Below are 57,253 nucleotides of genomic sequence, written 5' to 3' on the forward strand. Positions count from 1 at the left end.
CCTTGATGCTCACGGGCCGGCTGGCCCGGCGGTCCGGTGAACTGCTCGGTGTGTCAGCGGTGGCGGTGACCGCGTGGAACGTCGTCAAGTGGCCGCTGCTGCTGTGCCTGACGACGCTGCTGGTGCTGGTCCTCTTCCGGTCCGGACCGCCGCAGGTGCGCCCGGTGCGGGTGATGCTGCCCGGCGGTGTGCTCGCGGTGCTGCTGTGGCTCGCGTCGACCCCCGTGCTGACGCTGTACGTCGCGCACGTCGGGACGTACAGCCGGCTGTACGGGCCGCTGGCCGGCACGGTGGTCTTCCTGATGTGGCTGTGGGTGTCCAACCTCGCGCTGCTCAGTGGCGCGCACTTCAACGCGGAGCTGCGGCGCCACCGGCCGGGCGGGGCCCCGTGCGCCGCCGGCCGCCGGGACGCGGCGCGATGACGTCGGCCCTGATCTGCCGCATCGGGCTGCTGACCACCCGGTAACGGCCGTTGGGCAGCCGGGCCGTGACACCGGTGACACGCACCGTGAGCGGGCCCGCCCACTCGTAGTCCCGGCGCTCGGCGTGGCGCTGCAGCGCGTCGGTGAGGGCCTCCCCCACGCGGCCGCGGTCCTGGCCCAGTTCCTCGTGCACGGCGACGGCCAGTTCGACGGTGTAGACGTTGGGCACCACCACCCGGCTGGCACTGCACACCACGGCACGGTCGTCGCACTCGCGTCGCAACGCGTCGAGCAGTTCCACCGGCTCGTGGTCGAAGGCCCTGGCGTACAGCGCGTGCTCCCAGCGCTCGATCGCCCTTTCCCAGCGTCGCAGCATCCCCATGCCGTCGCGCCTGCCCGGGCGGCCGGGCCTGATGCCGTCGTGCCGCGACCACGGCCGGAAACCGGCGGTGCGGCGGGACGAACAGCCGGAACTGCGACCCGATGGGAGGTGTGCTGCGATGGAAGCGACGGAAGCGACGGCACCCGCGGGCGGCACCCGGGAAGAGCGTTCGTCCGCGCGCCGATCGCCGAGCCGCGGAACCAGACACCGGGAGCAGTCGAATGAGCGATGCAGCGCAGGGAGCGGCGGCCCAGGACACCTTCGACGTGGTGGTCGTCGGCGCGGGCCCGGTCGGTCAGACCGTGGCCGAGAAGACCCGGGCGGCGGGGCTGAGCGTGGCGGTGGTGGAGCGCGAACTGGTCGGGGGCGAGTGCTCGTACTGGGCGTGTGTTCCCAGCAAGGCGCTGCTGCGGCCGGTGATCGCCGTCTCCGACGCCCGGCGGGTCGACGGCGCGCGGCAGGCGGTGACCGCGCCGGTGGCCGCCGACGGCGCGTTCGCCCGCCGTGACGGATTCGTCACGGACTGGAAGGACGACGGTCAGGCCGACTGGGTCCACGGCATCGGCGCCGAACTGGTGCGCGGCCACGGGCGGCTGGATGGACCGCGCCGGGTCGCCGTGCACGTCTCCGGGAGCGAGCCGCGTGTGCTGACCGCCCGGCACGCCGTCGCCGTCGCCACCGGCAGCAGGCCCGCGCTGCCCGCCGTCCCCGGGATCGACGAGGCGAGGCCGTGGACGAATCGCGAGGCGACGGACTCCCACACGGTGCCCCCACGGTTGGCGATCGTCGGCGGCGGTGGTGTCGCGGTGGAGATGGCCACCGCATGGCAGGGGCTCGGTTCGCAGGTGACGCTGCTGGTACGGCGCAGCGGCCTGCTGCCGCGCATGGAGCCGTTCGTCGGAGAGATGGTCGCCGTCGGGCTGGCCGAGGCGGGTGTGATGATCCGGACCGGGGTGGCGGTGACGGCACTGTCCCGGCCGGGTGGCACCGGCCCGGTCACGGTGACCCTGGACGACGGCGACACCCTGGAGGCCGACGAGGTCCTCTACGCCACCGGCAGGCTGCCACTGACCGACGACATCGGCCTGGACACCGTGGGCCTGGCCCCCGGCGCGTGGCTGGACGTCGACGAGAGCTGCCGAGTCCGCGATGTCGACGGCGGGTGGCTGTACGCGCTCGGTGACATCAACCACCATGCCCTGCTGACCCACCAGGGCAAGTACCAGGCGCGTATCGCGGGCGCCGCGATCGGCGCCCTCGCGGCGGGCCGGGAGCTGGACACCGCGGAGTGGGGCCCGCACGCGGTCACCGCCGACGTGCACGCGGTGCCGCAGGTGTTCTTCTGCGACCCCGAGGCGGGCGCGGTGGGCCTGTCCGCGGCCGAGGCGGAGCGCGCCGGGCACCGGGTGCGGACGGTGGACGTGGACACGGGCCGCGTGGTGAAGGGTGCGCAACTGTACGCCGACGGCTACCCGGGGCGGGTCCGCATGGTCGTCGACGAGGACACCGGCAGGCTGCTCGGTGTGACGTTCGTCGGGCCCGCCGTCAGCGAACTGCTGCACTCCGCGACGGTCGCCGTCGCCGGGCAGGTCCCGGTCGACCGGCTGTGGCACGTCGTCCCGTGCTTCCCCACGATCAGCGAGGTGTGGCTGCGGCTGCTGGAGGCCTACGCCGCGGAATGAGCCGGAGCCGGGACGGCCGGCGGCGCGGGCGTCAGTGCTCGCGCCGGAGGGCCACGACGGCCATGTCGTCGCCCAGCGGCCCGTGGGCGTGGCCCAGCAGGTCCCGGGTCACCTCCTGCACCAGGGTGGCCGGGCAGGAGCCGGTCAGCCCGGCGGCGCGTTCCACCAGAGGGTAGAAGCCGCCCTCGGCGTCGCGGGCCTCGGTGAGCCCGTCGGTGTAGAGCAGCAGCTGGTCACCGCCCACGAAGGGGAAGGTGCTGGGGGCGTACGTGCTCTCGGCCAGGGCCCCGAGGCCGAGCGGCGGGGCGGGCTCGGCCACGTCGAGCAGGGTCGCCCGGCCCTCGTGCAGCAGGAGCGGGGGCAGGTGGCCGCAGCTGACCACGTGGACGAACGGCTCGTCGTCGGGGATCTCGACGACGGCGGCCGTCACGAAGCGCTCCCCCACGTCGGCCTCGGCCGGTGTGTCGCAGAACTCCGCCAGGCCCCAGCGCACGCTGCCCTCCAGCGAGGCGACCAGTTCCGGCAGCGGCTCCTGGCGGTGGGCCGCGGCGCGGAAGGCGCCGAGCACGGTCTCGGTCTCGCCGAGCGAGTTCAGTCCCTTGCCGCGCACGTCCCCGATGAGCAGGCGGGTGGCGTTCGCGGTGCGCGCTACCGCATACAGGTCGCCGCCGACCCGGGCGCCGTCGTCGGCCGAGCGGTAGGCGGAGGCGATCGTCAGCGGTCCGGAGCGGCCGGGCAGCGGCCGCAGGACGACTCTCTGGGCCGCCTCCGAGATCCGGCGCTCGCCGGCGAGCTCGTGCCGTCCCCGCTCGCTCGACAGGGCGAAGACCACCAGCAGCACCGACACCAGCACCAGCGACGCCAGCTGCACCAGGACGTTCTCCGTGGTCAGGGCATCGCGTTCGACGGCGGCGGCGATCAGCGCCAGCACGGCGAGCAGCGCGGTCAGGGCGCCGCGCAGGGGCCCGGCGAAGGCGGCGACCAGCGCCACCGGCACCACCAGGACGTGCGCGATGTGGATGTTCATGGGCAGGAACAGGTCCGCCACCGGAACGGCCACGATCAGCAGGGCGGCCACGGCGGTGAGGACGTAGTCGCACACGCGCCGCCCGGCGGTCCCGCGGTCCCCCGCGCCACGGGGCCCGCCATGCCACCACGCCCACATCCTGGCTCTCCTCTCCGCCCCGGACCCGGCCGGCCGGCCGCGCACGCCACCAACCATGGTGCAGGCCATGCAACAAAGAGACCAAACATTCTCTTCCCGATGAAATGCACCATACCCGGCAGCTCTCCCGGCGGTGCGGGGTAGGGATCGAGGATGATCCGGGTACTGGTCGTGGACGACGAGGCGCTGATCCGCACGGGATTCCAGCACATCCTCGACGCGGCGGACGACATCGAGACGGTCGCCGCGGTGCCCGGGGGACGGGCGCTGCGGGCGGTGGAGGAGCTGCGTCCGGACGTCGTGCTCCTCGACATCCGGATGCCCGATGTGGACGGTCTCACGATCCTCGCCGAGATCCGCCGGATGCCCGCGCCCCCGGTGGTGGCGATGCTGACCACGTTCGACACCGACGAGTACGTCGCCGCCGCGCTCCGGGCCGGGGCGGCGGGCTTCCTGCTGAAGGACACCGACCCCGAGCAGCTGGCGTACCTGGTGCGGAACCTGGCGGCGGGTGGGGTCGTGCTCGCCTCCGAGGTCACCCGTACTGTCGTGGACGGCTACCTGGAGGGCGAGGAGCAGGTCAGCGCGGCGCACGCGGTGGCCGCGCTGACCGACCGGGAGCGCGACGTGCTCGTCCTGGTCGCCGAGGGGCTGTCCAACGCCGACATCGGCACCCGGGTGCACCTGAGCACCGGCACGGTCAAGGACCACGTCAGCGCCATCCTCACCAAGCTGGGGGTGGGCAGCCGGGTGCAGGCCGCGCTCCTGGCCGAACGCGCGGGGCTGTTGCGCCACCGGCACGGGGACGGGCGCGCGCCGTGAGCCCGAGGCGCCGACGGCTGCGGCCGCGGCCGGCGGACGTGGCGCCGGTCCTGGCCCCGCCGGCCGCGACGGCCGCGACGGCCCGCCCGGGCCGGGACTCAGGCGACGTAGCGGCTGACGCGGGTCGCCCTGTTCAGGGCGTACTCCAGGGGGCCCCGCCGGAAGAAGGACGACCAGACCACGGCCAGCAGCAGCGCGGCCGCGACGAACGCGAGAAGGACCCCCATCGGCGGGCCGGGAAGGTCGTCGAGGTCGAGGCCCAGTGCCTTGATGGCGAGGATGTGCCCGACGTAGAAGGTCAGCGACATGGAGCCGACCGCGATCACCGGCGTCGCCACCCGCCGGACGGCGCGCCCGCGCTCGACGACGTCCGTGCACCCGACGAGCACCAGCAGCGCCACACCCGTGCCGGCGATCACCGAGAGCGTGGTCTCGCTGTGCGGGGAGGCCGCCCAGAGCCACGACGTGGAGTCACCGTCGCCGCTCGGGAAGCCCGCGGCGTCCGACCACCAGGCCGACCGCGCGCCGCCGTGCTCCGCGTCCACCCCGAACATGGAGATTCCCGGCACCACGCCGGGAATCAGGTGCAGCGCCAGCCATGATCCGCCGTAGCCGACCAGGGCCAGCGCTCCACCTGTCATCGCCAGCCGCGCACGAACGGCCGCCGACCTGAGGTCGAGACGGGCAACCGCCATGCCGGCGATGAGGAACGGCACCCACGCGAGGACGGGATAGTCACCGGTGAACATCAGCCCGATGACACCGTCCGTGCCGCCGACGTGGGCCAGGAGGTCGTGCCGCGTGACCGCCTCCGCCCACGAGCCTTGATCGATCGAGCGCTGCACCACGAAGAGGGCCTGGGGCAGCACCAGCACGCTGACCGCCGCGATCGCCGCGAGGACGGCGGGGCGCAGCCGGTGCAGCGGCAGAACGAGCAGGAAGCACACGCCGTAGTACGCGAGGATCACCTCGATCGAGGTGCCCAGCATGGTCAGCGCGGTACCCAGGGCCACCAGGATCACCGCGCGGACCGCCACCCGGACGACCGCCTGCCGGCCGGCACGGCCGGTGGCGGGGACCCGCCGCCCGGTGATGAGGACGATGGAGAAGCCGGCCAGGAAAGCGAAGAGGGCCGACGACCGGCCCTGCGCCAACTCCATCAGCCGGCCCTGGAACCCTCCTACCGAAGGATCGGGGCCCACGTGGGCCGCGTACATTCCGAGGACCGCCAAGCCGCGCGCGAGGTCCACACCCACCATGCGGCCCACCGACGTGTTTCCGGCGGTGCCTACCGGGGCGCCGGTGGGAGCCGCCCGCTCCGCTACCGGTCGCCCCGGGGCCGACACGGTGAAGAGAACATCGTGCGCCATGCCTCGATCATCCCCGGCCGGGGCCGCCCACCGGTATCCGGCAGGCGTCCGGTCCTGCCCCGCCGGGCGGAGGTGCCCACCCCCCGCCGCCTGGCGGGACCCGGCGCCACGGGCAGGACGCGCTCCGGGCACAATGGGCCGGCATGAGCCCCTGGTTCGAGCAACTGCGGTTCGGCGACGGCCTCGTCCGCCTCAGCGAGCCACACGTCCACGAGATCCTCAGGTCGAACGTGTGGTGGCTGCGGCGCACGGACCGCGACGTCGTGGTGGACGCGGGACTGGGCGTGGTCGCCCTGCGCGAGGCGGTACCCGCGCTCTTCGCCCGCGATCCGCTGGTCGTCCTCAGCCACGCGCACCTGGACCATGTCGGCGGGGCGTACGAGTTCCGCGAGCGGGCGGGGCACCCCGCCGACGCCGCCGCCCTGGCGGCCGGCGTCCCGGCGAGCCTGGACGGGCCCGAACTCGCACGCCTGCTCGGCACCGAGGACGTGGGGGCGGACTTCCCCGACGTGATGATCGACGCGCTCCCCGAACCCGGCTACGACCCGGCGGCGTACCGCGTCGGCGCGGTGACGCTGACCCACCCGGTGGAGGACGGGGACCGCATCGACCTCGGCGGCCGGACGCTCACCGTCCTGCACCTGCCGGGGCACACCCCCGGGTCCGTCGCGCTGCTGGAGGAGCACACCGGCGCGCTGTACTCCGGTGACGTCGTCTACGACGGGTACCTGGTGGACGATCTGCCCGAGTCCGACGTGGCCGCCTACCGGCGCAGCCTGGAGTTCCTGTGCGGGCTGGACGTGTCCGTCGTGCACCCGGGGCACGGGCGCAGCCTCGACCGGGCGCGACTGCGCGACGTCGCGCGGGCCTACCTGCGCAGAACGGACGAGGACGGGGCGTAGCCCGCCCGCGCCCGGGCGGCCGTCCGGGCCATCCGGGCCATCCGCGCCGTCCAGGTCATCCGGGCCAGGTGCCGGTCAGCCGCCGCACGCCGGTCGCGCCGCCCCGGTCGACGGCGGCCTTGACAGTGGCGAAGATCGCGCCGCGCAGGGCGGCGGCGATCAGGACCTCCCGCCACGCACGGTCCTCGTCGGTGGCCTTGGGGGCCTCGCCCTCGCGTCCGATGAGCTTCCACGCCCTCGTGAACAGGGCGCCGGCCACGGCGCCGCCGAGCGCGCCGAGGGCCAGGCCCACCGGCCGGTACACCATCCTGGACTTCCTCATGGCCGGCGCTCACCGCCTGGTGCGGCGCACGACGAGGTAGATCAGCACGAACCCGGAGACGACGGCGAGGATCTGCCCGGGGTTGCGACCCGCCGCCGAAGCGGCCTCCTCCGCCTGCTGCCGGAAGCGCTCCGGGGTGCGCTCCTGAACCCGCCTGAACGCCCGGGCGGCCTTGTCCTTGGCCTGCGCCGTCCGCTCGTCGATCTGCCGCCGCGCGGCCGCCACGCGCTCGTGCCCGCGGGCCCCGGACTCCGCGGCGATCCCGCCGAGTTCCTCCCGGGCGCGCACCGCGTCCTCGCGCAACTGGTCGGGCGTCGGGGCCGACGCCGCCCCGCCCGCCTCGTGCTTGTCCGTCATCGCTCCGCCCTTTCCGTGATCCCGGCCGAACCGGCCCTCGCGCCGCGGGCTCCGCGATGCTGATGGATCGTCAGCGGATGGTCCCCGCCTCTCGGCCCTCACCGCCCGGCTACCCCTGCGCGGGCACGGCATGCGGGCGGCCCGGCCCGGGGCCACGTCACGGGCGCGGTGCGGGCGGCTCCTTCTCCCTGCCGAGGCCGGCCTCGGCGTCGTGGCCGGCCGGCCCGTGCCCCGCGCCGGGGTGGGCGATGTCCGCTCCGAGGTCGGACGCGGCCTCGTCGGCAGCCTGCGTCAACTCATCCTCGTCGTGGCGTCGTACGGCGTCCCAATGGCGCTCGGCGATCCGCGCGACAAGGTCACGGACCCCCTCGTGGTGTCCCTCGGCGGGGAGTTCGTCACGGTTCATGCCGCCATGTTCCGTTGCCGGGCAAGGACGGGACAGCCGACCAGGGGTGAACCTCGCTCCCGCACCCGGGCCCTGGCGCGGTCCGTGCCCGCCGCGTCCCCTACGCTCAGCCGGCCAGGGGTGATCAAGAGGAGGGGCAGCCAGGGGTGGGGAACGACATGCACGGGGGGTGCCCGCAGTGCGGGGCGGAACTGCCGTCGGACGACCGGTTCGTGGTGTGGTGCGTGGGGTGCGCGTGGAACGTGCGGGGCGGTGCCGACGAGGCCGGGGAGGACGCCGGCCGCGTCGACCGGTTCCGGCGGCGGCTGTCGCGGGCCTACGGCGAGGAGCTGTTCGGCCGGATGACGTCGGCACAGCCGCCGCGGCCCGGACGCGGCACCACGTACGCCGCGGCACACGCGCTCGCGGGAGTGGTCCACCTGCTGACGCTCGCGGTGGCGGCGAGCGGCCTGTGGCTCGTCGTGACGGGCTGGGACGTGGTCTTCCTGGGCGTGCTGGGGATCATGCTGCTGGCCCTGGCGTGGCTGATGCGCCCGAGGCTGCACGCGCTGCCCCGGGACGGGGTGCGGGTGTACCGCGGCGACGCGCCTGCGCTGTACGGGCTGCTGGACGAGGTCGCCGGCGCCCTGGGGGCGCCGCGGGCCGATGTGGTCGTCGTGGACGCTGACGTGAACGCCTCCGTCCAGGTCATGGGCCTGCGCCGCCGCATCGTGCTGAGGATCGGGCTCGGGCTGTGGGAGCCGCTCACCCCGCAGCAGCGGATCGCCCTGCTCGGCCACGAGTTCGGCCATCTGGTCAACGGGGACACCCGCCAAGGGCTGTTCGTGGGCTCCGCGCTCGGCACGCTCGCCCAGTGGTACGCCTTGCTGCGCCCGACGGACGACACCCGGGGCATGGGGCTGATCGCGACCGTCGCACGGCTGACGATGTTCCCTCCCGCCTACGCGGCGCTCCTGCTGCTGCGCCTGCTCGAGCACCTGACGTTGCGCGCCTCCCAGCAGGCCGAGTACCTCGCGGACGACCTCGCCGCGCGGATCGGTTCCTCGGCGGCGGCCATGGACGTCGTGGACTTCCTGCTGCTGGCCGACACCGCAACGTTCTGGCTGCACCGGCAGGGCGTCTCGGCCAGGACCGTGCACCGGGGCAGGACCGTCGGCCGGCAGCCCGCCGAGACGGTCTGGGAACAGCTGAGGGAGTACACGGACTCGATCCCCCCGCACGAGGTCGAACGGCGGCGCCGGCTGTCCGTCCTGACCGCCCACGCCGAGAACAGCACCCACCCGCCGACGCACCTGCGGCGTGCCGCGCTGGCGGTCCGGGAGCAGCGGCAGGCCGGCGTCGTGACGGACGTCGCGCGGGAGAAGGAGATCGACGCGGGGCTCGACCCGGCGCGCCGGGAGCTCGGCAGGAAGGTGCTGAACGGCTGAGAAGCCGCCGTGCGCCGCCGGGCCGCGTGCCATGATGCGGGACGGTGAGGCACAGGGACGGTCTTGTGCGCGCGGCACGGCACGGGGTACGGGAGCGATGAGACCAGGGCCAGGACCACAGCACCCCCTGACCGCCCCGGGCGCGGCGGGGACGCCGCCTGCCGCACCGGAGCCCGGAACGGCGGCGCCTGCACGGCCCCGGCTCCGGCGGTGGCTGTTCGTCCTGGCCGTGGTCGCGCTGCTGGCGCAGATGGCGGTCGCGATGGTGACGACCGCCGTGCAGCAGACCCCCACCATCGACGAACCCGTCTACGTGGGCACGGCGGAGGTCTACCTGCGCGAGCACAGCCTGCGCTTCAACCCCGAGCACCCGCCGCTGGGCAAGCTCGTGATCGAGAGCGGGCTGGCGTTCGCGGATGTGCACCTGGACCGGGGCTTCACCGGGGACCAGACGCAATTGGGGCGCCGCGTCCTGTACGAATCGGGCAACGACCCGTGGCGGGTGATGCTCGCGGCGCGCCTGCCGGTGATCGTGCTGACGCTGCTCTTCGGGCTGGTCGTCCTGGCCTTCGCGAGGGACCTGTTCGGTCCCGCGGGGGCACTGGTGGCGCTGGCGCTGTACGCCTTCTCGCCGGACGTCGTCGCGCACGGGTCGCTGGCCACCCTGGACGTGCCCGCGGCCGGTTTCGCGCTGACCTCGGCCTGGTGCCTGTGGCGCGCCCGCGGACGGCCGCGCCGGTGGCTGCCGCTCGCCGGTGCGGCGCTCGGGGCGGCGCTGGCGACCAAGATGAGCATGCTGGCGGCGGTGCCGGTGGTGCTGCTCCTGGTCGCCGTCGACCAGGGAAGGCGCCGGCGGTGGGGGCGCGGCCTCGCGGCGGCGGCCGGCGTGGGGCTGGTCGCGGTGGCGGTGGTCTGGGCCGCCTATCTCGCGGTGGACCCGCGGCTGCGGTGGACGACGCCGGGCGGGGTGCCGGCGGTCCACGGACCGCGCGGCCTGGTGACGTCGCTGCTGCCGTTCCCGGAGGCCTACCGGGACGGCGTGCGGCTGCAGTTCGGCTTCGAGAACGCCACGTGGGACGGCTTCCTCTTCGGCCGGCACTATCGCGGGGCGCTGTGGTACTACCTGCCCGCGGCGCTGCTGGTGAAGACCCCGCTCGGCATGACGGCCCTGTGGGCGGCCGGTGCGGCGGCGCTGGTCGCCGTACCCCGGCTGCGGCCCGCGGCGGCGTACCTGCTGCTGCCGCCCCTGGTGCTGCTGGCCGCGGCGATGACCGGGTCGCGGGACCTGGGCGTCCGCTACGCGGTGTTCATGCCCGTGTTCGGGGCGGTCGCGGCCGCGGGGGTCACCGCGGTGCGACGGCGGTGGGTCCACGTGACGGCTGCCGCGCTGGTCGCCTTCGTCGCGGTCAGCTCGCTGCGGACGTTCCCCTACTACCTCCCGTACTCCAACGAGGCTTTCGGCGGTCCCGCGCGGACGCATCTGCGCCTGCACGACTCGAACGTCGACTGGGGCCAGGACCTGGGACGGCTCGCCGACCGCCTGAGGGAACGTCATCCGGGCGAAACGGTCTGGCTGGTCTACAAGGGCAGCGGCGTGCCGTCGTACTACGGCATCGCGTCACGCGACCCGCTGACCGTGCCCCCGGAGCAGGTGCACGGACTGCTCGTCGTCTCGGACTCCTCGGCCGCCAAGGCGGAAGGACGGCTCGCCGCGCTGCTGAAGGGGGCGACCGCGATCGACGAGGTCGGGCACTCGATCACGCTCTACCGCCGCTGAGCGCCGGGCCGTGCGCCCGGCGCCGCTCGTCGGGACCGGTCAGGCCTTGCGGGCCACCATGCCGTAGACGTTGATGTCGGCGTCCGTCACGTCGTTGATGTCGTGGTAACGGATCTTGTCGATGTCGTCCAGGCCCTCGATGAACGCCGGGTCCATGTCCGCCGTGGACGCGCCGGTGTCCGGGGAGTGGTCCGGACGCCAGTGGTGCACGGGGACGAGACCGGGCTCGACGAGCTCGAGGCCGTTGTCGGTGGCGAAGCGCAGGACCTCGTCGTGCGGGCGCAGCACGAAGGAGAAGCCCCGGTCCTGGTAGGTCTTGGCCACCTTGGCGATCTGCTCGGCGTTCAGGTCGGAGGTGAGGTGGGTGAGGACGACGTAGCTGCCCGAGGGCAGCGCGTCCACGAGGTGCTTGACGACTCCGTACGCCTCGTCGTCCTCGACGAAGTGCAGCACGGCCACCAGCACGAGCGCGATCGGCCGCTCGAAATCGAGGGTGCGGGCGGCCTGTTCGAGGATGGCGGCGGGGTCGCGCAGGTCCGCGTCGATGTAGTCGGTCCTGCCCTCGGGGCTGGAGGCGAGCAGGGCACGGGCGTGCGCGAGGACGACGGGGTCGTTGTCGACGTACACCACACGGGCGTCGGGGGTGATCCGCTGGGCGATCTGGTGGACGTTCTCCTGGGTGGGCAGACCGGTGCCGATGTCGAGGAACTGGCGGATGCCCACCTCGCCCGCGAGGTGGTTCACCGCCCGGCGCAGGAGGTCCCGGTTGTGCCGGACGTCGAGGTGGCCGCGGGGGTTGGCGGCGAGGGCGGCCGCGGCGGCGTCGCGGTCGACGGGGTAGTTGTCCTTGCCGCCGAGGAACACGTCGTAGACGCGGGCGGGATGGGCCCGCGTGGTGTCGATGCGCTTGCGGAGCTGCTCGGCGGACTCGTAGGCCGTGGACGCCTGGCTGTCGTTGCCCATGGGACCATCCCCTGAAACTCGAGAAATCGAAAAATCGATCCGATCAACAGACAACTTAGCGCTTCCGACGGTGAGTTGGTGCCCCGCGTCCCCCGCCGGTCACGGCGGTGCCCGCAGGTCACGACGACGACGGCGGCCGTCGGCCCGGTGGCCACCCGCGCGTCCCCGGCTACGGGGCGGGGCTCGCGGTGCCGGCCCGGGGAGCGGCCAGGGCCCGCAGTGACCAGTCCCGTTCGGGAGCGGCGGACCCGGGCGCCGGCCAGCCGTTGACCGTCGCCAGCAGCGCTACGTACCGCTCCCGGCCCGGGTCGTCGGCGGCCGTCAGCAGGGACGGCAGACGGCCGCGCAGGACCGCGTCGTCCGCGGTGCCCAGTGCTTCGGCGCAGCCGGCGGTCAGCGATGCCACGAAGGGCTCCGCCCCCGGGGACAGCGGATCGACGCCGGCCGCGACCGCCGGGCCGATCCGCTCCCTGACCACCGCGACCAGGTCGCGGCGCGGCAGTCCGTCGCCGCCTTCGGCCCGCCGGGCCGTCAGGTCCCGCGCCATTGCGCGCAACCTCGTGCGGAAGCCCTCGTCCTGGGTCAGTTCGGCCAGTTCCACCCACGCGCGGAGCTGCTCCGGGGAGGGGTCGTCAGGCAATTCGGGCGTCAGCGTGCGGCGGATCCCGGCGACCGCCGGGTCCGTGAGGCCGCCGAGGACGGCGTCCAGGAAGCCGTCGATCACCCGCCGCCGCTCCTGCTCGGTCAGCTTGGCCAGTCGGTTCAAACGATCCATCTCCTCGGGTGTGGAGCCGCGTTCGGCCACCGCCGTCAGCACGGCGCGCCGCAGCCGCAGGACGCGGATCTGCGCCGCCAGTGCCTCGGCATGGGCCGCGGCGACCTCGGGCAGCGTGAGTTCCCTCTCCACGACCCTGCGGATCGTGGCGAGGTCCATTCCGAGGTCGCGCAGCGTCCGCACCAGTTCCAGGCGCGCGAGTGCCCGCGCCCCGTACAACCGGTAGCCGGCCGCGCTGCGGCCGGTGGGGACCACGATCCCGCGGTCGGACCAGAACCGGACGGTCTTGACCGTCAGTCCCGTGCGCCGGGCCAGGTCGCCGATGGAATGGAGTGTGCCGTCGTCCATGCCCCCACCCTCCCGTCTCCCCCTGGGGGAGACTCAAGCGGTTTCCGGGATGCCCTCCGGCACTTCGCGCTGCCAGCGGCGCTCGCCGTCGTGCCAGCGGCCGGTGGGGGTGAGTCCGCAGGCCTCGGCCACGGAGGCGGAGGCGCGGTGGTCGGGGTGGATGTGGGCGACGATCGTGCGGACGCCGCGGGAGTCGAGCCAGCCGGTCAGGGCGCGGGCGGCCTCCCGGGCGAGGCCGCGGCCCTGCCAGGGAGTGCCGACGACCCAGGCGATCTCGGCCTCGGGGCCGGCGGCTCCCGGGGAGATCGTCGCCTGGACGTAACCGGTGAGGCACCCCTCGTCGCGCAGCCGGAGCACCCAGTTGAGCCAGGAGACGGCCGGGTCGGGGGAACCGGCGAGCACGCGCCCGTAGCGGGCGCGCAGTTCACCCGGGGTGTCGGGGCGGCCGCCGGTGAAGGTGTGCAGGGCCGGGTCGGACAGGACGCGGGCCATCTCCTCCGCGTGGCCGGCACGCAGCGGGAGCAGGTCGAGGCGGGCGGAGCGCGGCGCGCCGTCGACGGCGACGCACACGCCGACGACCCGCCCGGCGCCGGTCCCCTCGTCTGCGCCGGAGCGCACGCGGGGGCCGTCCCCGTCCGCGGCCGTCACCAGGTGCAACCCGGCGGCGCCGGCATCCCGTACGAGGACGACGTCCCCGGCCGCGATCCACGTGGGGTCGACCGGTGCCACGACGACCCGCTGTCCGGCGCGGAGCGGCGGCGCGGCCCCGTCCGGGCAGCCGAACTCCACGGTGTGCCCGGCGGCGACCCGCTCCGCCACGTTTTCCACGATGCCCATGGCACCGATCATGCCCGGTCACCGGCGCCGCGCCCTACCGGTCAGCCGAGCGCGGCCCGTGCCGCCAGCTCCCGCGCCGCGTAGGCGACGGCGCCGCCCTGGGCCCGCCCGGTGAGGGGATCGCTCGGCGCGTAGCGCAGCGCGACGCCCGACTGGGCGCAGCGGGCCGCGATCGCCGGGCAGGCGCGTTCGGCGAGGGCGGCGATGGTCAGGGAGGGGTTCACGGTCAGGGAGGTCGGCACGGCCGAGCCGTCGGTGACGAAGATGCCGGGGTGGGACCGGAGTTCGTGCAGGTCGTCGAGGGCGGACAGGGCGGCGGAGTCCCCGGTGCGGCACGATGCGAGGGGGTGCGCGGTCACCGTCCCCGTGACGTGCTCGTCCCAGGGGCGCACGGTCGCCAGGCCGTCCTTCTCCAGGATCGACCGTGTGTGGGCGTCGGCGGCGTCCCAGCCGCGGCGCGTGCCGGCGCCGGGGGTGAAGCGCATGGTGCCCAGCCCGATCCCGTTGGCCAGGCGCGTGAAGCTGCCCGTGAGCGGTGGCGCGCCGAAGCGGCCCTCGGCCTCGTCCTCCGTCATGGCGAGCACGGTCAGCCATGAGCGCCACCGCGCCCGCATCCGCTTCTTGTCGGCACCGGACCACAGCCCCGCCGCGGTCCGGGCGAGGGTGTTGGTGACCGTGGGGAAGTAGATCTGCTGCAGCGTGAAACGGGAGAACTCCGGCGCCGCGGCGTCCAGTCGGTCGTAGGAGGCGGAGGTGATCGGCATGCCGATGGGCAGGGCCTGGTACGCGACGGTGTCACTGCGGGACAGGCCGAGCAGCGAGCGGACCTTGCCCTCGTCGAGTTCGGCCACGCTGACGCGGTCGCCATTGCCGGAGAACCACCCGCCGACGGCGGCCGGGACACCGCCGAGGAGCGGGGCCGAACGCTGCAGCAGCACCGGGGTGCCGACGGCGCCGGCGGCCAGGACCAGGGTCCTGGTGTGGATCGTGCCCACCCCCGTGGGGCACGTGTAGTCGCCGCCGTCGAGGGTCGTCCAGTCGACCGCGTAGCGGTATCCGGGCTCGGTGGACGGCCGTACGAGCTGGACCTCGTGCAGCGGCCTGATCTCCGCGCCGTGGGCCTCCGCCGCGGGCAGGTAGTTCAGCAGCATGGAGCGTTTGGCGCCGAAACGGCAGCCGGACAGCATCCAGTTGCAGTCGGTGCAGCGGGCGCGGTCCACGGCGACCGGCACCGGGTTGCAGGTGTGCCCGGCGCGGTCGCAGGCGGCGGCCAGGACACCGCCCGCGTAGGACACGTCGGTCCAGTCCAGCCGGGTCACCGGCAGTGCCTGCTCCACCTGGTCGTACCAGGGGTCCAGCGTGGCGCGGGTGATGGTCGAGGGCCACAGCCGGCGCCCGGCGGGGTCGCGCCGCCCGAAGACGAAGGACGGCGCGCGCAGCGACGCTGCGAAGTACACGACGCTGCCCCCGCCGACGCAGTTGCCCGCCACCACGGATATGCCGTCGCCCTTGATGACGTCGACGATCCGGGGATAGGCCCCGAGGTTCAGATCGTGGCTGAACTCCTCGGTGGCGAGCCGGGGTCCGCGTTCCAGGACGGTGACGCGGGCGCCGGCCGCGGCCAGGTGGTAGGCGGGGATGGCGCCGCCGAAGCCGCTGCCGACGACGAGGACATCGGTGGTCTGCGGGCTCATGCGGGGCTCCCGGAGAGCGTGGTGGCGGGATGGGGGGCGGCCAGGGCCCTGCCGTACGAGTGGTCGGGGAAGCGCCACAGGCCGTCCGGGCCGGGGGCCGGGAAGCCGATCCAGGTCAGCCCGGGGTGGCCGTCGGCCAGGGCCTGCGCGGTGTGCAGGTGGGCGGCGGTGTCGAAGGCGAGCCCCACGAGGAACGACAGCAGTTGCCAGATCGGCCGGTCGGGGTCGTCCGGCTGGAAAAGCCCCGCGGTCACGGCGGTACGGTGCTCGAAGCCCAGCCCGACGAACGGCGGGCGGTCCAGGGGCAGCAGGATGAGGTGCGTGACGGCGTACCCGGTGGCGCGGGCGTCCAGCAGCGTGGCGATGCCCGGCAGCAGTGGGGCCAGGGGGAGTTCGGGCGCCGTCAGCAGCGCGACGGCGCCTGCCTGCACGGCGCCGGGGCCCGCGGCGGCCCCGGCGACGGCCCGGTCGGTGGGTCCGCGCCGCTCCCCCGGCACGAGGGTGTCGGCGAACGCCTCCAGGGTGGAGACCGGCCAGGAGCCGTAGGACGATGGCGCGGCCGCGGCCGCGGCGGCCGCCGTCGCCGCCCCGGCGCCCAGGACAGGCAGGGCGGCTACGGCGGCGGCGAGTCCGCGCAGCACGGCGCGGCGGTCGATGCCCGCGTCCACGGCTACCGCGCCGGGCAGAACAGGCTGAAGGGGAGCGTGACGGCCAGACCGGTCTCGCCGGCCTCGTCGCCGTACGCGGCCAGGACATCGGCCACCTCGGGCAGCCGCGGGCGCAGCGCGGTCACGACGTCACCGATGCCGGCGCTGACGCCGTTGACCTGGAAGTCCGTCAGCCGCATCGCGGCCCGCCGGTCGCGCTTGTCGAACCAGTAGCGGCCGTTCCACGTCACGTACGGGACCGCACCGGTGGTGGACTGCACGCTCCAGTGGTCGCGCTGGTAGTAGCGGCAGACCGGGAGCGCGAGGGCGAAGCGGGCGGGTTCGGCGAGCAGGAAGCGGACGGCGCCGCCGTTGTCGAAGGTGATGTCGCGCTTGGCGTACTCGACGCACACCGGTTCGGTGAGCCACAGCCACGGGTCGGGTGTCTCGCCCTCGCCGTAGGAGTGCCACGTGCAGGAACCGGCGAAGGCGGGCTCGGTGTAGGGCTCGGGCGCCGTGGCTGCGGCGGGGCCCGCGGCGACGGTGAGGGCGGTGAGGGCGGCGGCGACCACCGTCAACAGGCGGGCGGGGCGCGGGAACAGGGTCACGGGCACACTCCGGTGGTCAGTGGGGGACGGGCCGGGGGCACCACCGCAGCATGCACCTGACGTGACGTCAGGGCAAGAGGTTGTACAGAGACTCACTGAATCAGTGGCTCATCCACTGCCTCTGTGTGTTGACGCACCGCCCCTGGGCGGCTGGGCTGGGACCGCACGCCGCACCTTCGGTACGCCTGCTCGAGAGGACGGCCCCTGGTGGACCCACTGACCCGCGAGAGCCTCGTCGATGTCCTGGAGCGCCGCCTCCAGGACGACATCCTGGGCGGAGTACACCCCGCCGGCGCCCTCCTGCCGCCCGAGCAGCGCCTCGCCGAGGGCTACGGGGTCACCCGCACCACCGTGAAGCACGCCTTCGGGCGGCTCACCCAGGTCGGCCTGCTGGAGACCAGGCACGGTGTGGGCACCCGGGTGCGCGACTACCTCCGCCTGGGCGGCGCCGATCTGCTGCCGATGCTCGTCCGCCACAATCCCGGCTGGCTGGCCGACATCTTCGAGGTCCGCGCCGGTGTGGGAGCGCTCATCGCCGAGCGAGCCGCGGTCGCCGGGACGGCGGGCCAACGGGCCCGGCTGCGCGAGCTGCTGGCCGCCGTCGCGGACGCCCCCGGCCCGGACGCGGCCCAACTCGCCGACGCCGAGGTGCACCGCGCGCTGGCCCACACCACCGGCAACCGCGTCTACGTCCTGCTGACCAACACCCTCTTCGCGGCCTACCTCCCCCTGCGCGCCCGGCTCGTCGCGCCCTTCCGCGATCCCGCCGAGGCCGCCGCACGCCTCGAACCCCTGGTCTCGGCGGTGGAGTCGGGGGACGCAGCGGCCGCGCGGGCGGCGGCGGGGACGTACCTGGACGAGACCCGCCGGATCATGGTGGAGGCACTCGACACGCCCTGACCGGACGTCGCCGGCCCCGCCCCGGGCTCCCGGAAACCACGGTGCGGCCTGTCCCGCGCCCGGGCACACTGTGGCGATGAACGCCGGCGCCCCCGTCCGCACACCGCAGGAGCACGCCCTGCGCCACGTCGCCGCCCGCTCCTCGGGCGGCCCGGTCGACCCGAGCCTCCGTCTCACGCTCAACTTCCATCCTGACCGGGACGCGGGCGGCATGACGACGCTGGAGCGGATCGCCCATGACGGCGTGTACCGCTCGCAGTTCGTGACGGGCACCGGCAACGGGGGGCTGACGGCCCACCCGGGCGGCGACCGGTGGCGCTGGGAGAGCCGCATCTTCGGCGGCGCCTACGACCGCGCCCCCGCCCACGCGCGCCCGGTGTACGGGGCGCTCAACCACCGGCGGGACCCGGCCGGCGGCGCGCCGCGCTTCGGGTCGTGCCACTTCCGGCTCGGTCCGCGGACGCTGAACCGGACCACGTTCTGCTATCCGGACAGCTCCACGGAACCGGAGCTCTTCGCGGTGGCGGCCCGCTTCGCGCTGCTGGAGCCGGCGGCGGCCGACGGGCTGGACACCCTGGACGGCCACATCGAGGCCCAGGTCCACGGCCCGGTCGTGCTGGACGGGGACGTGGAGGCGCTGGTGCTGGACCCGTCCTTCCGTGGCACCGCGGTGGAGGCCGCGGCCCGCCGGCTGCCCTGCCCGGTCGAGTGGCACGGCGGCTTCCGGCTGACCACGGAGCACCTGGTGCGCCACGCGGACTACCGCGGCCGGGAGTACACCGACCTCGGCGTCACCGTGTCCGCCGGCGGGATCCTCGACCCGCGCATGATCGGGGACGCCGCCCGTACCGGCCACCACGACCCGCAGGCGCTCAAGCGGCTCTGGCACGTGCTCGCGCGCTTCGGGGCCCCGGAGGGTGCCGCCTGCGAGGCGGCGACCACGTGCTGCCGGCCTGCCTGAGCGTCCGCGGGCGCGCGCGGGGGGCGACCCGGCGCGGAGCCGGATAGCGTGGAGAGGGCACCGGCCGCATCCCCGCGACCGGCCGCCGTTCCGTACGGGCCGATGAGACGGGAGCCCCGATGACGCCTTCGTCGCCGCACACGGGCACCCCCGCCCCCCTCGGGGGCCAGGACCCCGCCGACGAGAGGCCCCGGCTGTCGGCGCTCGTGATCTACGTACGCGACCTGGACCAGTCGGCCGCGTTCTACGGCGACCTGCTGCGCATGGAGGTCGCGACCCGGGACACCACGGCACTGCTGCTGACGGACGCCGGGGGCTCGATGGTGGTGCTGCGTGCGATGCCGCGCGGCGAGCACTCGCTCGGCGGCGTCGGCGTCCAGGCAACGGTGTGGACCGCGCGGGACCCCGAGGACCTGAGCCGGTGCGAGCGCCTGCTGCGGGAGCGCGACGCGCACGTGGAGACCACCACGGTCGACGGCCGCACGGTGGTCGAGGGACGTGACCCGAACGGCCTCACGGTGATGGTGGCCCATCCGCGGCTCGAACCCGTCGTCGCACAGTTGATCATGAACCGCGCCTACGCGTGGTGACGCCCCCCGTCCGGGCCCCCCGCCGGCCGGCCCCCGGCACGGCCGGCGGCGGACGCACGCCGCACCCGTGAGCCCCGGACGGGGAGACGAAGCCGGCCCACCCGAGCCCGCCGCAGCAGCGCCGAACACCACGACAACCCACCCGGCCGCGAGCGCACCTGCCGCCCTCCACCGGGCATCGCCCCGCCCCGCCAAGACCGGGACCGGCCGCGCCGCGGCCACCCCCCCGCCGGCGGCCACCGAAGGACCGGCCCCCGGCACGGTCCGCACAGGAGAACGGACGGCCCCGTCGGGGCCGTGCGCGCGGTCACATGCGGGCGAACGCGGGCGAACGCGGCGGCGGCCGGCTGCCGCGGGTCGCGGCCCCGCCATCGGCGGTGGTCCGGAATGGTTCTGACACATCATCGGTCATGAAAGTCCCCCGGAGGGGCAGGCGGTCAGCACACGACCACGTCACGTTCCGTACTGTCCTGAGGAGTGCTCGCATGCCTTTGAACTTCCGCAAGTCGTTCCGGATCCTGCCCGGCGTCCGTCTCAACATCAACAAGAAGTCGCTGTCGATCACGACCGGCGGCCCGCACGCGAGCCACACCGTGAACACGCGCGGGGACCGCACCGAGTCCGTCGACCTGCCGGGCCCGTTCTCCTGGCGGCGCACCACGCGCCGCAAGCGGCGGTGACGGCGGTGAGCGCGGTGGCCGCGGTCATTCGAGGATCCAGCCGGACATCCAGCGCTCCTTGACCGCCGGCCACTCGGCCGCGACGAGGGAGTAGTAGACGGTGTCGCGCCACGTGCCGTCGACGCGCCGGAGGTGGCGGCGCAGCACTCCCTCGCGGATGCCGCCGATCCGGCTGACGGCGTCCTGCGTGGGCAGGTCGAGGTCGTCCAGCCGCCACTGCACACGTCCGAAGCCCAGGTCCTCGAAGGCGTAGTAGACCAGCATGAAGTGGGTCTCCAGGTGCACCGGGGTGCCCCAGAGCGTGGGGTCGAGCCAGCTCCAGCCGATGTCGACGCGCTCGTCGGCGGCCGCGATGCGGATGTACGCCGCCCAGCCCGAGGGGCGGTCGGTCGCCCGGGGCACCACGGAGAACGCGACCGCCTCGCCGGCCGCCGCCTGGGCGAGCCGCTGGTCGACGATGGCGCCCATCTCGGCGGCCGACCGCGGCGGCGTCGTCGACAGCCAGCGCCACACCTGCTCGTCGCCACGGGCCGCCTGGTAGAGGTCCGGGACGTGGCTGCGCGACAGCGGTACCAGCCGTGCGTACCGGCCGTCGATGGTGACGGAAGCAGGGAAGCGTACTGCCATGTCCGGAGGCTAATCCGATCGGGCCCGCGACGGCACCCGGTCGCGGATTCCCGCACGGTCCTCCGCCGGTACGGCCGACCGGCGCTCCCGCGTCCGGCTGGTAGACGGCCCCGGCAGGCATGCCGGGGTCCCCTGGCGGGGAGGCGGGTTGCATGACGAAGACCGGTCTCCCGGAGGGCATCCGGGCCTGCCTTTTCGATCTCGACGGTGTACTGACCAAGACCGCGCTGGTCCACGCCGCCGCTTGGAAAGAGACGTTCGACGACTTCCTGCGCCGCCGCGACGGCGCGGACTTCCGCCCCTTCGACAAGGTGGCCGACTACGACGAGTACGTCGACGGCCGCCCGCGCGCCGACGGCGTGCGCACCTTCCTCGCCTCCCGCGGCATCGAGCTGCCCGAGGGCACGCCCGACGACCCGCCCGAGCGCGACACGGTGAACGGGGTCGGCAACCGCAAGAACACGATCCTGCTGGAGAAGATCCGCACGGAGGGCGTGGAGGCCTACGAGGGCTCCGTCCGCTATGTGCACGCCGTGCGCGCCGCGGGGCTCCGTACCGCGGTGGTCTCCTCGAGCGCCAACTGCCGCGACGTGCTCGTCGCCGTCGGCATCGAGGACCTCTTCGACGTCCGGATCGACGGCATCGTCGCCGCCGAGCGCAAACTGCCGGGCAAGCCGCACCCCGACACCTTCCTGGAGGCGGCGCGCGACCTCGATGTCGAGGCGGGCGCCGCGGTCGTCTACGAGGACGCGCTGGCCGGCATGGACGCGGGCCGCGCCGGGCGGTTCGGGTACGTGGTGGGAGTGGACCGGGTCGGCCAGGCGGACGCGCTGCGCGAGCATGGCGCCGACATCGTGGTGCAGGACCTCGCGGAGCTGCTGGAGGACAACGCGTGATCACCCACTCCGCGTTCACGGTCGAGCCGTGGACGCTGCGCGAGACCGGGCTCGACTTCGACGTGCTGGCGCAGAGCGAATCGGTCTTCGCCCTGTCCAACGGGCACATCGGCTGGCGCGGCAACCTCGACGAGGGAGAGCCGCACGGACTTCCCGGTTCGTATCTCAACGGCGTCCACGAACGGCATCCGCTGCCGTACGCCGAGGCGGGCTACGGCTACCCGGAGGCCGGCCAGACCGTCATCAACGTGACGAACGGCAAGCTCATCCGGCTGCTGGTCAACGACGAGCCCTTCGACGTCCGCTACGGGCGGCTGCGCTCCCATGAGCGGGTGCTCGACCTCCGCAGCGGCCTGCTGCAGCGCACCTGTGAGTGGACCTCGCCGGCCGGCTGCACGGTGCGGGTCCGCTCCACCCGGATGGTCTCCCTGACCCAGCGGTCCATCGCCGCCGTGCTGTACGAGGTGGAGGCCGTGGACTCCACGGTCCGCCTCGTCGTCCAGTCCGAACTGGTGGCCAACGAGCAACTGCCGACGGTCTCCGGCGACCCCCGGGTCTCCGCCGTGCTGGAGTCCCCGCTGGTGCCCGAGGAGGACGTGGCGCTCAACACCCGGCTGCGGCTGGTGCACCGCACCGCGGTCACCGGGCTGCGGGTCGGGGCCGCCGCCGACCACAGCGTGGACGGCCCGCAGTCGACGAAGATGTACAGCGAGAGCCTCCCGGACACCAGCCGCCTGACCGTCACCTGCGACCTGTCCCCCGGCGAGACGCTGCGCATGGAGAAGATGGTCTCCTACGGCTGGTCCGCGGTGCGCTCGCTGCCGGCGGTCCGGGACCAGGTGGAGGCCGCTCTCGCCGGCGCCCGCAGCACCGGGTGGCAGGGCCTGGTCGACGAGCAGCGCGAGTACCTGGACTCCTTCTGGTCCCGGGCCGACGTCGAGATCGACGGCGACGCCGAGATCCAGCAGGCGGTGCGCTTCGCCCTCTTCCACGTGCTGCAGGCCGGCGCCCGCGCCGAGCAGCGCGCGATCCCGTCCAAGGGCCTGACCGGGTCGGGGTACGACGGCCACTCGTTCTGGGACACCGAGAGCTTCGTGCTGCCGCTGCTCACCTACACCTCCCCGAACGCCGTGGCCGAGGCGCTTCGATGGCGGCAGGCGACGCTGCCCGCCGCCAAGGAACGGGCCGGGCAACTGGGGCTGGCGGGCGCCGCGTTCCCCTGGCGGACGATCGACGGCTCCGAGGGATCGAGCTACTGGCCGGCCGGCACCGCGGCCTTCCACATCAACGCGGACATCGCCGACGCCGTGGTGCGCTACGTCGCGGTCACCGGCGACGAGGACTTCGAGCGCGAGACCGGTGTGGAACTGCTCGTCGAGACGGCCCGGTTGTGGCTCTCGCTCGGCCACCACGACCACCACGGCCGGTTCCACATCGACGGGGTCACCGGGCCCGACGAGTACAGCGCGATCGCGGACGACAACACGTACACCAACCTCATGGCCCAGTCGAACCTGCGCCACGCCGCCGACGCGGTCGAGCGCCACGCCGAGCAGGGCACGGCGCTCGGCGTCGACGACGAGGAGACCGCCGCCTGGCGGGACGCCGCCGAGGCCATGACCGTGCCCTACGAGAGCTCCCTGGGCGTCCACGAGCAGTCGTCCGGGTTCACCCGGCACCAAGCCTGGGACTTCTCGGCGACCCGCCCCGACCAGTACCCGTTGATGCTCCACTTCCCCTACTTCGACCTCTACCGCAAGCAGGTCGTCAAGCAGGCGGACCTGGTGCTGGCGATGTTCGTACGGGGCGACTGCTTCGACGAGCGGCAGAAGGCACGCAACTTCGCGTACTACGAACCGCTCACCGTCCGGGACTCCTCTCTGTCGGCGTGCGTCCAGGCGATCATCGCCGCCGAGGTGGGCCATCTGCGGCTGGCGTACGACTACCTCGGCGAGGCCGCGCTGATGGACCTGAAGGACCTGGAGAACAACACCCGCGACGGGCTGCACATCGCCTCCCTCGCCGGCACGTGGATGGCCCTGGTCGCGGGCTTCGGCGGGATGCGGCGCAATGCGAGCGGGGTCGGCTTCGCCCCGCGGCTGCCGGAGAAGGTGCGCCGGCTGGCCTTCACGGTGCAGGTGCTGGGGCGCCGGCTGCGTGTCGGGATCACCGACTCGGTGGCCACGTACACGCTGCTGGAGGGCGACCCGCTGGAGATCCGGCACTTCGACGAGTCGCTGACGGTGTCCACCGACGGTCCGGAGAGCCGCTCCGTGCCGGCGGTGACCGCGCGTCCCGAGCCGGAGCAGCCGCCGGGCCGCCGGCCGGCGCGGCGCTGAGGCGGGGCGGGTGGTTCAGGGGGCGGCTCACAGCGCGGTGAGGATGCGGGGACCCTCCTCGGTGATGGCGACGGTGTGCTCGATGTGGGCGGCCCGGCTGCCGTCGTCGGTGCGCAGGGTCCAGCCGTCGGCGGCCGCGTGGTAGCCGTCGTGACCGCCCGCCATCAGCATCGGCTCGATGGCCAGGGTCAGGCCGTGGCGCAGGGGGAAGCCACGGCCTGGCCGCCCGTGGTTGGGCAGGTGGGGGTCCTCGTGCATGCGGCGGCCGATGCCGTGGCCGCCGAAGTCCCGGGGCATGCCGCAACGGGCCCCGCGGACCACGCTGCTGATGGCGTGCGAGATGTCGCCGATGCGGTTGCCCACCGTGGCCGCGGCGATCCCGGCGTCCAGCGCGCGCTGCGTGGCGTCGATCAGTTCCAGGTCGCCGGGGCGCGGGGTGCCGACGGTGAAGCTGGTCGCGGCGTCCCCGGTCCAGCCGTCGAGTTCCGCGCCGCAGTCGATGCTGACGAGGTCGCCGTCGCGCAGGCGGTAGCCGTCCGGGATGCCGTGCACGATGGCGTCGTTGACCGACGCGCAGATGACGGCGGGGAACGGCGTCGGCGCGAACGACGGGCGGTACCCGAGGAACGGGGACCGCGCGCCCGCGGCGTCCAGGACAGCCCGCGCCGCCTCGTCCAGCTCGCGCAGCGACACGCCGACGCGGGCCGCCTCCCGTACGGCGGCCAGCGCCTGCGCCACGACGCGGCCGGCCTCCCGCATGGCTTCCAGGGCCGCATCGGTCTTGATCTCCACCATGTTCCGTGTCCTCTTCTCGGGGGGTCGGCGTGACCCAATACTTATACCGGTATTAGTATCACGGTCATGGTGAGAACGCCCCTGACCCCGTGGGAACGCGAACGCGGCGAGCGCTTCGGCGCGCTGCTGCGGGAGGCCCGCGGCGACCGCAGCATGGTGGACGTCGCCGCGGCGGCGGGAGTCTCCGCGGAGACCCTGCGCAAGATCGAGACCGGCCGCGCCCCGACCCCGGCCTTCTTCACGGTCGCGGCCCTGGCCGCGGCCCTCGGCATCTCCCTCGACGTCCTGGTCGCGGCCTGCGCGGCCGCGGACCCGGGCGCGGGGGACGCGGGGGCGGCGCTGTCGGCCTGAGCGCCGGCGGGGCCCGGCGGGCGGAGGCAGCGCGGCAGCGGAGTGCGGGCCCGGAAAGCGTGTAGCCACCGCCGGACTTGACCTGGCCGGCAACGCGGCGGAGCCCAACGCATAATGCGAGCGCGGGCAGCCCGTCCGGCCCGGGGCCACACGGCGCACGGGTATGGACCCGGGCGAGCGGGTGTCACGCATTCGGCGACGAAGGCCCCCCGGCACGGCCTCGATCCGCACACTGGATGGCCATCCGGCCGACATCCCATCGAATGAGGCAACTCCGTCGGCATGAGATCCATGCACGACCGCAGCAGCCCCCGACGTGTCGACGCACCACCCGGCGACCCGTCACATCATGAACGGCGACTGGAATACCGCGCCGAGAAACTCACTTCTCAAGAATCGCCATCACCAGCCGCCACGGCGAGTCGAACCTTGTAACCACAGGCCTTGAAGAGCGCTTCGCTGATCAGCGCGAGGTTCTCCAGGGACAGATTTTCGCAAGTGTACCGAAGGGCAATCGGAAAGTCCCCGTACAAACTCATTGCCACCATGAGGACCGCAAGATCCTCGCGCCACTCACCGAATCCCCCGGAATCGATTGCCTCCCTTATCGGGCGGACATCGAATCCCGCCCACATCTCACCGTCCTCGTCAACGCCCCCTTGAACAAAATTACGCAACTCGGGACTTTCCAGCCAGACCCCGTGACGCTCCAACAGCCAAACGGCCGCATCGAGGGACCACATCGCGTCGGTACCGCGACGAAGCGCGTCAACGAATCTGTCCGAGGAAAGGGATGAAAAAGCGTTCATGAAAGCAGTGTAGCCGGTCGGGCGCCCGAGGACGCGATCGACCGGCTACGCGCTTTACAGCTCTACCCGGCTATTCCTCCTGCCCGAGGAGGAACTGCATGATGCGCCTTCGGGAGACCGTAGGAACATCCCCACCAAGTTGGGGGTGCGGGTTGCCTGCAATCGGTACGCGGAAAGCGCCGTCCTTTCCAGCACCCGAGATCTGATATTTGACGTACGGTCCCTCGTGGACCTTGTCCGCGCTGGTACTCTCCGGATCGCCCGCTTCCATGAACAGCATCACGTTCGAATCTTCAGGTTTGTAGATTCGCGTCCCACGCCCACCCGTTGCAGAAGTGGGCTTCATCGGCGCCGTGGAAAATCCCGCCTTGTCAGCCAACTCAAGGACATACTCCTCGCTCTGGCCGCGAAGGTGCTCCGGGTCCATGAGTTTCTTGAGCGCCTGTGCGGTCGTCATACCACCGACCGAACTTGCGGCGGCCATCGGCTCGAGGCCGCTCCCCAGTCCGGTGTCGTACTGGCGGAGCCCGAAATCCTTCAGGGATGTCGCACTCGTCCGCGCCGCAGGACATTCGTCCTTCTCCACGCTTCCGCAGTACTTTCCCCAGAACAGCTCGCTCATCGCGGCCAGGCCCTCGGGCGTCTCCGCGCCATTCGCAAAGAAGTTTCTGTGCGCCCGCACCTCGTCGAGCGCATCGTTCCACGCCTTTTGCCCCTTCGACGACAAAGAGGTGGGAGCTTCCGACTGAATGGTCAGGCTTCCCTTTACCGACGGCTTGTCGCCACTGCTCTTCGCAGGCGCGGGGCTTGCCGCGGTGCCGTATTCGATATTGGGCTTGCTGCCCTTGCCGCAGTACTCGGTCTCGCCGCAGTCCCGCAGACCAGCGGGGTCACTGTTGGTAACAGGGTTGTTATGGCTGTAGGCGTAGCCGTTCATCTGTTGCGGGTCGCCCGTGTCCATGACGGGGTCGACGCTGAGGAAGCGGCCGGTGGCCTGGTCGTACTCGCGGGCGCCGAGGTGCGTGAGGCCGGTGGTGGGGTCGTCGGTGCCGCCGACGAAACCCTTCTGCCCCGGCCAGGACGTGGGCGCCTTGCCGCGGGAGCCGCCGAAGGGGGTGGCGCGGCGTTGCTGCATGGTGAGGTCAGTGGCGTTGACGGCGAGTTCGGAGGTGCCGTGGTGGTCGCCGAGGAGGAAGGAAAGTTTGCCGTCGTCGGTGCGGATGGCCTGGTTGCCGCCGCCGAGGTCGTAGTAGCGGGTGGCCTTGGCGGTCGAGGCGCCCTTGGCGAGGGTGAGTTCAGTGCCGCCGAGGTAGAGGGTGGTCTCGCTGTCGGTGCGGCGGATCAGGCGGTTGCCGTCGGCGTCGTAGACGTACGAGGTGGTCTTCGACCCTTCGGTGACCTTGGCGAGGTGGCCTTCGGCGTCCCAGTCGAGGGTCTGGGTGTCGCCGCCGACGGTGCGGGTGTGGGTGTTGCCGACCGTGTCGTAGGAGTAGGAGTCGACGGCGCTGCCGGTGGGGCCGGCCGTGGTGACCTGGGTCAGGCCGTGCGGGCGCGGGGCCTTGGGCGCGGGGTAGTCGTAGGTGCGGGTGACGTCCTGCACGGCGCTGCCGGCCGGGTCGTGCTGGGTTTCGGTGCGGCGGTTGCCGGTGGCGTCGTAGGTGTAGGACTCCCAGTACGGAGCCGGTCCTCCAAGCAGGGCGCCTGCTGTCGTGGCGCAGTCGTTGGCGCCCTGGGCCCAGGCGTCGGTGAGGCGGCCGAGGTGGTCGTAGGTGAAGCACTGGTTGTCGGTGCCGTCGCGCGAGGTGTCGGCGATCGAGGTGATGTTGCCGGCCTGGTCGTAGCCGTAGGTGGCGTACTTGTCGACCCCGGGCACGCCCTCACGGTCCACCCGTGAGGTGTTCAGGCGCTGCGTGCCCCACTGGTAGGTGTTGGTGACCTGGGTCTTCTTGCCGCCGCTCTGGTACGTGAACTGAAGCGGCTTGCCGGTCAGGCTGTAGGCCGTGTCGGTGATGTAGGTGACGCCGCCGGTGCCAGTGAGTGTGACCGGCCGCAGGACGTCGTCGTAGGTGGGGGTCAGCACATCGGAGGCCAGGGACCCGGCCGCCGGGTAGCTGGACGACTGGACCGTGCCATCCGGGTTGTACTTCGTGTTGACCTGGTAGGCGCCGGCCAGCGCGCCCTCCGACGCCGGGATCGTGGTCGTGACACGGTTCGGCCGGTACAGCGTGTCGTACACGTTGTACGTGGTGGTGAACGCCTGCCCGGACGCGCCGCCGACATAGCGGGTGGCGGAGGCCAGCTGCCCCTTCGCGCCGGACGGGTCCCAGACGTGCTTGGTCAGCAGCGCCCCGCTCACCGTGCCGTCGTGGGTCTCCAGCTCACGGCCCAGCCCGTCGTAGACATACGTGATGGTCTGCTTCGGGCTGCGCGCATCCGTGCTGGAGATCAGCAGGTTGCGGTCGTCGAAGGTGTAGTCGGTGTGGCCCTTGTCCGGGTCGTCGTCGGAGGTCTTGTTGCCGCGCTGGTCGTAGGTGTACGTCCACTGGTTGCCGACCGGGTCGGTGACGCCGGTCAGGTGCCCCGCCGGGTCGTAGCGGTAGTGCGTGGTGGTCGGCGTGCCCGTCGGGGTGGCGGCGTCGTACTGCAACAGGTCGGTCGTGCGGCCGCGGGCGTCGGTGACCGTCGTCGACGGGGTGCCCCCGTCCGGCGGTGTGACCGTGGTGCGGTCACCGCCGTACACGGTGCTGGTGGTGGCCAGCACCGCCCCGCCGTCGCTGTTGCCCGCCACCTGCTGGGACTTCACCACCCGGCCCATGCCGTCGTAGGTCGTCCAGGTCTGGGACTCCACCGCCAGCGCGTCATCGAGCTTGAGCAGCTCAGTGGAGGGTGCGGCCGTGTTGTAGTACGGCGCGAACGCCTTCGAGGTCAGGCCGCGCTCGTCGTAGAAGGTGTCGCTGACCAGCCGCCCGCCGTTCGGACCGGGCGCCTGACCCTGGCGGACCCGCAGGAAACCGTCGTACAGCGTGTACGAGGTGCGCTGGCCGCCGTCGTTCTTCACCGTCTTGCTCGCCACGGCCACCGGCTTGCCATCGGTGATCGTGTACGCGAACTCGTAGTTGGGCGTCTCGTTGTTGGCCTGCGACCGGTTCGGCAGCCAGACCTTCAGATTACGGCCCAGCGCGTCGTACGTGGTATCGGTCCGCTTGTTGTTCGTGTCCAGAACCGTGATCGGCAGGCCGCGCGCCGTGTCGTAGGTCGTGGTCGTGGACTGCGCGGTCGTTGCGACGCCGGGGGTGGCCGGCGGGCCGGTGACCGTCATCGTGGTCGGGAAACCGGTCGTCGGCGTGTAGACCGTGGTCGTCGTCCGGCCGTCAGTGCGATCGATTCGAACCGGCGCAGTACTCTCAGTGGCCGTGACCGTGCCCGTGATGTCGATGAGCTTCGTCAGGCGCCCGTACACCGGGTCGTATTCGGTGCCGGACTCCAGGTACGTGGCCGTCGTTCCGTCATGCGCCTTCAGGGTGGCCACCCTGGTCAGTTCGCCCTTGGTGGGGGTGGCGTTGTAGGCCAGCCCGTCGTAGGCGGTCCGGACGTCGGAGATGACGTCCTTCTTCCGGTCGGGAGTCGCGTCGCACTTCACCGCGACCGTCTCCACCCGCGACGGCTTGGTGAGGATCCAGGCCGTGGTGTTGTCCGCATACGTGGTGCGGGTGCAGCGGTCGTCGGCCGCCGTGCTCGTGTCGCCGAAGTCGTCACTCTGCGTGACCCGCCCAGCCCGGTTTTCACGGGTGCTGGTCTGGTAGGTGGTCCGCCACTTGGTGCCGACGCCGTCGTCGAGCGAGGTCCAGGTCCGGGTGGAGGCGACGCCGGTCAAGTTCGCGGTCGTCGTGCCCCAGGACCGCACACGAGTGGCGGTGGTGTAGTGCCACGGGGTGGTGACCGTCTTGTTCAGCACCCGGCCGCTGGGTCCGCTGTACTCCTCGGTCTTGTACTCGAACCCGGCCGCGGAGTCGTGGTCGGTGATCGTGCCGCCGTTGTCGTCCGGGACAGTGACGGTCTTGGTGCCGTCGTCGGTGGACGTGCCCTTGCGGTCACCGTCCATGCCGCGCAGGAACCAGTGGTCGGTCTGCGACCTCATGAGGTCCTGGCCGCCGGTCAGCTCGCGCACATGCCCGTAGCCGCGCCACTGCGACCAGGTCTTGTACTTCTCCTTCGTCAGCCCGTCGTCGTCGGCGAAATGCCACGCACCGCCGTCGAGGTACTGGTACCAGGTGACCATGTCCGGCGAGGAGTTCGTGCGGTCGGTCTCGGTCACCGAGTCGACCACGTACTTGTTGAACCACTGCAACGACGGATCCACGTCACCGGACTTGGTGAAGAACACCGGGTAGCAGCGCGTGGTGTTCGTCTGCGGCGCCGGCAGATGATCGGCGTCGCACTCGGCCGCGGAGTAGTTCACGTCGATCTGGCCGCCGGACTCGTCCGCCACCGTCGACAGGCGCTCCTTGATGAACGGAGCGGTGTCGTCCCCGGGGATGTCCAAGCGATTGGCCGCCTGGCTGTAGCCGAAGGTGACCTTCGGCAGGGTGATGTTCGGCGTCGCGGACTTGCCCGTGTGCTGGATCGAATCCAGCAGCAACTGGTAGTCGATGTCCGCCATGCCCCAGCGCTGACCCAGCGCCCACGTGTCGATCGGCGCATAGGTGCCGTCCGACTTCAGCACCTGCGTCGTGACACCCGTCAGGCGCTTGCGCGTCCAGAAACTCGGCGACGCCGACTTCGTGCAGTCCTCACCGGACTTGCAGTTCAGGTCCCACGGCGTGTCGTACCAGTAGAACTTCTTGTCGTCGATCGTCGAGGCGTCGCAGGTCACCCCGGTCTGCGGCAGGCAGCGCTCCGCGTTGGCGAACGTCACCTGCGCCAGCGCCTTCGCCGAGTAGACCGTGGTGCTGCGCAGCCCGTAGTCGATGTGATCGACGTAGCCGCCGCGGTCGTAGACCGTCTCGTCGGCGGCCTTCAGATTCCGCGCGTAGTAGTTCGATTCCTTCTTGTAGTAGTACGCGATCGCGTTGCCGTGCACATCGACCGCGTAGTCCAGGTTCCAGCGGTACGCCTGCTGGCACCAGGAATCCGCGAACGCAGACTGGTGGCACGGCTCGCCCGCGTCGTCACCGAAGACCGGGACCGTCCACGTCGAATCCGTGGTCGCCTTGCCCGACGCCCACCCCGGCAGGCGGTTGTAACCGAAGAAGTACTGGGTGCCGTCGGTCGTCGTCACCTTCCAGTACTCGTCGTTGCGCGCCCCATTGCCCCGCACATCACTCGTGGAGCCGTAGACCCGCTCAACCTTGGTGCCGTCGTCACCCTTCAACTTGAACGAGTTCGTTCCGTCCGGGATCAGCTCACCCGCATGCCCGTCGAAGGAGATCGTGGCGTTGTCGTACGCCCAGCACATGTCGCCCGGCTTGTTGCCGTCCGCGTTCTTCACATCGTCATCGGCACACGGCTTGTAACTGCGCTCGATGGACCCCGGCCACAGGCTGAAGCCGTCACCGACCCAGGACGACTGGTTGTTCGTGGAAGACGTACGGCCGTCGATGCCGCCCGATGAGTACGACAGACCCACCTTGGGTGTGAGGCCCCCAGGAACACTCGGCACCGGCATGTCGTAGGACCACGAGAAACTGCCCGAGTTCAGACTCGTCGACCACGTCGCGGAAGCGGACAGCGAACTGGCGGTGTAGTCGCCGTGGTCGCTGGACGTGCCACCCGCGGCGGCCGTCGTCGCCGCGAACAGCACCGGACCGGTGGCGGAAAGAGTCGTGGTGGTGGACAGCCTGCCGCCGTCGTTTCGTGAGGCGACCGGCTGACCCGCACGGCACCGCGCGAGCTCCGGCGCCGTCGCCGCACACGCCGGCATCCGCACCAGCTTCAGACGCGCCGCGTACGCACCGCCGTAGCTCTGCGCGAACGCGGACGTGTCCACGTCCACACCGACCCGGCCGCCCGTCGCACCCGGCTCGCGCCCGACGGAGAACAGCAGCCCGTCCACGCCCGCCTTCCGCGCGGCCGCGGCGTCCAGCACCCGCACTGTCGCACGTCCGTCGAGGGCGCCCCCAGTCTTGCTGGCCGCGGGCGTCGTCAGTGACACCGGCAACGAACCCGCCTGCCGCGTCACCGCCTTGGCACCCGGGCTAAGCGTCACCGTCGCCGACCCGGCCTCGGGCACCGCATGCCGCGGCGCACTCGCCGGCATCTTCCGTTGCCCGTCCGTGCCACGCGGCGAGGACGTCACGCCGTGCCCGCTCAGCGGCTTCTCGGATGCCGGGATACCCGGCATGTCGTCGGCGACCGCCGCGGACGTCGTCACTGCCTGCAGCAACGTCCCGACCAGCACAGCGGAGACGGCCACCGCGATTCTGCGGCGCAACCGAACCCTTGACTGCCTGCGCATTCCCCACCCGTTCTGTCGAATTCCATGCATGCTCGAGAAGCTCCCCGCGCGGGGGCGACCCAGGGGGTCCAGCCCCGCGCGGGGAGGATGGTGCGGTGGTGCCGGGTTGTTACGGACCGGGGACCGTGCCCAGGTCCTCGCCGTTGGCGAGGCGGGCGATCTGGTCGTCGGAGGCGACACCCTGGAAGGTCCACACGTCGTCGATCACGCCGGGCCAGTACTCGCCCCACGTGCCATCGGTCTTGCCGCGGCCGAGCTGCAGCCCGGCAGTGGCGTTGAACGGCAGGACGTTGGAGTTCCACGACACCGCGTCCGTGCAACCGGGGACGTCAGGACTGCCGTCCTGGTCGCCGTCCGAGCACACGACCTGTTCCAGGTTGCCGTCCACATACAGCCGCATCTGGTCGGCGAAGGCGTCGTAGACCACCGCCAGATGGTTCCAGCTGGTGTTGTTCATGAAGTTGGGGTGCTCGGCCGTCGCGACGACCGCCCCCTTCACGTCCGAGCCCGGCATCGCCAGCTGCCATCGCCCGGCGTTCGCCGGATCGGTGGCACTCGGCACGTAGCGCACCGAGAAGCCGCTGTTGACGGCGCCCGCCTGCGAGAAGACCGTCACGGGGTGGTCCGGCCGGGCCGCGGTACTCACCCAGGCCGTCGCCGTGAAGCTCGTGCCGGTGGACACCGGCGAGGTGGCGGTGGACGCGTAGTCGCCGTCGCCGTCCAGCAGCAGGCCGCCGGTGCCGACGTAGTTGGAGTTGCCCGAGTCGTCGATGGCCGCGTTGCCGCCCAGCGTCAGCGTGCGCTTGCCCGCGGAGTCGTCGGCGGACGTGACCGGGGTCCCGGTGCCGGCGTCGAGCTTCCAGCGGCCCTGGACAACCGGCCGTGCCTTGTTGAGGTCTTTGACCTCGTCGTCGGACAGCGCCCGGTCGAAGACCCGCACGTCGTCCAGGTCGCCCTTGAAGAAGCCCTGGGCACCGCCGGTTTCCTTGTAACCGAGGGTCATGTGGGACACCGCCAGCCACGGAGTGGTGAAGGGCTGCGTGTCCTTCAGCACGCCATCGACGTAGAGCCGGATCTGCCCGGCGTCGAGGTCGTACACACCGACCACGTGCGTCCACTCACCGAGGCGTGCGGCCGCGCAGTTCACGTTCGGGTCGCAGGCGTTCTCCTGGGCCCGGACGAGACCGGTGGTCGTGGTGTCCTCCTTGGCCCGCATGAACACCCAGCCGCCCAGCGCCGACGAGTGGTACAGCTCGTAGCCCGCGGCGTTGACGGAGCCCTGCGTGGCGACCGTCATGGCCTTTTGCGGCTTGTCCTTGGGCAGGCGCGCCCACAGGGAGATCGCGAAGCTCTGATACGTGTCCAGCACGGGCTGCTGCGTGACGATGCCGTCGTCGACCCCGTCGAAGGTCGCCGCCGTGCCGTCCACGCCGCCGGTGCCGAGGACGGCGCCGCCGTTGACGGTGGCGTTCACCTGCTGGGCACGGCCCACGACCGAGGTCGCGCTCGCGTCCTCGTCCAGCGGCCAGACCAGCTTGGCCGGGCGGGCGGTGTTCACCGGCTGCTTGGCGTAGAGCTTGGCGATCTGGCTGTCGGTCAGCTGGTAGTCGAAGAGCTGGGCCTCGTCCAGGTCACCGGTGAACCAGTTGCTCACCACGCCGTAGTGCTGCGCGGCACCCAGGATCGTGCGTCCGCGGGCGTCCCAGGGGCCGGGGAACGACGCCGTGCCGACCTGGGCCCCGTTGACGTAGAGCTTCAGTTCCTTGGTGGTGTTGTTGAAGACACCCACCACATGCGTCCAGGTGCCCAGACGGGCGGCGGCGCAAGCGGTGTCACTGGCTGGACACGGTGGCTGTGAGGCCCGCACCGCGGTCGTGCCCTGGGCGTCCTGCACGTGCCGCAGCAGCTGCCAGCCACCGAGGGTCGTGGAGTAGTAGATCTCGAAGCCGCTGGTGTTGGCACCCGCCTGCGAGATGGCGACCGGCGCTCCGCCGGGGTAGTCGGCGGGCAGTTTCGCCCAGATCGACACGGAGAAGCTCTTGCCGGTGTTCAGGACGGGCGAGACGGTCGCGGCGTAGCCGTCGACACCGTCGACGTGCAGGCCGCTCCCGGACACGCCCTCACCGCCCGGCGTCGCCCCGCCGTACAGCTGGGCCGGCCACTCGCCGCCGGAGCCGCTGACCGTGGTCGCACCCGCGGGCTCGTTGAGCTTCATGGTCAGTCGGTCGGGCTGACCGGCGTTGACCCGGAACTGGTAGGTGCGGATCTCACTGCCGTTGCCGGCCGCGTCGAAGGCCTGGGCGGTGATGAAGTTGACCCCGGACTTCGTCGGCATGAACTTGGTGCTCTGCGCCGCGCCGCCGGTGGTCGTGAGCGTGTGGGCGCTGGTGGGGTCGCCGTTGATGCCGAACCAGTACTTCACCACATCCGTCGCAGTGGAGTCGATCGTGAACGTGCCGTACCGGCCCACGCCGTCCAGCCAGGGGTCGTTCGGGTCCTCCGGGTCGGAGGCCGGGTACTGCGTGGAGGTGATGGAGGGACCAGCGGGCGCGTTCGGGTCGTAGTACACCAGGCAGTCCGTCGCCGACCCCGAGTAGCTCCACGGCGACCACTGCGCGCTGTCGTAGGCCCGCACGTGCCAGCCGACCTTCTTGCTCTTGGGAAGCGTCGACGGCAGCTTGATCGAGAAGTCCGACCCCGACTTCTTGTACGTCGTCATCGCGGACGTCCAGCGGGACGTGTAGCCCTTGCCGTCACCGGTGTCCCACGAGGCCTGGAACTGCACCGCGACGTTGTCGCCGTCCGGGTCGGTGACGTCGTTGGCGCGGATCGTCGGCAGGATCCGGGCCTGCTTCATGGTCGAGGAGCAGGCGCCACCCGGGTCCTGGGTCAGCTGCGACATGCGGATCTGCGGCGGCGGGCGGTTGTACTCCACCCGCAGGAACGCGTCGTCGGAGAACCGCTTCCATCCCGAGGAGGAGTTCTCGTCCTTCGCCCGCAGGCCGAACGTCGTGGTCGACCAGCCGTTGTCCGCGGCCTGCTGCACCGCGCGTCCCGCCCAGAACTCCACGGTGCCGCCGGGGCAGCTGCTGCTCCAGCCCTTCGCCGCGCTCACCGTCTGCTGCAGGTCGATCCAGAAGCTGTCGTTGTTCTGCGTGTTCCACGTGGTCGAGGAGCTGACGCCCTTGGTGCGCCACAGCTGTACGTCGGACTTGGTGCAGCTGTCGGAGTACGTCTCATTGGCCACGAAGGTCGCCGACAGAATCGACTTTCCGGCGAACTTCGACGTCGGAACCGTGTAGAAGATCCGCTTCAGGTCCTCGGGGGCACAGCGCGCGTCGCCCACGCAGTACCCCATGCCCGAATCGGAGTTGCCGTTGAACTTCCACTGTGGGGACGAAGCCCAGTAGCGGGACACGAACGTCCAGTTGGACGCCTTCGGGGAGTACCACTGGGGATCGATGAAGACCGGGAATGTGGCGTTCTTCAAGAGCCGCTGGTCGGGCTTGAGTACCAGCTGGTCGTCCGCCGCGGGCACACTCACCGCGATCGGGGCGATGTTCGCGGAGGAGCCGGGGCCGCCGTCCGGGCCGGCCGGAGCGTCGGCCACCGCCGCCTCGGCGGATCGCGTGGCGGCGGCCGGAGCCGTACTGGAGTCCCACATCATCGGCCGGGGCGCCTCGAAGACCGGGCCACCTGCGCCCTTGTCGATCGCCGCGAGACCGCCGTCGGCGGTGGTGCGCACGTCCATGCCGTCCGCGTCCATCGCGAGCCTCAGCTCGGCCAGCTTCGGGTCGGCCGCCGCCTGCGGGGTCTTGACGACCAGCACTTCCGAGGCACCGTCGACGCTTGCCTTGACCCGCAGGTCGACGTCCTTGAGTACCGACCGGTACGTGGCGGTGCTGCCCTCGATCACCGGCTCCGGCAGCGCCGTCGGCCACGAGAGTGCCAGCGTCCGGCCCGCTCGGGTCAGCGTGATCAGCGGCTGCTTGTCACCGCCACCGGAGAAAGCGATCTCCATCGAGGCCACCTTCGGCCCGACGGAACCGTCCGCCCGCTTCACCAGTCCGGTGTCGACCGGCTTCCACTGGCCGTCCACCCGCGCCCGCACCGGGCGCACATGCTCCACCGCCTCGAAGTTGCCGTTCGGCAGCGCGTACGTCTCACTCGTCTCACCGCGCAGGGAGGCGATCTCCACCTTCTCGCCCGAGCGCGCGGCCCGGCTGAACGCGGCGTGCTCGGACGCCGTCCCCGCCACCGGCGTCCCCGCCGACGCGGCGTGCGCGGCAGGAGCGGAGAACCCCAGGGCCGGCACCGCGGCGAGAAGCGCCAACCCCGTGACTGCCGACGCCCAACGTCTCCCCGTGTCCGGCTTCACACCGGCAGCACGGCGTGACCAACCCCACTCCATAGCTCCACCCCTGACTCACAAGATCTGCACAGCAGCGGTGATCAAACCCCGGCCGTCTTCGGGGGGTCAACGGCCGACCGGCGGCGGGGAACGACCTGTAAGGGACATGGCCGGATCAGGACGAGAGAGAGCGAATGGCGTGTTATCCACACATGAACGGAGGGCGAATCCAAGAGGTCTGCCGGGTTTTCACCCGAACGGCGTGGCCGGTCCGACCTGGGAGGACCGGTTCGGCGAACTCATGGAAGGAGGGTGTCCACAGGTGTCCCCTGTCCGTGCCGGCACCCGGCTCCGCCGGAGCCGGCGCTGCACGCCCGCGCGAAGACATGGGGGCGGAGCGGCGCTGGCGTACACCGGCCGCGCCCGCCCGGGGTGGGAGGCGCTGAACCACGGGAACGTGCGCCCCCCGCACGGCGAAGGTGCCCGGAGGGCGGCAACGCGGGCGATTCGCTGGTGCGCTGCGCCGCGTTGTGGTTACCTGGCGTCATGACCGTGCTTGTGAGCCGACGCCACGTGGACTACGTGCGCGTCACCAGCATGAGTTGTCGCGCCGCGCGCTGACGCCGCGCTTTCCGGCGTCCTGCCGCCGCTTCCCTTCCGGCCGCTGATCATCCGGGCCTTCGGCTGCCCGTCCCGGGACGATTCCCGCGTTCGCGTACGCCGTCGGCATGCCCGCACGCCCGCACATTCCCGTACGCGCACCAAGGGAGAATCATGAGCCAGCCCATCGACTCCGTGACCGCGGGGCACACCCCGGAGGAGGCCCCGGCGGGGCCGGACACCTCGGCGTGGTCGTTCGAGACGAAGCAGATCCACGCCGGCGCCGCGCCCGACCCCGCCACCGGGGCCCGCGCCACGCCGATCTACCAGACGACCTCGTTCGTCTTCCGCGACACGCAGCACGCCGCCGACCTCTTCTCGCTCGCGGAGCCGGGGAACATCTACACCCGGATCCACAACCCGACCCAGGACGTGCTCGAACAGCGCGTCGCGGCGCTGGAGGGCGGCGTGGCGGCGGTCGCGCTGTCGTCGGGCCAGGCGGCGGAGACGCTGGCGATCCTCAACGTGGCCTCGTCCGGGGACCACATCGTCTCCAGCACCTCGCTGTACGGCGGCACGTACAACCTCTTCCGGCACACGCTCCCGAAGTTCGGCATCCAGGTGTCGTTCGTCGACGACCCGGACGACCTGGACGCCTGGCGCGCGGCGATCCGCCCCGAAACCAAGGCGCTGTTCGCCGAGACGCTGGGCAATCCGCGCGGCAATGTGCTCGACGTGCGGGGTGTCGCGGACGTGGCGCACGAGGCGGGCGTGCCGCTGATCGTGGACAACACGGTGCCCACGCCGTACCTGCTGCGGCCGATCGAGCACGGCGCGGACATCGTGGTGCACTCGGCGACCAAGTTCCTCGGCGGACACGGCACGACCATCGGCGGGGTCGTCGTGGACGGGGGCACCTTCGACTTCGGCGCCCACGCCGGGCGCTTCCCCGACTTCAGCGAGCCCGACCCCAGTTACCACGGCCTGCGCTACTGGCCGGCGCTGGGCCCGGGGGCCTACGCCGTCAAGCTGCGCGTGCAGTTGCTGCGCGACCTCGGCCCGGCGATCGCCCCGCACTCGGCCTTCCTGCTGCTCCAGGGCATCGAGACGCTGAGCCTGCGCATCGAGCGCCATTCCGCCAACGCCCAGGCCCTGGCCGAGTGGCTGGAGCGGCGTGACGAGGTGGCCGCGGTGCACTACCCGGGACTGCCGTCGAACCGCTGGTACGAGGCGGGGCAGCGCTATCTGCCGCGCGGCGCGGGCGCGGTGCTGGCCTTCGAGCTGCGGGACGGGGTCGAGGCGGGCAAGCGGTTCGTCGACGCCGTCGAACTCTTCAGCCACCTCGCCAACATCGGCGATGTGCGCAGCCTGATCATCCACCCGGCGTCCACGACCCACAGCCAGCTGGACGACACGCAATTGGCGGCCACCGGCACCTCGCCGGGCCTGGTGCGCCTGTCCGTCGGCATCGAGAACCTCGCCGACCTCAAGGCCGACCTGGAGGCCGGTTTCCGCGCGGCCAAGGCCGCGTCCTGAACGCCGTGACCGACACCGCGGTCCCCCTCCCGCCGGCCTCCGGGGCCTGGCGGGAGGGGGACCCGCCCGGCCGCCGCAGGTGGCACGCACGGGAGAGGCCGCTGCCGCTGGAGTCGGGCGGCGAACTCCCGGGGGTGCGCGTCGCGTACGAGACATGGGGGCGCCTCGCGCCGGACGGCTCCAACGCGGTGCTGGTGCTGCACGCCCTCACAGGGGACAGCCACGCCGCGGGACCCGCGGAGCCCGGGCACCCGACACCCGGCTGGTGGGACGGGCTGATCGGGCCCGGCGCGGCGCTGGACACCGGCCGCTGGTTCGTCGTGGCTCCCAACGTCGTGGGCGGGTGCCAGGGCAGCACCGGGCCCTCCTCCCTCCGGCCGGACGGCCGGCGCTGGGGCGGGGCCTTCCCGTACCTGACGCAGCGCGACCAGATCGCCGCGGAGGCGGATCTGGCGGACGCGCTGGGCATCGGCCGGTGGGCCCTCGTCGTGGGCGGTTCCATGGGCGGGATGCGGGCGCTGGAGTGGGCGGTGTCGTATCCGGAACGCACCCGATCGCTGCTGCTGCTCGCCTGCCCGCCGGCGGCGAGCGCGGAGCAGATCGCCTGGGCGAACGTCCAGTTGCACGCCATCCGCGACGACCCGCACTGGCGGGGCGGCGACTACCACGACGCCGCCCCGGGCCAAGGTCCGCACGCGGGGCTGGGGTTGGCCCGTCGGCTCGCACACGTCACCTACCGCAGCGAGCGGGAGCTGACCGTCCGCTTCGGGCGTTCCCCTCAGGAGGCGGAAGACCCGTCGCGCGGCGGCCGCTACCAGGTCGAGTCCTACCTCGACCATCACGCCGCCAAGCTCGTCCAGCGCTTCGACGCGGCCAGTTACGTCGTCCTGACGCAGGCCATGAACTCCCACGACGTCGGCCGCGGCCGCGGAGGCATCGCCTCCGCCCTGCGCCGCGTCACCGCCGACACCCTCGTCGCCGGAGTCTCCTCCGACCGCCTCTACCCCCTCCCCCAGCAGCACGCACTCGCCTCCGGCATCCCGGCCGCGGACCGCCTGCGGGTGATCGACTCCCCGCACGGCCATGACGGCTTCCTCATCGCCACGGACCAGGTCGCCGCGCTCGTCCGGGAACTGCTCGGCTAGTCCCCGCCGGCCCCGGCCTGCGGCGCCGGTCCGCGGCCTTCGCACCGCGCGGTGCACGGTGTCCTGGTCCGCACGGTCCGTAAGATCCGCTATGTGGCAAGTGCAGCGGATCGTGAGCAGCCGTCGGGCGCGTCCGACGACGACGGCACGCGGCTGACGGACACCGGACGGGTCGAGGCCTTCAGCGACGGCGTGTTCGCCATCGTGATCACGCTGCTCGTGCTCGACCTCTACGACCACGACTTCCGGTCCGGTGACCTCGCGTCGGCCCTGGTCGCGCAGTGGCCCGCCTATGTGGCATTCGTCGTCTCGTTCGTCTATGTGGGCGTGATCTGGCTCAACCACCACGCGCTCTTCCGGCGGATCCGCCGGATGGACTGCGGCCTGCTGTGGATCAACCTCGCGATCCTGTTCAGCACCGTGATCGTGCCCTTTCCCACCGCGGTTCTCGGGGACGCCCTGGCCAAGGGCGGAGGCGCGGACGACCAGCGGGTCGCGGTGGTCCTGTACGCCCTGGTCGCCGCCGTCATGTCGGCGCCGTGGTGGGGGGTGTTCACGTATCTGTGCCACCGTCCTGCCCTGGTGGAGCCCGGCGTTCCGCCCCGTTACCTCCGGGCGCAGCGGATCCGGCCGCTGACCGGCCTCGTCCTCTACGTGGTCTGCGGGGTGGGCGGGTGGTTCGTCGGCCCGGTCGTCGGGATGGTCTGCATCGGCGTGGTGATCCTCTATCACGCCCTCACCAGTGAGGGCCTTCACCAAGGACCGGCCGGCCGCCTCTTCGGCGTTTTCAAGCGCTGAGTCCCCCGTCCGGGGTGAGCACGACACGCTGCCCGGGCGCCTCCGGCGCGGTCCAGACCTGCTCGACCCGGGAGAGCGGGACGGGAAGGGTGTCGACAGCGAGGGTGCCAGAGGTGATGAGTTCGGCGAGCAGGGGGAGTTCGGCGAGGATGCCGGCGGTGCTGACCGAGCCTTGGCCACTGCCCATGAGCTGGAGGTTCGCGCCGCGCAGGAAGGCCGAGGGCAACGTGATGTCCGGCCCGGCGACGGAGCCGATCTGGACCCAGGCGAGGGGCCTGGCGCGTTCGGCGCGAGCGGTCAGCAGAGCGGGCAGGGCGTGCTCGGTGGCCGGCCCCCAGACGTAGTCCAGGACGATGTCGACGTCACCGGCGGCGCGCCCGAGGTGGTCTGCGGTCTTCTCGGGGTCGCCGCGGAGGGGGACGGTCTCGTCGGCGCCGAGGCCGAGGAGCAGCGCGAGACGTTCGGGGTCTCGGCCGGCGGCCACGACGTGGGCGGCGCCGAGGTGTCGGGCGATCCGGACGGCGAGCCGTCCGGCGCTGCCGGTGGCGCCCAGGACCAGGACGGAGGCGCCGGGCCGCAGGGGTGCGCGCCGGCGCAGGGCGACCCACGAGGACATGGCGGGGTTCATGGCGGCGGCCACCGCGACCGGGTCGGTGCCCGCGGGCAGGGTGACGGCGCGGCGGCGGTCGACGACGGCCCGTTCGGCCATGGTGCCCGTCGCGCCGTCCGGGGCCACGAAGTAGAGCAGTTCGCCCCGCGGGGTGCGGCCGACCGCGTCGATGCCCGGGACCAGGGGCAGGACGCCTTCCGAGGTGTAGTGGCTGCCGTCGGCGCCGGAGCGCACCCGGGGGTGGAGCCCGGCGGCCAGGACGTCGACGAGGATCTCGTGCTCCCCGCGCGGCTCTGGGGTGGCGACGGTGCCGTAGCGGGGCGGTGCGTCGAAGGAGTGGACGACGGCGGCGCGCATGGAAAACCTCCTGGACGGCCAGCGGGCACTGATAGTTTGTTGCACGTACTACTTTGAATTTAGTTTGTGCCACGTACCATGTCAAGCGAAGGCAGCCCATGACCCAGAACCGCGAACCGGACCTCACCGAGGGACCGCAGAACACGCTGGACGCCCTCGCCCAGCTGTCGTTCCTGATCCAGGGCGCCCTGTCGCGCGTCGCCGCGGAGCACGACCTCTCGCTCCCCCAGGTCCGGCTGCTCGGCATCCTGCGCGACCGCCGGCCCGGCATGCTCGAACTCGCCCGCCATCTGGGCCTGGACAAGTCCTCGATGACCGGACTCGTCAGCCGCGCGGAGAAGCGCGGGCTGGTCGAACGACTGCCCTCGCCCCACGACGGGCGCGGCGTCCTGGTCGGCCTCACACCGCTCGGGCGGGAGCTCGGCAGCCGGTGCACCGACGAGATGGAGCAGCACGTCGCGGCGTTGACGGCCGGCCTGACACCCGTCGAGCACACCCTCCTCCGCATCGTGGCCACCAAGCTCCTGGACGCCGCCGGACAGTGACCGGGCGACCGCGCACGGCGAGTCGGCGGGGGTTCGCCCCCCGGCCACCCAATGGCCACTCCCCGGTCGCGTCGCCCTGTGACGGTCGGAGAAGTTGGCTATACAACTTTGCCGAGGAGAGAGACATGACCCCCCTGACCGCCTTCCCGGTCGACGAGCTGCCCGCGATGTGGCTGCGCGACAACTGCCCCTGCACGGACTGCCGCGACCCGCGGTCGGGCCAGAAGCTCTTCCAGATCGGCGCCCTGCCCGACGGGCTGCGGGTCGAGACGGCGACCGACGTCACCGGCGACGCCGCCGGGCCCGCGGTCGAGGTCGTCTGGGCGCCCGACGGTCACCGGTCCGCCTACCCCGTGGCCTGGCTCGCCGCCCACCGGCCCGGCGGCACCTCGTACGGGGACCGGCGCACCGAGCACGGCAAGGAGCTGTGGCGGGCCCGCGATCTGTCCGGCCGGCTGCCCGAGGCGGACTGGGACGCCTACCTGGGCGAACCGGGGTTGCGCGCACGCCTGCTGGAGTCCGTCCTGCGGCTCGGCTTCATGCTGCTGCACCGGGTGCCGGAGCGCGAGGGGCAGGTGCTCGCCGTGGCGGAGACTTTCGGCTTCGTCCGCGAGACCAACTACGGCAAGCTCTTCGACGTCCGCGTAGAGCCCGACCCGAACAACCTCGCCTTCACCTCGGTCGCCATCACGCCGCACACCGACAACCCGTACCGCGACCCCGTCCCGACGATCCAGCTGCTGCACTGCCTGGTCAACGACGCGGAGGGCGGCGACTCCGGCCTCGTCGACGGCTTCGCCGCGGCCGCGATGCTGCGCCGCGAGGACCCGGAGGCGTTCGCCGTCCTCAGCCGGACGCCCGTGCCGTTCGTCTTCCGCGACGCGGGGACCGAGCTGCGCGCCGACCGCCCCCTGATCGGCACGGACGCCCTCGGCCGGGTGCGGGAGGTGCGCTTCAACAACCGCTCCATCGGCGCCCTGCGGCTTCCGGCCGCCGAGCTCGAGGCCTTCTACGCGGCGTACCGGACCTTCGCGGAGCTGCTGCTCCGACCGGAACTGCAGCTGGACCTGCGCCTTTCGCCCGGCGACTGCCTGGTGTTCGACAACACCCGTCTGCTGCACGCCCGTACCGCCTTCGCCGCGGACGGGGCACGTCACCTGCAGGGCTGCTACGCCGACCTCGACGGCCTCGCCGGCAGCCTGGCCGTGCTGCGGCGCGCGGACACCCTGGAGCCGCTGGCCGAGTTGTTCGCCGGCGCGGGATCGGCGGAGTACCTGGGCGAGTCGGTCTCCATGGCCCAGCACATGCTGCAGGCGGGCGCCCGGGCCGAGGCCGCCGGCGCCGCGCCGCACCTGGTGGCGGCTGCGATGCTGCACGACGTCGGGCACTTCGCGGGCGAGGTCACCGGGCAGGACCTGATGGACGGCACCGACAACCGGCACAGCCACACCGGCGCCGACCTGCTGGCCCGGTGGTTCGGACCGGAGGTCACCGAGCCGGTGCGGCTGCACGTCGCCGCCAAGCGCTACCTGTGCGCGGTCGAACCGGGGTACCACGACCGGCTGTCGGAGGCGTCCAAGCACACGCTGGCCGTCCAGGGCGGCCCGATGACGCCGGAGCAGGCGGCCGCCTTCGCCGCGCTGCCGGGCGCGGCCGACGCGGTCGCCGTCCGCCGCTGGGACGAGGCCGCGAAGGACCCCGACGCGTTCACCCCCCCGTTCGAGCACTTCGTCCCTCTGCTCGCCGCGCTGGTGCGCGGATAGGGCAGGCACGGTGCGGGGGGCTTCGCGGCTGGGCCGGTGAAGACGGTGCGGGTTCGTGGGGGCTGGCCGCGCAGTTCCCCGCGCCCCCTCCGGAGGCCCGGCCGGTGAGCCCGTGCGGGTCCGCGGCGGCTGATCGCGCAGTTCCCCGCGCCCCTGACAGGGACCCGACGGCGGCCGCGCTTCGTACGGCCGGCGGCGAGGCGCCGCGGGACCGCGGCTTCTTCCGAGGCCGCGGCAAGGCGCAGCTGGAGCCGGTCCGACCAGGAGTCCTGGACCGACGGGTCACCCGGCAGGTCGGTCACCGAGGTGCTCTGGAGCGCGGCGAGCTCCCGTGCGCGGCGTGCGGCGTACGCGCGGGTCCGTTCGGTGCCGAGGCGGTCGATCCAGGCCGGGCGATCGGATGCCGGGACGAGGTCGAGGGCGTGCAGGACGATGCCGAGGGCGATGCTGTCGCCGGGCTCGGCGGCCACGGCGCCGAACAGGTCGGGCAGGCGGGCCGGGTCGTCCACGGCCGCGCGGTACGTGGCCCACCGCGCGTGCCCGCCCGAGTCGGCGGGTGGCATTCAGGCTTTCTCGGTGCGCGGGCTGTGCTGGCGGCCCAGGGTCGAGGCGGCCACCGAGTTGTGCACCGTGAACGCGATGGTGCCGGGCAGGTAGCGGTCCTCCGACCACTCCACCGGCGCGCCCGCCGGATCGGTCGTGCGGCGCCGTTCGCGCAGCAGGACCTGGCCGGTCGGGCACTGCAGGAGCCGGACGTCGTCCTCGTCGGCCCATGCGATGTCGATGGTGTGGTCGGCGTCCGTGAAGAGCACCCCGTGACCCACCAGGGCCTCGGTGTGCGACACGACGTCGGGCGCCAGCTCGGCCACCAGGGCGCCCACTCGGGCGGGGTAGACGGACCGTTCGACCATCACCGGTTCTCCGGACAGGGTCCGCACCCGCAGCACGAGGTAGACCTCCGCCCCCGCTTCCAGGCCCAGTTGCGCGGCCTCCTCGGGCTCGGCCGGGCGCCGCACGACCCGGTCGACCCGGCCGCCCGGCGTCTCGCCGAGGGAACGCGCCCAGTTGGTGAAGCTCAGCAGTTCGGAGAAGCTCTGCGACCGCGGGCCGCCGAGCACCGTGCGCGGGGTGCCGCGCCGGGAGGTGACCAGGCCGTCCGAGCGCAGTACGGCCAGCGCGTGCCGCACCGTGCCGCGGGAGACCCCGTAGCGCTCGGCCAGCGTGCCCTCGGGGGGCAGCTTGGCGCCGGAGGCGTACTCACCGGTGATGATCGCCGCGCGGAGCTCGGCGGCGACCCTCCGGTACCGCAGGTCGCTGTCGCCGCCGCCGTGGTCCTCACGCAACGTGTCTCCCGGCCGGTCTCGTGTCCACCGGACCGGCAGTGCGGCCGGCCACGGACCGACCCTATCCGGCCGGACCCGCGGCTCCGGGCCCAGGTGGGGCGTGCCGCGGGGCCGGTCCGGGGCGACCGCCCCGGACCGGCCCCCTGCGGAGTCGCGTCACACGGCGTGGACGGTGCCCGCGTACCGCTGGACGAAGCGGGTGCCGGTGCCCGCGGTGACGGTCACGTCGTACCGGCCCTCGTCGGTGCGCCACTTCACGGTGTCGTTGTGGCCGGCCCGGACCCAGACGGTCTCCTCCTCGCCGGAGAAGTCGTTGGGCGTGACGGTGAAGGCCACGTCGGAGCCGCCCTCGTTGCGCAGCTCCAGCTCGACCGTGGTGTGCCCCGGGTCGTCGGCGCGGCGCAGGGTCGCGGCGACGAGCGGCGCGGCCACGTCGTCCTGGCCGTCGCGGACGACGGTCCCCGCGAAGCGGCGGACGAAGCCGTCGGCGCCGTGCACGGAGAAGTCGTAGCGGCCGTCGGTGGCCGCCGCGTCCCACACATAGGTGCGGGACGAGTGCGGCTGGACCGTGAACGGGGTGCCGACGCGCGGCAGGGCGACGTTGGGCAGCACGGTGAAGTGGTAACCCACGGTGCCGTCGTTGGTCAGCGTGCAGGTGACCTTGCCGGTGGCCCGGTCGACGGTGACGTCGGCCCACGGCAGGTAGGGCAGCGGGCGGTGCGGACGCTCGCCCTCCTCCTGCACCGGCATGGCCTGCGCGGTGGGGATCTTGACGCCGGGCAGGGAGTTGCCGGCGTCCGCCTTCGCCATCAGCGCGACGGTGTCCGGCAGGGCCGGGATGCTGTAGTCGGGCTTGGTGAAGTCGAAGGCGCTGGTGAGGTCGCCGCAGACGGTGCGCCGCCACTCGGAGATGTTGGGCTCCCGCACACCGGTCACGCGCTCCAGGAATTGCACCACCGACGTGTGGTCGAAGACCTGGGAGTTGACCCAGCCGCCGCGCGACCAGGGCGAGACGACCCACAGCGGCACCCGGCTGCCCAGGCCGATCGGCTTGCCGTTCGCGAACTCGTCCTTGGTGCCCGGCTCGGGCATCGGCGGGATGACGTGGTCGAAGTAGCCGTCGTTCTCGTCGTACATGACCAGGAAGACGGTGTGCTTCCAGACCTCGGGGTTGGAGAACAGCGACTGGAGCGCGGTGTCGACCCAGTGGGCGCCGTAGTCGGGGCCGGCCGACGGGTGCTCACTGAACAGGTAGGGCGCCACCAGCCAGGAGACGGTGGGCAGGGTGCCGTCCTTGCAGTGCTTGTCGAACGCCGTGGGGTCGAACTTGGTCATGGCGTTGATGTAGCGCGGGTCGTCCTTGGGGAACGCGTGGAACTGCCTGAAGTACGACAGCGCGTTGTCGTCGTAGTCGCCGTAGCGGTCGTCGGAGCCGTCCGGGTTGTGGTAGACACGCCAGCTGACGCCGGCCTCTTCCAGCCGCTCCGCGTACGTCGTCCAGTCGGCCACCGGGTTGTCGGTGACCGGGGTGTTGTCGGTCCACGGGCCCGTGGTGCCGTCGACGCCGGGGCCGGCGGTGCCGGTCCACAGGTAGAGGCGGTTGGGGTCGGTGGGGCCGTTCAAGGAGCAGAAGTAGCCGTCGCAGAGGGTGAAGGCGTCTGCGAGGGCGTACTGGTAGGGGATGTCCTCGCGGTTGAAGTAGCCCATGGTGCGCTCGCCCTTGGCGGAGACCCACTTGTCCATGGAGCCGTTGTTGACGGCGGAGTGGCCCGTGTCCCAGTCGTGCGGGAGGCCGCCCGCGTTCTGGGCGTTGTACTTGGTGGTGTCCATCCGGAAGGGCAGCAGGTAGCCCTCGGAGCGGCTGCGGTCCGGCTGGCGGAACACGGAGTCGCCGTTGGGGAGCACGACGGCCTGGCGGTCGCCGAAGCCCCGCACACCGCCCAGCGTGCCGAAGTAGTGGTCGAAGCTGCGGTTCTCCTGCATCAGGATGACGACGTGCTTGACGTCGGCGATGCTGCCGTCCCGGTCGTCGTGGCTCGCGGCCTCGGCCGTGCCGGGCAGTCCGACGGCTGCGGCGGCAGCCCCGGCGGCGGCGGTGCCGATGAAGGCGCGGCGGCTGAACTGGGTCATGGGGTGGTCCTTCGGTTCGTTCGGGTCAGCCGCGGGCGGACAGCGAGAAGGTGACGACGGCGGCGGCGTGGTCGGAGGGCCAGCCGTTGGCGGCCGTGCCGGGCACGGGCCGGGGCCAGCCGGTGACGAGGCTGTGCGCCTCGACGACGCGGAGCGGGCCCGCGTACTGGACCTGGTCGACGCGGTCCTGCGGCTCGGCTCCGGTGCCGCCGTCGCGCTGCGGCCTGACGGGGGACCATGTGGTGCCGGGCACGGCGACGGGGTCGGAGTGGACGGCGCGGAAGGCGTCGACGAGTCCGGCCTGCTCCAGGGTCCCGGTGACGGGCCAGCGCAGGCGGCCCACTCCCCCGTGCTGGTCGGCCGTCCTGGCTGTCCAGTCCAGGTGGGAGGGCGAGGCGAGGCCGGCCGCGAGGACGACCGGGCCGCGGGAGGCGATGTCGGCCCGCATCGCGGCCGCCAGCGCGGTGACCTGCCGGTAGCGGAGCGTCTGCTCCTCCGCCGTCTCGACCTGGGCCGCGGTGCGGCCCGCGAGCAGCGCGTACGGCCCGTAGTCCGCCTCGTCCAGCTGGGCGGTCCACAGCCGCACCGCGGGACCGCCGGGCGGCCGCAGCGTGGCGGCGGCCGCCGGCAGGTCCGCGGTGGGGGCGACGACGTCGGTGAGCGGGTAGCGGCTGACGATGCCGAGACCGCCGGCCTGGTGGACGTCCCAGCCGAGCGCCCGGGCCAGGTCGCCGGCCGCGGTGCCGCCGGACTCCTGGAGGGCGACGACGTCGAGGCCCTGGGTGAGCACCAGGCCCAGCAGCTTCTCCGCGAAGCCGTCGACGTGGGTGCCGCCGTCCCAGAGGTTCAGCGAGGCGACCTTGAGCGGGATGCGGTCGCGGTCGTCGCGGACCGGCACCTGGACGGTGATCGTGTCCGTGCCCGCCGCGCTGTCGGTGACGGAGACGACCAGGCGCCCGGGGTTCTTGGGCGTGTTGGCGGGCGCCTTGCCGCTGACGGTGCCGTCCGCGGCCACCGACAGCCAGCTGTCGCCGCCGGCGCTCTTGAACGTCGCGCTGCCGGCCGGGTTGCCCTCGGGCCGGACCCACAGGCCCGCCAGCGGCACGGAGAACTCGGCGCCCTCCAGCTGCGGGGCGGTCGTGAGGGCGTCCACCACCGCGTGCGGGCGCGGGATGACGGGGCGGGGCAGGAAGCTGAACGGCGCGGTCTTGGCGAGGATGCCGTAGCCGTCCTTCGCCAGCAGGTAGCCCGTGTACGGACCGCCGGTCAGGCCCGAGGTGTTGATCGTGATGTCGCCGGAGGCGGCCGGCGTGTACTCCCACGCCAGCGACGAGCCGGTGCCGGGCTGCCGGTCGCCGTCGTAGACGCCGACCCAGTTCGTCGCGTTGGGCGCGTCGGTCGTCCAGTGGAAGACGACCTGGTCGCCCTCGTACGGGTTGGCGGTCTTGAGGGTGATCGAGTCGCCGGTGGGTGCGCCGGCGAAGCTGAACGGCGCGCTCTGGGCGAGGATGCCGTAGCCGTCCTTGGCCAGGAGGTAGACGGTGTACGGCCCGCCGCTGAGGCCGGAGGTGTCGAGCGTCGCCGTGCCGGAGGCACCGGGGACGTACGTCCACACCAGGGAGCCGCTGCCGCTCGCCGGCTTGCGGTCGCCGTCGTACACGCCGATCCAGTTCTTCGGGTCGGGGGAGTCCGTCGTCCAGGTGAAGCTCAGCTTGTCGCCCCGCTGCGGGGACGCCGTGGAGCTGAGCGCGATGGTGCTCCCGGACGCTGCGTCACGAGTGAGAGGTGGCACGGTGATGGGTCCTCTCCGCCCGGGCACCGCCGCGACGGACCCGGGTGAGCAAAGTTGTCTATATAACTTCGCTCTAGCAAGCCGTCCCGTGGCGACGTCCCGGTGAACGCGGGATTGCCGCCGACCGGGCGGCAAACGGAATTCTCGCTCCGTGCGGCGCGAGCGCCGACGAGCGCGAGAAGCGGTGAAACACCAGGCCAACGGCGACTGTCGGGCCGAGGTGGGGCGCGCCGGGGGTGCGCGGGCGGGCGGCACGCACGCCCGCGCGACGCGCCGCCCGGTCGCGGAAGGTGCGCGCGGCCGCGAGGGGAACTGTGCGCAGCCGGGCCCGCGACGATCGGGGCGCCCCGGGGCCGGCCGTTCGCGAACCGCGTCAGGCCCGCCCGTGTGGACTCGCCCGGCGCGCGCTCCGAGGTCACCGGCATCCGCGGGTCCCGTTCGTATGATCGCCAGGCTCAGGACGACGTCGGCACCGAGGCGGTCGGGACGTGACACAGGCGGGAATCGACTACGCGGCGGTCTTCCGGGGCCTGCCCAGCGCGGTGGCGCTCCTGACCCCGCAGCTGTTGTTCCTCGACGCCAACGAGGAATACCTGTCCCTGTCGGGCCGTCCGGCCACGGAGGTCATCGGGCACTTCCTCTTCGACGTGTTCCCCGACAACCCCGCCCACCGGGGGGCGTCCGGTATGCGCAACCTCGGAGCGTCCCTTCGGCGCGTCGCGTCGACCGGCGAACGGGACGCCATGGCGCTGCAGCGGTACGACGTCGAGGACCCCGAGCACCCCGGTCAGTGGGAGGAGCGCTACTGGAGCCCGGTCAACACGCCGGTGTTCGGCGACGACGGGCACGTGGCGCTGGTGGTGCACCGGGTGGAGGAGGTCACCGAGCTCATCCGCGCCCGGGGCCGCCCCGACCAGGACCGCGCCAGGGTGCTGGAGGCCGAGCTGTACGGCAGGGCCCGCGAGCTCCAGGAGGTCAACGAGCGGCTGCGGCGCGCCCACGCCCGGGAGCGCGAGGTGGCGCTCGCCCTCCAGGCGGCGATGCTGCCCGCCCCGCACCCGCTGGGGCAGCACCGCGTGGCGGTGCGCTACCGGCCGGCCACGGGCGCGCTCAACGTGTGCGGCGACTGGTACGACCTGGTGGAACTGCCCGGCGAGGGCGACCGGATCGGTGTCTCGGTCGGTGACGTCGTGGGGCACGGCCTGCCCGCGGCGTGCGTCATGGGGCAGTTGCGCAGCGCGCTGAGCGCGGCCTCACGGGTCGCGGACGGCCCGGCCGGCGCCCTGGAGGTCCTGGGGCTGTACGCCCGCTCGGTGCCCGGGGCCGAGTCGACGACGGCGGTGAACACCTTCGTCGACTGGGGCGAGCGGACCATCACCTACAGCAGTGCCGGACATCCGCCGCCGGTCCTGCTGCACGCCGACGGCACGGTGGACTTCCTCGACCAGGCCACCGACCCGCCGCTGGGCGTCCGTCCTCACCATGTGAGCAGGCCGCAGGCCGTCGTCCGGTTCAACACGGACGACACGCTCGTGCTCTACACCGACGGCCTGGTCGAGCGGCGCGGCGAGGACATCGACGCCGGTCTCGCCCGGCTCGCCGACGTCCTCGCCCGGCACCGCGGCGCGGGACCGGAGCGGCTCGCCGACGCGGCGCTCGGCGAGTTGCTGCCGCCCGGCGGGATCACCGACGACACGGCGCTGGTGGTCGTCCGCCTCTGAACGGTGCGAGGACGGCGACGGGCCGTCAGCTGAAGCCGACGACGGCATGCGGCCGGTAGGGCTCCTCCAGGGCCTTCAGCTCCGCCTCGTCCAACCGCAGGTCGAGCGAGCCGACGGCGTCGAGCAGGTGCTGCTCCTTGCCGACCCCCACGATGGGGGCGGTCACCCCCGGCTGCCGCAGCAGCCAGGCCAGGGCGACCTGGGCCCGCGGCACGCCGCGCCGGGCGGCGATGGCGGCCACCGCGTCGACGACGACGCGGTCCTGCTCGGGGTAGAGGCTCCGGCCGAACTCGTCGGTCTCCTGACGGGCGCTGCCGGCGTCCCAGTCCCGGGTGAGGCGGCCGCGGGCCAGCGGACTCCACGGCGTCACGCCGACGCCCTGGTCGGCGCAGAGCGGCAGCATCTCGCGCTCCTCCTCGCGGTAGAGAAGGTTGTAGTGGTTCTGCATGCTGACGTACTTCGTCCAGCCGCCCAGCTCCGCGGTGTGCTGGGCCTTGGCGAACTGCCAGGCGTACATGGAGGACGCGCCGATGTAGCGCGCCTTGCCCGCCTTGACCACGTCGTGGAGGGCCTCCATGGTCTCCTCGACCGGGGTGTCGTAGTCCCAGCGGTGCGTGATGTAGAGGTCCACGTAGTCGGTGCCGAGGCGGCGCAGGCTCGCGTCGATCTCGGAGTGGATCGCCTTGCGCGACAGGCCCGCGCCGTTGGGACCGGGGCGCATGCGGCCGTGCACCTTGGTGGCCAGGACGATGTCGTCGCGGTTCGCGTGCTCGGCCAGCACCCGCCCCACGATCTCCTCACTCGTGCCGTCGGAGTAGACGTTGGCGGTGTCGAAGAAGGTGACGCCGGCGTCGAGGGCGGCCCGGATCAGCGGGCGCGCGGCGTCCTCGTCGAGCGTCCAGGGGTGGTTGCCGCGCTCCGGCACGCCGTAGCTCATGCAGCCGAGACAGATGCGCGATACGTCCAGACCGGTGGAGCCGAGTTTCGTGTACTGCACGTTCCTACCTACCTCCGCGGATGGGTTCTTCGGGGCGTGCGCCGGCAGAGCACCTGCCCGCCCTCTCGCCCGGCACAGCACCTCGGATCATGCCCCTCGCCCGGACCGGCATCCCCGGCGAGGGCGGGCCGCCGCGGCGTCACGGGGTCGCGGGGCCGTGCACGGCGGTCACCGACAGGACGGTGACGCCGGTCGCGGCGCAGCCCACCAGCGTGTCGTCCGGCAGGAAGAGGGCGTCGCGCTCGTCGGGCGGGTAGACGCGCAGACCCCGGGCCTTCTCCGGCGCGCACGTCTTCACATCGTAGTTCCCGGCCTGGGCGATGCGCAGCAGGGCCTCCGCGGAGCCGCCCCGCGGCAGCACGACGGCCGCTCCGGGACTTCCCGCGCGCTCGGCCGGTTCGCCGATCTGCCGGCCCGAGGCGCCGCCGACCAGGGAGACCCCGGGAAAGCCGCGCAGGGTGCAGGGGCCCGGTCCGGAGTTGACGAAGACCAGCGCGCGCTCCACCGAGCCCGCTGCGCCCTCGGACCCGCCGAAGGCGATCTTGAGCTGTGCGGACCGGCATGCGGTGACCTCGGACACCGGAGCGGAAGCGGGTGCGGACGGCCGCACCACGGGCGACCGGGTGCTGGCGGACGGCACGGGTGCGGCGGTCGTCGGGTCGCCGCTCTCCGAGGGAAGGACGCTCGCCGGCGGAGCGGCGGGCCGCACGCCCGGGTCGCCGCCGCCGCTGCCGCTGCCGGGCAGGGGCACCAGGAACACCGCGGCCGCCAGGCATCCGCTCAGGGCGGTGCCGAACGCGACCGCCCGCCGGCGCCGCGCGGACCGGGCCCGGCGGCGGACGGCGGTGAAGGCACCGGGCGGCGGGGCCAGCAGGACGACGGGCTGCCGGAACGCCTCGGCGATCTCGCTCGGCACGTCCTGCGCGCGCCCGGCGCCGGCCTCGGCGGGGTCACCCGGGTCAGACGGTCGTTTCATGAAGCCCCCTGAGAGAGGCCCGCAGGTGCTGCCGGGCTGCGTGCAGATCGCTCTTGACCGTGCCGGGGCGGCGGTGCAGCGCTGCCGCTATGTCGTTCACGGACAGGTCGGCGTAGTAGTGCAGGAGTACCGGGACGCGCAGCCGCCTGGGCAGGGCCTCCACCAGGGCGCGGATCTCGGTGCCGTGGTCGGCGGCCGGGGCGTGGTCCACCGCCACGGCCTCCAGCTGCCGTACGGCGTCCTTCTCCCGCTCCTGCCGGCGCCAGTGGTCCTTCACGAGGTTCGCCGCGATGGAGAAGAGGTACGGTGCCGGTTCGCGGACCGTCGCCCACCGCGACCACAGCCGTGTGAACGACTCGGCCGCGATCTCGTGCGCGATGGCGTCGCTGTCCACGAGCCTGCGGCACCAGCCGGCCAGGCGCGGATAGAAGGACTCGAAGAACTCCTCCGCCTCCGCTGCGCTGCTCACACCGAATCCGCCATTCCTGTCTCGCTCCCCCGACCCGCGCGACGGCACCGCGCCCGTCAGACGGTGACGACGCTCTTCCAGCCGCCGACGGGCCGCTCCCCCACATTAAGCCGTTGCATATTGCGCACGACCGTGGGGTGCTGTGCCTCCAGCCAGTCGCAGAACTGGCGGAACGAGACCATGCGGACGTCGTCCTTCCGGGCCATCTCGCCGATCACCTGCTCCACGGCGTCCATGTAGATGCCGCCGTTCCACTGCTCGAAGTGGTTGCCGATGAAGAACGGGGCGCGGTTGCCGTTGTAGGCGCGCTCGAAGCCGGCCAGGTAGGCGCCGCGGGCCTGGTCGCGCCAGGCGGGACGGCGCGCGGGGTCGCCCTGGGTGGTGCCGGACTGGTTGGCGAGCATGTTGTAGTCCATGGAGAGCACCTCGAAGCTGTGCCCGGGGAACGGTACGGACTGCAGCGGGAAGTCCCAGATGCCGAGCTTGCGGCGCGGCCAGACCTGGAGCCCGCCCGGCGAGCTGGCGTCGTACCGCCAGCCCAGGGAGGCCGCGGTGGACAGCAGGTTGAACTGGCCCATCAGGCAGGGTGTGCGGCCGCCGACGAGTTCCTTGGTGTAGTCGAAGGGCAGCGGGTCCAGGTCCTGGAAGCCGGTGTTGGTCCGCCACTCCTGCACGAAGCGGGTGGCCTGCTCGATCTCGCTGCGCCACTGCGCGGGCGACCAGCGCTTCACCGAACCCCAGCCACCGCAGAAGTGGCCGTTGAAGTGGGTGCCTATCTCATGCCCCTCGAGCCATGCCGCCCTCAACTGCTGCAGCGTCAGCCGTATGTGGGCGTCCGTCAGGTAGCCGATGTCGGAGGCGCCGACCGGGTTGCGGGGCGGGTCGTACAGGTGCTTCTTGGACTCGGGCAGCAGGTACAGACCGGAGAGGAAGAACGTCATGGCCGCGCCCGCCTCCTCGGCGATCTTCCGGAAGCGGGCGAAGAGACCGTTGTCCAGTTCGCCGGCACCGTCCCAGGAGATCACGACGAACTGCGGCGGCCGCTCGCCCTTCTCCAGCCGGTGGACCTCCGGCTGCCGCGGCTGGGCACCGGTCAGCGAGGTCGAGCCGTCGCCTATCAGCCGCGGCCGCTCGATGCTGGGCGGCTCGTCGCGCGGCGGCGCCGAGGACGGCGGCGGGGAGGGCTCCGAGGAGGACCGTGCCGGAGACGGGTTGCCGTGCGCGAAGGCCTCACCGCCCGCACCGCGGTACAGCGCGTAGCCGCCGGCCGACAGCAGGCCCCCGGCACCGAGTCCCATGAACAGCCTGCGAGGCAGCCGGGACGGTTCCCCGTGCGGACGACGTGACGCGCTCACTTTGACTCACTCACTGTTGACGGCGGATCACCCGGAGCCGTCGCGTCCTCACGACGGCACTGGTATAGAGACCGGCGCGGCGCCCTTGGTTGTCACGGAACGGTAAAGGCAGCCCGGACCGGCCTCCGCCCCGGGCGCGGGCGGCGCCTCCGGCAGTCGCCGGACGGCCGCTTCCGGCGCCGGCGACAGACCTTCCCGGGCCCGGGTCCGCGTTCCGGAGACCACCGGGATCGAGGGTCCGCGGTTCCGGGTGGAAATGCCGCCGCAGAGTCAGCCGGTGATCACACCCACCGCGATACCGAGCGTCGCGGTGTTGTAGACGAACGACAGAATGCTGTGCGAGAGAATGCGGGTCCGGATCGTGGAACTCTGCGTCTCCACGTCGGAAACGGAGAACGTGGTGCCGAGCGTGAAGGAGAAATAGGCGAAGTCCGCGAAATTCGGGCGCTTGGTGTTGGGGAATGCCAGCACCTCGTCCGGCAGGGTGGCGTAGTACACCTGCGCATAACGCTCCGCATAGCCGAAGTGGAGGATCGCCCAGGCGAGCAGGACGGCGGGGACACCGACGAGCTTGGAATACAGATCGGACAGGCCGTGCCCCTTGTCGATGACGATCATCACCCCCGCGACGATGCCGATGAGGCTGGTGAAGACCGTGAAGACCAGGCCGGACCGCCGGCCGAGCATCCCCTTGAGCCAGTCGGCGCTGTCACTGTCGACGTAGCGCCTGCTCTTCCTGAGACGGGATATCCGGGTCGCCAGGTACACGAGGGCCAGAACGTCCCAGAGCCCGATGTACGTCCTGGTGTGGGTGTCGAGGACAACAATGGCGACGCCGAGGAGGATGAGTGCGGCCTCGGTCATTCTGGACATTGCGAGCAGGATTTTGCTGAACATCGTTCCTTCTTCGGGGAATCCCGGTCCGGCTTTCGCGCGGGACGGGCGAATGCCGGCGGCAATGGCACCGCGACTGTAGCCCACCTCTCCCCTCGCACGGACCACAGGAAAGCATCAACCCGATACGTAGGCAGCCAAATCACACCGGAAGTGGGACCCCAGTCCGGATAGGGGCGGCGGAAAACCGGGGGAAGCAGTCGGCGACCGGCGGGGTTGTTCCCAGTACGGGGCACGCGGCCCCGCGGACACCGGTGGCGGAGGGAGCGGTCCATGAACACATCGCCACTCGACCTTTCCGGACGGCGGGTCCTCGTCACGGGGGCCGGCAGCGGGATCGGGCGCGCACTGGCCCTGGAACTCGCCGTGCGACGCTGTTCCTTGGTGCTCGCCGGACGGCGCGCCGCGCCACTGGAGGAGACCGCCCGACTCGTCACCGGGCGCGGCGGGACGGCCCGTGCCGTGACCCACGACCTCACGTCGGAGAGGGGGCCCGAGCAGGCGGTCGAGGACGCCGTGCGCATCCTGGGCGGCCTGGACGTGCTGGTCAACAACGCGGGAAACGTACGGGCCGGGGCACTGGACGAGGACATCGCGGCCGCGGACATCCACGCGATGGTCGGACTGAACCTCCTCGCGCCGATCCTCGCGACCCGGGCCGCGCTGCCGCATCTGCGCGCGGCCGGCGCCGCACACGGTCACGCGGTGGTGCTCGGCATCGCGTCCGGCGCGGCACTGGTGGGCATGCCGTACTACAGCGTGTACGCGGCGACGAAGGCGGGCCTGGCCCGTTTCGACGAGGCGTTGCGCAGGGAGTTGTGGGGCAGCGGCGTCCACGTCGCGACCGCGTACCCCGGGGGGACGCAGACGCCGATGATGGAGTCCTCCCGGGCGGGCGCCGACCTGGGGTACGGGCGGCGGCCGGTCGAGGAGGTCGTCAGGGAGATCGTCGCGGGCGTGGAGGCGGGTGAGGTGGACATCAACACCCAGCGTCCCGAACGCCGTGAGCTGCAGCGGCTCAACACCGCCGATCCCCTCGCGGTCGACGCGGCGCTGGCTCCCTCACTGGCGGCGATGCGCGAGGCGGTACGCGGCCACCGCAGCATCTGAGCCCGCGCCGGGCCCGTTCAGCCCGTGGCGCGCAGCCAGTCGCGCGCCGAGCGCGGGGTGACCAGCCGTACGACGCGCAGCGGTGCGAAGCGACGGTCGAGGGACCGCCGTTCGATCTCCGCACGCCGGGCCGCGTGCTGGGACCACGCCCACCGCACAGGGTGGTCGGCACGGAACCAGGAGGACACCGTCTCCACGTTCCCGCCGAAGATCCGCTCGCGCAGCACGGTCCTCCGCAGCGACCTGCGCACAATCCGCGGCATGACGACCGATCGGGGGTAGTCGAGCCAGACCACGGTGTCGGCGTGCGTCCACACCAGGTCCCTGACCTCCGGGTAGCCGAAGGAGTCGAAGACCCACCGGGGACCGGCCGCGATCTCCGCCACCCGGTCGCGGAACGCCGGATCGGCGGCCCATCCGGGTCCGGTGAACTTCAGGGAGTCCATCTCGTGG

At 72.5% G+C, this 57,253-nt stretch carries 47 protein-coding genes (2 of these 47 running past the window's edge); 20 read left to right on the forward strand and 27 right to left on the reverse strand.

Annotated elements, in window-relative coordinates; genetic code table 11:
• On the forward strand, positions 1–422 hold the end of the coding sequence (locus tag PV364_RS31745) for a YihY/virulence factor BrkB family protein (RefSeq protein WP_319663951.1). It extends 520 nt beyond the left edge of the window; only the last 422 of its 942 coding nucleotides appear in the window; its start codon lies beyond the left edge, outside the window; it ends in the stop codon at positions 420–422.
• Here PV364_RS31745 and PV364_RS31750 read toward each other — a convergent pair.
• Complete coding sequence (locus PV364_RS31750) at positions 349–804, reverse strand: DUF3662 domain-containing protein (RefSeq protein WP_319663952.1); 456 nt, start codon at positions 802–804, stop codon at positions 349–351. The two genes, PV364_RS31745 and PV364_RS31750, sit on opposite strands and share 74 nt — an antisense overlap.
• A gap of 221 nt (positions 805–1,025) precedes the next feature.
• Here PV364_RS31750 and PV364_RS31755 point away from each other — a divergent pair, with 221 nt between their 5' ends.
• Positions 1,026–2,486, forward strand: a complete 1,461-nt coding sequence (locus PV364_RS31755) for an NAD(P)/FAD-dependent oxidoreductase (RefSeq protein ID WP_319663953.1) — start codon at positions 1,026–1,028, stop codon at positions 2,484–2,486.
• Positions 2,487–2,517: 31 nt separating this feature from the next.
• On the opposite strand, the gene PV364_RS31760 is transcribed toward PV364_RS31755, so the two are convergent.
• Positions 2,518–3,588: a PP2C family protein-serine/threonine phosphatase gene (locus PV364_RS31760; protein ID WP_319663954.1), complete on the reverse strand. Its 1,071-nt coding sequence runs from the start codon at positions 3,586–3,588 to the stop codon at positions 2,518–2,520.
• A 216-nt stretch (positions 3,589–3,804) separates the two neighbouring features.
• On the opposite strand from PV364_RS31760, the gene PV364_RS31765 reads away from it, so the two are divergent.
• Positions 3,805–4,473, forward strand: a complete 669-nt coding sequence (locus PV364_RS31765; RefSeq protein ID WP_319663955.1) for a response regulator transcription factor — start codon at positions 3,805–3,807, stop codon at positions 4,471–4,473.
• Positions 4,474–4,571: 98 nt separating this feature from the next.
• Here the strand turns inward: PV364_RS31765 and PV364_RS31770 are convergent, their stop codons facing one another.
• Positions 4,572–5,843: a heparan-alpha-glucosaminide N-acetyltransferase domain-containing protein gene (locus tag PV364_RS31770; RefSeq protein WP_319663957.1), complete on the reverse strand. Its 1,272-nt coding sequence runs from the start codon at positions 5,841–5,843 to the stop codon at positions 4,572–4,574.
• Positions 5,844–5,986: 143 nt separating this feature from the next.
• Between PV364_RS31770 and PV364_RS31775 the strand changes: the two genes are divergently transcribed.
• Positions 5,987–6,745 carry an MBL fold metallo-hydrolase gene (locus tag PV364_RS31775; RefSeq protein WP_319663959.1) on the forward strand — a complete coding sequence of 253 codons (759 nt, stop codon included), beginning with the start codon at positions 5,987–5,989 and terminating at the stop codon, positions 6,743–6,745.
• A gap of 55 nt (positions 6,746–6,800) precedes the next feature.
• On the opposite strand, the gene PV364_RS31780 is transcribed toward PV364_RS31775, so the two are convergent.
• The 3 genes from PV364_RS31780 to PV364_RS31790 form a co-directional block, all read right to left on the reverse strand.
• Positions 6,801–7,067, reverse strand: coding sequence for a DUF4235 domain-containing protein (locus PV364_RS31780; protein WP_319663960.1), 267 nt, complete (start codon positions 7,065–7,067; stop codon positions 6,801–6,803).
• A 9-nt stretch (positions 7,068–7,076) separates the two neighbouring features.
• The gene (locus tag PV364_RS31785; protein ID WP_319663961.1) at positions 7,077–7,424 is read right to left on the reverse strand and encodes a hypothetical protein; all 348 of its coding nucleotides are present in this window, start codon (positions 7,422–7,424) and stop codon (positions 7,077–7,079) included.
• A gap of 157 nt (positions 7,425–7,581) precedes the next feature.
• Positions 7,582–7,830: a hypothetical protein gene (locus PV364_RS31790; protein WP_319663962.1), complete on the reverse strand. Its 249-nt coding sequence runs from the start codon at positions 7,828–7,830 to the stop codon at positions 7,582–7,584.
• A 146-nt stretch (positions 7,831–7,976) separates the two neighbouring features.
• Here PV364_RS31790 and PV364_RS31795 point away from each other — a divergent pair, with 146 nt between their 5' ends.
• Positions 7,977–9,257, forward strand: a complete 1,281-nt coding sequence (locus PV364_RS31795) for a M48 family metallopeptidase (RefSeq protein ID WP_319663963.1) — start codon at positions 7,977–7,979, stop codon at positions 9,255–9,257.
• Between the two features lie 97 nt (positions 9,258–9,354).
• Positions 9,355–11,034: a glycosyltransferase family 39 protein gene (locus tag PV364_RS31800; protein WP_415924627.1), complete on the forward strand. Its 1,680-nt coding sequence runs from the start codon at positions 9,355–9,357 to the stop codon at positions 11,032–11,034.
• Between the two features lie 39 nt (positions 11,035–11,073).
• Here PV364_RS31800 and PV364_RS31805 read toward each other — a convergent pair whose 3' ends face one another.
• From PV364_RS31805 to PV364_RS31830, 6 genes are all read right to left on the reverse strand, one after another.
• Positions 11,074–11,997, reverse strand: coding sequence for an SAM-dependent methyltransferase (locus tag PV364_RS31805; protein WP_319663964.1), 924 nt, complete (start codon positions 11,995–11,997; stop codon positions 11,074–11,076).
• A gap of 169 nt (positions 11,998–12,166) precedes the next feature.
• Complete coding sequence (locus PV364_RS31810) at positions 12,167–13,120, reverse strand: MerR family transcriptional regulator (protein WP_319663965.1); 954 nt, start codon at positions 13,118–13,120, stop codon at positions 12,167–12,169.
• Positions 13,121–13,153: 33 nt separating this feature from the next.
• Positions 13,154–13,690, reverse strand: a complete 537-nt coding sequence (locus tag PV364_RS31815; RefSeq protein WP_319664023.1) for a GNAT family N-acetyltransferase — start codon at positions 13,688–13,690, stop codon at positions 13,154–13,156.
• Positions 13,691–13,998: 308 nt separating this feature from the next.
• Complete coding sequence (locus PV364_RS31820) at positions 13,999–15,651, reverse strand: GMC family oxidoreductase (protein ID WP_319663966.1); 1,653 nt, start codon at positions 15,649–15,651, stop codon at positions 13,999–14,001.
• Entirely contained in the window at positions 15,648–16,319 is a 672-nt protein-coding gene (locus PV364_RS31825; protein ID WP_319663967.1) for a DUF5987 family protein, read from the reverse strand. The genes PV364_RS31820 and PV364_RS31825 overlap by 4 nt, the downstream gene beginning before the upstream one ends.
• Positions 16,320–16,321: 2 nt before the next feature.
• Positions 16,322–16,906 (reverse strand): hypothetical protein, encoded by a 585-nt coding sequence (locus PV364_RS31830; protein ID WP_319663968.1) that lies wholly within the window; start codon positions 16,904–16,906, stop codon positions 16,322–16,324.
• A gap of 207 nt (positions 16,907–17,113) precedes the next feature.
• Between PV364_RS31830 and PV364_RS31835 the strand changes: the two genes are divergently transcribed.
• From PV364_RS31835 to PV364_RS31850, 4 genes are all read left to right on the forward strand, one after another.
• Positions 17,114–17,806: a FadR/GntR family transcriptional regulator gene (locus PV364_RS31835; protein WP_319663969.1), complete on the forward strand. Its 693-nt coding sequence runs from the start codon at positions 17,114–17,116 to the stop codon at positions 17,804–17,806.
• A 76-nt stretch (positions 17,807–17,882) separates the two neighbouring features.
• Positions 17,883–18,767, forward strand: coding sequence for a DUF3626 domain-containing protein (locus PV364_RS31840; RefSeq protein ID WP_319663970.1), 885 nt, complete (start codon positions 17,883–17,885; stop codon positions 18,765–18,767).
• 119 nt (positions 18,768–18,886) lie between these two features.
• Positions 18,887–19,357 (forward strand): VOC family protein, encoded by a 471-nt coding sequence (locus PV364_RS31845; protein WP_319663971.1) that lies wholly within the window; start codon positions 18,887–18,889, stop codon positions 19,355–19,357.
• 485 nt (positions 19,358–19,842) lie between these two features.
• On the forward strand, positions 19,843–20,037 hold the full coding sequence (locus tag PV364_RS31850; RefSeq protein ID WP_319663972.1) for a DUF4236 domain-containing protein: 195 nt from the start codon (positions 19,843–19,845) through the stop codon (positions 20,035–20,037).
• Between the two features lie 24 nt (positions 20,038–20,061).
• Here the strand turns inward: PV364_RS31850 and PV364_RS31855 are convergent, their stop codons facing one another.
• Entirely contained in the window at positions 20,062–20,664 is a 603-nt protein-coding gene (locus PV364_RS31855; RefSeq protein ID WP_319663974.1) for a GNAT family protein, read from the reverse strand.
• Positions 20,665–20,816: 152 nt separating this feature from the next.
• On the opposite strand from PV364_RS31855, the gene PV364_RS31860 reads away from it, so the two are divergent.
• Both PV364_RS31860 and PV364_RS31865 read left to right on the forward strand, forming a co-directional pair.
• Positions 20,817–21,560 (forward strand): beta-phosphoglucomutase family hydrolase, encoded by a 744-nt coding sequence (locus PV364_RS31860; protein WP_319663975.1) that lies wholly within the window; start codon positions 20,817–20,819, stop codon positions 21,558–21,560.
• Positions 21,557–23,899, forward strand: a complete 2,343-nt coding sequence (locus tag PV364_RS31865) for a glycoside hydrolase family 65 protein (RefSeq protein WP_319663976.1) — start codon at positions 21,557–21,559, stop codon at positions 23,897–23,899. Before PV364_RS31860 ends, PV364_RS31865 begins: the two co-directional genes overlap by 4 nt.
• Before the next feature lie 27 nt (positions 23,900–23,926).
• Here the strand turns inward: PV364_RS31865 and map are convergent, their stop codons facing one another.
• A complete protein-coding gene (map, locus tag PV364_RS31870; RefSeq protein ID WP_319663977.1) occupies positions 23,927–24,694 on the reverse strand; it encodes a type I methionyl aminopeptidase in 768 nt (255 codons plus the stop codon).
• 66 nt (positions 24,695–24,760) lie between these two features.
• On the opposite strand from map, the gene PV364_RS31875 reads away from it, so the two are divergent.
• Positions 24,761–25,045, forward strand: coding sequence for a helix-turn-helix transcriptional regulator (locus PV364_RS31875; protein ID WP_319663979.1), 285 nt, complete (start codon positions 24,761–24,763; stop codon positions 25,043–25,045).
• Positions 25,046–25,434: 389 nt separating this feature from the next.
• Here PV364_RS31875 and PV364_RS31880 read toward each other — a convergent pair whose 3' ends face one another.
• The 3 genes from PV364_RS31880 to PV364_RS31890 all read right to left on the reverse strand — a co-directional run bounded on the left by PV364_RS31880 (position 25,435) and on the right by PV364_RS31890 (position 36,641).
• Positions 25,435–25,854, reverse strand: coding sequence for a hypothetical protein (locus PV364_RS31880; protein WP_319663981.1), 420 nt, complete (start codon positions 25,852–25,854; stop codon positions 25,435–25,437).
• Positions 25,855–25,924: 70 nt separating this feature from the next.
• The gene (locus tag PV364_RS31885) at positions 25,925–32,005 is read right to left on the reverse strand and encodes an RHS repeat-associated core domain-containing protein (protein ID WP_319663983.1); all 6,081 of its coding nucleotides are present in this window, start codon (positions 32,003–32,005) and stop codon (positions 25,925–25,927) included.
• A gap of 412 nt (positions 32,006–32,417) precedes the next feature.
• On the reverse strand, positions 32,418–36,641 hold the full coding sequence (locus PV364_RS31890; RefSeq protein WP_319663984.1) for a LamG-like jellyroll fold domain-containing protein: 4,224 nt from the start codon (positions 36,639–36,641) through the stop codon (positions 32,418–32,420).
• 792 nt (positions 36,642–37,433) lie between these two features.
• Between PV364_RS31890 and PV364_RS31895 the strand changes: the two genes are divergently transcribed.
• The 3 genes from PV364_RS31895 to PV364_RS31905 all read left to right on the forward strand — a co-directional run bounded on the left by PV364_RS31895 (position 37,434) and on the right by PV364_RS31905 (position 40,738).
• Complete coding sequence (locus PV364_RS31895) at positions 37,434–38,795, forward strand: bifunctional o-acetylhomoserine/o-acetylserine sulfhydrylase (protein ID WP_319663985.1); 1,362 nt, start codon at positions 37,434–37,436, stop codon at positions 38,793–38,795.
• A gap of 5 nt (positions 38,796–38,800) precedes the next feature.
• On the forward strand, positions 38,801–39,940 hold the full coding sequence (metX, locus tag PV364_RS31900; protein ID WP_415924628.1) for a homoserine O-acetyltransferase MetX: 1,140 nt from the start codon (positions 38,801–38,803) through the stop codon (positions 39,938–39,940).
• A gap of 93 nt (positions 39,941–40,033) precedes the next feature.
• The gene (locus PV364_RS31905; protein WP_319663986.1) at positions 40,034–40,738 is read left to right on the forward strand and encodes a TMEM175 family protein; all 705 of its coding nucleotides are present in this window, start codon (positions 40,034–40,036) and stop codon (positions 40,736–40,738) included.
• Here PV364_RS31905 and PV364_RS31910 read toward each other — a convergent pair.
• On the reverse strand, positions 40,728–41,705 hold the full coding sequence (locus PV364_RS31910; RefSeq protein WP_319663987.1) for a zinc-binding alcohol dehydrogenase family protein: 978 nt from the start codon (positions 41,703–41,705) through the stop codon (positions 40,728–40,730). The two genes, PV364_RS31905 and PV364_RS31910, sit on opposite strands and share 11 nt — an antisense overlap.
• Before the next feature lie 98 nt (positions 41,706–41,803).
• Between PV364_RS31910 and PV364_RS31915 the strand changes: the two genes are divergently transcribed.
• Both PV364_RS31915 and PV364_RS31920 read left to right on the forward strand, forming a co-directional pair.
• Positions 41,804–42,250, forward strand: a complete 447-nt coding sequence (locus tag PV364_RS31915; RefSeq protein WP_319663989.1) for a MarR family transcriptional regulator — start codon at positions 41,804–41,806, stop codon at positions 42,248–42,250.
• Between the two features lie 125 nt (positions 42,251–42,375).
• The gene (locus tag PV364_RS31920; protein ID WP_319663990.1) at positions 42,376–44,013 is read left to right on the forward strand and encodes a phosphonate degradation HD-domain oxygenase; all 1,638 of its coding nucleotides are present in this window, start codon (positions 42,376–42,378) and stop codon (positions 44,011–44,013) included.
• A gap of 563 nt (positions 44,014–44,576) precedes the next feature.
• Here PV364_RS31920 and PV364_RS31925 read toward each other — a convergent pair.
• The 3 genes from PV364_RS31925 to PV364_RS31935 form a co-directional block, all read right to left on the reverse strand.
• Positions 44,577–45,356 (reverse strand): GntR family transcriptional regulator, encoded by a 780-nt coding sequence (locus PV364_RS31925; protein WP_319663991.1) that lies wholly within the window; start codon positions 45,354–45,356, stop codon positions 44,577–44,579.
• A gap of 156 nt (positions 45,357–45,512) precedes the next feature.
• On the reverse strand, positions 45,513–47,486 hold the full coding sequence (locus PV364_RS31930) for a phosphocholine-specific phospholipase C (protein ID WP_319663993.1): 1,974 nt from the start codon (positions 47,484–47,486) through the stop codon (positions 45,513–45,515).
• A gap of 25 nt (positions 47,487–47,511) precedes the next feature.
• The gene (locus PV364_RS31935; protein ID WP_319663994.1) at positions 47,512–49,278 is read right to left on the reverse strand and encodes a hypothetical protein; all 1,767 of its coding nucleotides are present in this window, start codon (positions 49,276–49,278) and stop codon (positions 47,512–47,514) included.
• Positions 49,279–49,766: 488 nt separating this feature from the next.
• On the opposite strand from PV364_RS31935, the gene PV364_RS31940 reads away from it, so the two are divergent.
• Positions 49,767–50,999 carry a PP2C family protein-serine/threonine phosphatase gene (locus PV364_RS31940; protein ID WP_319663995.1) on the forward strand — a complete coding sequence of 411 codons (1,233 nt, stop codon included), beginning with the start codon at positions 49,767–49,769 and terminating at the stop codon, positions 50,997–50,999.
• A gap of 25 nt (positions 51,000–51,024) precedes the next feature.
• Here PV364_RS31940 and PV364_RS31945 read toward each other — a convergent pair whose 3' ends face one another.
• The 5 genes from PV364_RS31945 to PV364_RS31965 all read right to left on the reverse strand — a co-directional run bounded on the left by PV364_RS31945 (position 51,025) and on the right by PV364_RS31965 (position 55,669).
• The gene (locus PV364_RS31945; protein WP_319663996.1) at positions 51,025–51,996 is read right to left on the reverse strand and encodes an aldo/keto reductase; all 972 of its coding nucleotides are present in this window, start codon (positions 51,994–51,996) and stop codon (positions 51,025–51,027) included.
• 139 nt (positions 51,997–52,135) lie between these two features.
• Entirely contained in the window at positions 52,136–52,972 is an 837-nt protein-coding gene (locus PV364_RS31950; protein WP_319663997.1) for a DUF4232 domain-containing protein, read from the reverse strand.
• Positions 52,956–53,441, reverse strand: coding sequence for an RNA polymerase sigma factor (locus tag PV364_RS31955; protein ID WP_319663998.1), 486 nt, complete (start codon positions 53,439–53,441; stop codon positions 52,956–52,958). Before PV364_RS31955 ends, PV364_RS31950 begins: the two co-directional genes overlap by 17 nt.
• A 56-nt stretch (positions 53,442–53,497) precedes the next feature.
• Positions 53,498–54,739, reverse strand: a complete 1,242-nt coding sequence (locus PV364_RS31960) for a hypothetical protein (protein WP_319663999.1) — start codon at positions 54,737–54,739, stop codon at positions 53,498–53,500.
• Between the two features lie 327 nt (positions 54,740–55,066).
• Positions 55,067–55,669 (reverse strand): DUF1345 domain-containing protein, encoded by a 603-nt coding sequence (locus tag PV364_RS31965; protein WP_319664000.1) that lies wholly within the window; start codon positions 55,667–55,669, stop codon positions 55,067–55,069.
• 294 nt (positions 55,670–55,963) lie between these two features.
• Between PV364_RS31965 and PV364_RS31970 the strand changes: the two genes are divergently transcribed.
• Complete coding sequence (locus PV364_RS31970; RefSeq protein ID WP_319664001.1) at positions 55,964–56,800, forward strand: SDR family NAD(P)-dependent oxidoreductase; 837 nt, start codon at positions 55,964–55,966, stop codon at positions 56,798–56,800.
• Positions 56,801–56,817: 17 nt separating this feature from the next.
• Here the strand turns inward: PV364_RS31970 and PV364_RS31975 are convergent, their stop codons facing one another.
• On the reverse strand, positions 56,818–57,253 hold the 3' portion of the coding sequence (locus tag PV364_RS31975; protein ID WP_319664002.1) for an AAA family ATPase. Its footprint extends 86 nt past the window's final position; 436 of the gene's 522 nt are visible here — the last part of the coding sequence; the start codon falls outside the window, past its right edge; the stop codon is at positions 56,818–56,820.

Origin of the sequence: Streptomyces sp. MI02-7b (assembly GCF_033793585.1) — a bacterium.
GTDB lineage: Bacteria > Actinomycetota > Actinomycetes > Streptomycetales > Streptomycetaceae > Actinacidiphila.

Excerpts from the sequence above, each read along its gene's own strand:
- PV364_RS31855 (WP_319663974.1), bottom strand. The coding sequence starts at position 20,664 with ATGGCAGTACGCTTCCCTGCTTCCGTCACCATCGACGGCCGGTACGCA.
- PV364_RS31965 (WP_319664000.1), bottom strand. The coding sequence starts at position 55,669 with ATGTCCAGAATGACCGAGGCCGCACTCATCCTCCTCGGCGTCGCCATT.
- PV364_RS31895 (WP_319663985.1), top strand. The coding sequence starts at position 37,434 with ATGAGCCAGCCCATCGACTCCGTGACCGCGGGGCACACCCCGGAGGAG.
- PV364_RS31860 (WP_319663975.1), top strand. The coding sequence starts at position 20,817 with ATGACGAAGACCGGTCTCCCGGAGGGCATCCGGGCCTGCCTTTTCGAT.
- PV364_RS31800 (WP_415924627.1), top strand. The coding sequence starts at position 9,355 with ATGAGACCAGGGCCAGGACCACAGCACCCCCTGACCGCCCCGGGCGCG.
- PV364_RS31910 (WP_319663987.1), bottom strand. The coding sequence starts at position 41,705 with ATGCGCGCCGCCGTCGTCCACTCCTTCGACGCACCGCCCCGCTACGGC.
- PV364_RS31960 (WP_319663999.1), bottom strand. The coding sequence starts at position 54,739 with ATGGGACTCGGTGCCGGGGGCCTGCTGTCGGCCGGCGGCTACGCGCTG.
- PV364_RS31840 (WP_319663970.1), top strand. The coding sequence starts at position 17,883 with ATGAACGCCGGCGCCCCCGTCCGCACACCGCAGGAGCACGCCCTGCGC.
- PV364_RS31850 (WP_319663972.1), top strand. The coding sequence starts at position 19,843 with ATGCCTTTGAACTTCCGCAAGTCGTTCCGGATCCTGCCCGGCGTCCGT.
- PV364_RS31950 (WP_319663997.1), bottom strand. The coding sequence starts at position 52,972 with ATGAAACGACCGTCTGACCCGGGTGACCCCGCCGAGGCCGGCGCCGGG.
- PV364_RS31880 (WP_319663981.1), bottom strand. The coding sequence starts at position 25,854 with ATGAACGCTTTTTCATCCCTTTCCTCGGACAGATTCGTTGACGCGCTT.
- PV364_RS31805 (WP_319663964.1), bottom strand. The coding sequence starts at position 11,997 with ATGGGCAACGACAGCCAGGCGTCCACGGCCTACGAGTCCGCCGAGCAG.
- PV364_RS31970 (WP_319664001.1), top strand. The coding sequence starts at position 55,964 with ATGAACACATCGCCACTCGACCTTTCCGGACGGCGGGTCCTCGTCACG.
- PV364_RS31785 (WP_319663961.1), bottom strand. The coding sequence starts at position 7,424 with ATGACGGACAAGCACGAGGCGGGCGGGGCGGCGTCGGCCCCGACGCCC.
- PV364_RS31780 (WP_319663960.1), bottom strand. The coding sequence starts at position 7,067 with ATGAGGAAGTCCAGGATGGTGTACCGGCCGGTGGGCCTGGCCCTCGGC.
- PV364_RS31770 (WP_319663957.1), bottom strand. The coding sequence starts at position 5,843 with ATGGCGCACGATGTTCTCTTCACCGTGTCGGCCCCGGGGCGACCGGTA.
- PV364_RS31755 (WP_319663953.1), top strand. The coding sequence starts at position 1,026 with ATGAGCGATGCAGCGCAGGGAGCGGCGGCCCAGGACACCTTCGACGTG.
- map (WP_319663977.1), bottom strand. The coding sequence starts at position 24,694 with ATGGTGGAGATCAAGACCGATGCGGCCCTGGAAGCCATGCGGGAGGCC.
- PV364_RS31875 (WP_319663979.1), top strand. The coding sequence starts at position 24,761 with ATGGTGAGAACGCCCCTGACCCCGTGGGAACGCGAACGCGGCGAGCGC.
- PV364_RS31920 (WP_319663990.1), top strand. The coding sequence starts at position 42,376 with ATGACCCCCCTGACCGCCTTCCCGGTCGACGAGCTGCCCGCGATGTGG.
- PV364_RS31765 (WP_319663955.1), top strand. The coding sequence starts at position 3,805 with ATGATCCGGGTACTGGTCGTGGACGACGAGGCGCTGATCCGCACGGGA.
- PV364_RS31750 (WP_319663952.1), bottom strand. The coding sequence starts at position 804 with ATGGGGATGCTGCGACGCTGGGAAAGGGCGATCGAGCGCTGGGAGCAC.
- PV364_RS31790 (WP_319663962.1), bottom strand. The coding sequence starts at position 7,830 with ATGAACCGTGACGAACTCCCCGCCGAGGGACACCACGAGGGGGTCCGT.
- PV364_RS31915 (WP_319663989.1), top strand. The coding sequence starts at position 41,804 with ATGACCCAGAACCGCGAACCGGACCTCACCGAGGGACCGCAGAACACG.
- PV364_RS31775 (WP_319663959.1), top strand. The coding sequence starts at position 5,987 with ATGAGCCCCTGGTTCGAGCAACTGCGGTTCGGCGACGGCCTCGTCCGC.
- PV364_RS31810 (WP_319663965.1), bottom strand. The coding sequence starts at position 13,120 with ATGGACGACGGCACACTCCATTCCATCGGCGACCTGGCCCGGCGCACG.
- PV364_RS31820 (WP_319663966.1), bottom strand. The coding sequence starts at position 15,651 with ATGAGCCCGCAGACCACCGATGTCCTCGTCGTCGGCAGCGGCTTCGGC.
- PV364_RS31930 (WP_319663993.1), bottom strand. The coding sequence starts at position 47,486 with ATGACCCAGTTCAGCCGCCGCGCCTTCATCGGCACCGCCGCCGCCGGG.
- PV364_RS31845 (WP_319663971.1), top strand. The coding sequence starts at position 18,887 with ATGACGCCTTCGTCGCCGCACACGGGCACCCCCGCCCCCCTCGGGGGC.